The organism is Yoonia sp. SDW83-1, from assembly GCF_046762885.1.
GTDB lineage: Bacteria > Pseudomonadota > Alphaproteobacteria > Rhodobacterales > Rhodobacteraceae > Yoonia.
On record NZ_JBKQXO010000017.1, the window covers coordinates 1 to 56,519 of the forward strand.

General features: G+C 60.0%; 56 protein-coding genes and 1 pseudogene (1 of these 57 running past the window's edge). 33 read left to right on the plus strand and 24 right to left on the minus strand.

Features of this window, described 5'->3' with window-relative positions:
- Together ACFWW4_RS18545 and ACFWW4_RS18550 are read left to right on the plus strand one after the other, a co-directional pair.
- Positions 1-254, plus strand: a 254-nt coding sequence (locus ACFWW4_RS18545) for a hypothetical protein (RefSeq protein WP_411892220.1), incomplete at its 5' end; no start/stop codon positions are given.
- A gap of 117 nt (positions 255-371) precedes the next feature.
- Positions 372-1,265, plus strand: a complete 894-nt coding sequence (locus ACFWW4_RS18550; RefSeq protein WP_411892221.1) for a LysR substrate-binding domain-containing protein — start codon at positions 372-374, stop codon at positions 1,263-1,265.
- An 821-nt stretch (positions 1,266-2,086) separates the two neighbouring features.
- On the opposite strand, the pseudogene ACFWW4_RS18555 reads toward ACFWW4_RS18550, so the two are convergent.
- Together ACFWW4_RS18555 and ACFWW4_RS18560 are read right to left on the minus strand one after the other, a co-directional pair.
- A pseudogene (locus ACFWW4_RS18555) lies at positions 2,087-2,280 on the minus strand (IS3 family transposase); the annotation flags it as partial.
- 455 nt (positions 2,281-2,735) lie between these two features.
- Positions 2,736-4,298 carry a bifunctional metallophosphatase/5'-nucleotidase gene (locus ACFWW4_RS18560; protein ID WP_411892222.1) on the minus strand — a complete coding sequence of 521 codons (1,563 nt, stop codon included), beginning with the start codon at positions 4,296-4,298 and terminating at the stop codon, positions 2,736-2,738.
- Positions 4,299-4,450: 152 nt separating this feature from the next.
- Here ACFWW4_RS18560 and ACFWW4_RS18565 point away from each other — a divergent pair, with 152 nt between their 5' ends.
- Positions 4,451-4,783, plus strand: a complete 333-nt coding sequence (locus ACFWW4_RS18565) for a DUF952 domain-containing protein (RefSeq protein ID WP_411892272.1) — start codon at positions 4,451-4,453, stop codon at positions 4,781-4,783.
- Positions 4,780-5,832: a quinone-dependent dihydroorotate dehydrogenase gene (locus ACFWW4_RS18570; RefSeq protein ID WP_411892223.1), complete on the plus strand. Its 1,053-nt coding sequence runs from the start codon at positions 4,780-4,782 to the stop codon at positions 5,830-5,832. The genes ACFWW4_RS18565 and ACFWW4_RS18570 overlap by 4 nt, the downstream gene beginning before the upstream one ends.
- On the opposite strand, the gene ACFWW4_RS18575 is transcribed toward ACFWW4_RS18570, so the two are convergent.
- Genes ACFWW4_RS18575 through ACFWW4_RS18585 form a run of 3 tightly spaced genes read right to left on the minus strand, consistent with a single transcriptional unit; the run spans position 5,809 to position 8,064 of the window.
- Positions 5,809-7,140, minus strand: coding sequence for an MATE family efflux transporter (locus tag ACFWW4_RS18575; protein ID WP_411892224.1), 1,332 nt, complete (start codon positions 7,138-7,140; stop codon positions 5,809-5,811). The genes ACFWW4_RS18570 and ACFWW4_RS18575 overlap by 24 nt on opposite strands.
- Positions 7,133-7,627, minus strand: a complete 495-nt coding sequence (locus ACFWW4_RS18580; RefSeq protein ID WP_393930461.1) for a PaaI family thioesterase — start codon at positions 7,625-7,627, stop codon at positions 7,133-7,135. Before ACFWW4_RS18580 ends, ACFWW4_RS18575 begins: the two co-directional genes overlap by 8 nt.
- Entirely contained in the window at positions 7,624-8,064 is a 441-nt protein-coding gene (locus ACFWW4_RS18585; protein WP_393930459.1) for a PaaI family thioesterase, read from the minus strand. The genes ACFWW4_RS18580 and ACFWW4_RS18585 overlap by 4 nt, the downstream gene beginning before the upstream one ends.
- Before the next feature lie 107 nt (positions 8,065-8,171).
- Between ACFWW4_RS18585 and ACFWW4_RS18590 the strand changes: the two genes are divergently transcribed.
- From ACFWW4_RS18590 to ACFWW4_RS18630, 9 genes are all read left to right on the plus strand, one after another.
- Positions 8,172-9,311, plus strand: a complete 1,140-nt coding sequence (locus ACFWW4_RS18590; protein ID WP_411892225.1) for a putative manganese transporter — start codon at positions 8,172-8,174, stop codon at positions 9,309-9,311.
- A 63-nt stretch (positions 9,312-9,374) separates the two neighbouring features.
- A complete protein-coding gene (locus ACFWW4_RS18595) occupies positions 9,375-9,743 on the plus strand; it encodes a MerR family transcriptional regulator (RefSeq protein WP_393930455.1) in 369 nt (122 codons plus the stop codon).
- A 351-nt stretch (positions 9,744-10,094) separates the two neighbouring features.
- Positions 10,095-10,496, plus strand: a complete 402-nt coding sequence (locus ACFWW4_RS18600; protein WP_393930453.1) for a MerR family transcriptional regulator — start codon at positions 10,095-10,097, stop codon at positions 10,494-10,496.
- Between the two features lie 41 nt (positions 10,497-10,537).
- Entirely contained in the window at positions 10,538-12,313 is a 1,776-nt protein-coding gene (locus ACFWW4_RS18605) for an acyl-CoA dehydrogenase C-terminal domain-containing protein (protein ID WP_411892226.1), read from the plus strand.
- Positions 12,314-12,391: 78 nt separating this feature from the next.
- A complete protein-coding gene (locus ACFWW4_RS18610) occupies positions 12,392-13,018 on the plus strand; it encodes a glutathione S-transferase family protein (protein WP_411892227.1) in 627 nt (208 codons plus the stop codon).
- Between the two features lie 22 nt (positions 13,019-13,040).
- Positions 13,041-14,252, plus strand: coding sequence for an acetyl-CoA C-acetyltransferase (locus tag ACFWW4_RS18615; RefSeq protein ID WP_411892228.1), 1,212 nt, complete (start codon positions 13,041-13,043; stop codon positions 14,250-14,252).
- 6 nt (positions 14,253-14,258) lie between these two features.
- Positions 14,259-15,182, plus strand: coding sequence for a hypothetical protein (locus ACFWW4_RS18620; protein ID WP_411892229.1), 924 nt, complete (start codon positions 14,259-14,261; stop codon positions 15,180-15,182).
- Positions 15,179-17,377, plus strand: a complete 2,199-nt coding sequence (locus ACFWW4_RS18625; RefSeq protein ID WP_411892230.1) for a 3-hydroxyacyl-CoA dehydrogenase NAD-binding domain-containing protein — start codon at positions 15,179-15,181, stop codon at positions 17,375-17,377. The genes ACFWW4_RS18620 and ACFWW4_RS18625 overlap by 4 nt, the downstream gene beginning before the upstream one ends.
- A gap of 172 nt (positions 17,378-17,549) precedes the next feature.
- Positions 17,550-19,157, plus strand: a complete 1,608-nt coding sequence (locus tag ACFWW4_RS18630; protein WP_411892231.1) for an AMP-binding protein — start codon at positions 17,550-17,552, stop codon at positions 19,155-19,157.
- A gap of 63 nt (positions 19,158-19,220) precedes the next feature.
- Here ACFWW4_RS18630 and ACFWW4_RS18635 read toward each other — a convergent pair whose 3' ends face one another.
- A complete protein-coding gene (locus tag ACFWW4_RS18635) occupies positions 19,221-21,266 on the minus strand; it encodes an FAD-dependent oxidoreductase (protein WP_411892232.1) in 2,046 nt (681 codons plus the stop codon).
- A 124-nt stretch (positions 21,267-21,390) separates the two neighbouring features.
- Between ACFWW4_RS18635 and ACFWW4_RS18640 the strand changes: the two genes are divergently transcribed.
- The gene (locus ACFWW4_RS18640; RefSeq protein WP_411892233.1) at positions 21,391-22,389 is read left to right on the plus strand and encodes a hypothetical protein; all 999 of its coding nucleotides are present in this window, start codon (positions 21,391-21,393) and stop codon (positions 22,387-22,389) included.
- Here ACFWW4_RS18640 and ACFWW4_RS18645 read toward each other — a convergent pair whose 3' ends face one another.
- The gene (locus tag ACFWW4_RS18645) at positions 22,390-23,415 is read right to left on the minus strand and encodes a LacI family DNA-binding transcriptional regulator (protein ID WP_411892234.1); all 1,026 of its coding nucleotides are present in this window, start codon (positions 23,413-23,415) and stop codon (positions 22,390-22,392) included.
- A gap of 261 nt (positions 23,416-23,676) precedes the next feature.
- Between ACFWW4_RS18645 and hisD the strand changes: the two genes are divergently transcribed.
- Genes hisD through ACFWW4_RS18675 form a run of 6 tightly spaced genes read left to right on the plus strand, consistent with a single transcriptional unit; the run spans position 23,677 to position 28,933 of the window.
- A complete protein-coding gene (gene hisD, locus ACFWW4_RS18650; protein ID WP_411892235.1) occupies positions 23,677-24,984 on the plus strand; it encodes a histidinol dehydrogenase in 1,308 nt (435 codons plus the stop codon).
- Positions 24,977-25,738 (plus strand): SDR family NAD(P)-dependent oxidoreductase, encoded by a 762-nt coding sequence (locus tag ACFWW4_RS18655; RefSeq protein ID WP_411892236.1) that lies wholly within the window; start codon positions 24,977-24,979, stop codon positions 25,736-25,738. The genes hisD and ACFWW4_RS18655 overlap by 8 nt, the downstream gene beginning before the upstream one ends.
- On the plus strand, positions 25,735-26,721 hold the full coding sequence (locus ACFWW4_RS18660; protein ID WP_411892237.1) for an alcohol dehydrogenase catalytic domain-containing protein: 987 nt from the start codon (positions 25,735-25,737) through the stop codon (positions 26,719-26,721). Before ACFWW4_RS18655 ends, ACFWW4_RS18660 begins: the two co-directional genes overlap by 4 nt.
- 38 nt (positions 26,722-26,759) lie before the next feature.
- Positions 26,760-27,266: a sulfopyruvate decarboxylase subunit alpha gene (locus ACFWW4_RS18665; RefSeq protein WP_393930429.1), complete on the plus strand. Its 507-nt coding sequence runs from the start codon at positions 26,760-26,762 to the stop codon at positions 27,264-27,266.
- Entirely contained in the window at positions 27,263-27,817 is a 555-nt protein-coding gene (gene comE, locus ACFWW4_RS18670; protein ID WP_411892238.1) for a sulfopyruvate decarboxylase subunit beta, read from the plus strand. Before ACFWW4_RS18665 ends, comE begins: the two co-directional genes overlap by 4 nt.
- Positions 27,818-28,933: an alpha-hydroxy acid oxidase gene (locus ACFWW4_RS18675; RefSeq protein WP_411892239.1), complete on the plus strand. Its 1,116-nt coding sequence runs from the start codon at positions 27,818-27,820 to the stop codon at positions 28,931-28,933. It begins immediately after the preceding gene.
- Between the two features lie 3 nt (positions 28,934-28,936).
- On the opposite strand, the gene upp is transcribed toward ACFWW4_RS18675, so the two are convergent.
- Genes upp through ACFWW4_RS18700 form a run of 5 tightly spaced genes read right to left on the minus strand, consistent with a single transcriptional unit; the run spans position 28,937 to position 33,424 of the window.
- A complete protein-coding gene (gene upp, locus ACFWW4_RS18680) occupies positions 28,937-29,569 on the minus strand; it encodes a uracil phosphoribosyltransferase (RefSeq protein WP_411892240.1) in 633 nt (210 codons plus the stop codon).
- Positions 29,566-30,555, minus strand: a complete 990-nt coding sequence (locus tag ACFWW4_RS18685; protein WP_411892241.1) for an adenosine deaminase — start codon at positions 30,553-30,555, stop codon at positions 29,566-29,568. The genes upp and ACFWW4_RS18685 overlap by 4 nt, the downstream gene beginning before the upstream one ends.
- Positions 30,552-31,727, minus strand: a complete 1,176-nt coding sequence (locus tag ACFWW4_RS18690; protein ID WP_411892242.1) for a phosphopentomutase — start codon at positions 31,725-31,727, stop codon at positions 30,552-30,554. Before ACFWW4_RS18690 ends, ACFWW4_RS18685 begins: the two co-directional genes overlap by 4 nt.
- Positions 31,727-33,028: a thymidine phosphorylase gene (locus ACFWW4_RS18695; RefSeq protein ID WP_411892243.1), complete on the minus strand. Its 1,302-nt coding sequence runs from the start codon at positions 33,026-33,028 to the stop codon at positions 31,727-31,729. Before ACFWW4_RS18695 ends, ACFWW4_RS18690 begins: the two co-directional genes overlap by 1 nt.
- A 3-nt stretch (positions 33,029-33,031) precedes the next feature.
- On the minus strand, positions 33,032-33,424 hold the full coding sequence (locus tag ACFWW4_RS18700) for a cytidine deaminase (RefSeq protein ID WP_411892244.1): 393 nt from the start codon (positions 33,422-33,424) through the stop codon (positions 33,032-33,034).
- Between the two features lie 112 nt (positions 33,425-33,536).
- Here ACFWW4_RS18700 and ACFWW4_RS18705 point away from each other — a divergent pair, with 112 nt between their 5' ends.
- Positions 33,537-33,746 carry a DUF3072 domain-containing protein gene (locus ACFWW4_RS18705; protein WP_411892245.1) on the plus strand — a complete coding sequence of 70 codons (210 nt, stop codon included), beginning with the start codon at positions 33,537-33,539 and terminating at the stop codon, positions 33,744-33,746.
- Here the strand turns inward: ACFWW4_RS18705 and ACFWW4_RS18710 are convergent.
- Positions 33,734-34,825, minus strand: a complete 1,092-nt coding sequence (locus ACFWW4_RS18710; RefSeq protein ID WP_411892246.1) for a cupin domain-containing protein — start codon at positions 34,823-34,825, stop codon at positions 33,734-33,736. The two genes, ACFWW4_RS18705 and ACFWW4_RS18710, sit on opposite strands and share 13 nt — an antisense overlap.
- 122 nt (positions 34,826-34,947) lie before the next feature.
- Here ACFWW4_RS18710 and ACFWW4_RS18715 point away from each other — a divergent pair, with 122 nt between their 5' ends.
- From ACFWW4_RS18715 to prpE, 3 genes are all read left to right on the plus strand, one after another.
- The gene (locus ACFWW4_RS18715; protein WP_411892247.1) at positions 34,948-37,227 is read left to right on the plus strand and encodes an NADP-dependent malic enzyme; all 2,280 of its coding nucleotides are present in this window, start codon (positions 34,948-34,950) and stop codon (positions 37,225-37,227) included.
- Positions 37,220-38,020 (plus strand): hypothetical protein, encoded by an 801-nt coding sequence (locus ACFWW4_RS18720; RefSeq protein ID WP_411892248.1) that lies wholly within the window; start codon positions 37,220-37,222, stop codon positions 38,018-38,020. Before ACFWW4_RS18715 ends, ACFWW4_RS18720 begins: the two co-directional genes overlap by 8 nt.
- Before the next feature lie 260 nt (positions 38,021-38,280).
- Positions 38,281-40,173: a propionate-CoA ligase PrpE gene (prpE, locus tag ACFWW4_RS18725; protein ID WP_411892249.1), complete on the plus strand. Its 1,893-nt coding sequence runs from the start codon at positions 38,281-38,283 to the stop codon at positions 40,171-40,173.
- A gap of 64 nt (positions 40,174-40,237) precedes the next feature.
- On the opposite strand, the gene ACFWW4_RS18730 is transcribed toward prpE, so the two are convergent.
- Both ACFWW4_RS18730 and ACFWW4_RS18735 read right to left on the minus strand, forming a co-directional pair.
- A complete protein-coding gene (locus tag ACFWW4_RS18730) occupies positions 40,238-40,933 on the minus strand; it encodes a hypothetical protein (protein ID WP_411892250.1) in 696 nt (231 codons plus the stop codon).
- Positions 40,934-41,152: 219 nt separating this feature from the next.
- Positions 41,153-41,350: a hypothetical protein gene (locus ACFWW4_RS18735; RefSeq protein WP_411892251.1), complete on the minus strand. Its 198-nt coding sequence runs from the start codon at positions 41,348-41,350 to the stop codon at positions 41,153-41,155.
- Positions 41,351-41,492: 142 nt separating this feature from the next.
- Between ACFWW4_RS18735 and ACFWW4_RS18740 the strand changes: the two genes are divergently transcribed.
- Both ACFWW4_RS18740 and ACFWW4_RS18745 read left to right on the plus strand, forming a co-directional pair.
- Entirely contained in the window at positions 41,493-42,029 is a 537-nt protein-coding gene (locus ACFWW4_RS18740) for an RNA polymerase sigma factor (protein WP_411892252.1), read from the plus strand.
- Positions 42,026-44,395 (plus strand): YfbK domain-containing protein, encoded by a 2,370-nt coding sequence (locus ACFWW4_RS18745; RefSeq protein WP_411892253.1) that lies wholly within the window; start codon positions 42,026-42,028, stop codon positions 44,393-44,395. The genes ACFWW4_RS18740 and ACFWW4_RS18745 overlap by 4 nt, the downstream gene beginning before the upstream one ends.
- 175 nt (positions 44,396-44,570) lie before the next feature.
- Here the strand turns inward: ACFWW4_RS18745 and ACFWW4_RS18750 are convergent, their stop codons facing one another.
- Positions 44,571-45,275, minus strand: coding sequence for a hypothetical protein (locus tag ACFWW4_RS18750; RefSeq protein ID WP_411892254.1), 705 nt, complete (start codon positions 45,273-45,275; stop codon positions 44,571-44,573).
- Positions 45,276-45,291: 16 nt separating this feature from the next.
- Between ACFWW4_RS18750 and ACFWW4_RS18755 the strand changes: the two genes are divergently transcribed.
- Complete coding sequence (locus ACFWW4_RS18755) at positions 45,292-45,654, plus strand: MarR family winged helix-turn-helix transcriptional regulator (protein WP_411892255.1); 363 nt, start codon at positions 45,292-45,294, stop codon at positions 45,652-45,654.
- Between the two features lie 360 nt (positions 45,655-46,014).
- On the opposite strand, the gene ACFWW4_RS18760 is transcribed toward ACFWW4_RS18755, so the two are convergent.
- The 4 genes from ACFWW4_RS18760 to ACFWW4_RS18775 form a co-directional block, all read right to left on the minus strand.
- Complete coding sequence (locus ACFWW4_RS18760) at positions 46,015-47,025, minus strand: serine hydrolase domain-containing protein (RefSeq protein WP_411892256.1); 1,011 nt, start codon at positions 47,023-47,025, stop codon at positions 46,015-46,017.
- Positions 47,026-47,095: 70 nt separating this feature from the next.
- Positions 47,096-47,779, minus strand: a complete 684-nt coding sequence (locus ACFWW4_RS18765; RefSeq protein WP_411892257.1) for a helix-turn-helix transcriptional regulator — start codon at positions 47,777-47,779, stop codon at positions 47,096-47,098.
- Positions 47,780-48,145 carry a VOC family protein gene (locus tag ACFWW4_RS18770; protein ID WP_411892258.1) on the minus strand — a complete coding sequence of 122 codons (366 nt, stop codon included), beginning with the start codon at positions 48,143-48,145 and terminating at the stop codon, positions 47,780-47,782.
- A gap of 57 nt (positions 48,146-48,202) precedes the next feature.
- Positions 48,203-48,961, minus strand: coding sequence for a helix-turn-helix domain-containing protein (locus ACFWW4_RS18775; protein WP_411892259.1), 759 nt, complete (start codon positions 48,959-48,961; stop codon positions 48,203-48,205).
- Positions 48,962-49,073: 112 nt separating this feature from the next.
- Here ACFWW4_RS18775 and ACFWW4_RS18780 point away from each other — a divergent pair, with 112 nt between their 5' ends.
- Complete coding sequence (locus tag ACFWW4_RS18780; RefSeq protein WP_411892260.1) at positions 49,074-49,505, plus strand: hypothetical protein; 432 nt, start codon at positions 49,074-49,076, stop codon at positions 49,503-49,505.
- A 14-nt stretch (positions 49,506-49,519) separates the two neighbouring features.
- On the opposite strand, the gene ACFWW4_RS18785 is transcribed toward ACFWW4_RS18780, so the two are convergent.
- Complete coding sequence (locus ACFWW4_RS18785) at positions 49,520-50,269, minus strand: hydroxypyruvate isomerase family protein (protein ID WP_411892261.1); 750 nt, start codon at positions 50,267-50,269, stop codon at positions 49,520-49,522.
- Positions 50,270-50,416: 147 nt separating this feature from the next.
- Here ACFWW4_RS18785 and ACFWW4_RS18790 point away from each other — a divergent pair, with 147 nt between their 5' ends.
- Positions 50,417-51,154 (plus strand): sterol desaturase family protein, encoded by a 738-nt coding sequence (locus ACFWW4_RS18790; RefSeq protein WP_411892262.1) that lies wholly within the window; start codon positions 50,417-50,419, stop codon positions 51,152-51,154.
- Positions 51,155-51,250: 96 nt separating this feature from the next.
- Positions 51,251-51,712, plus strand: coding sequence for a YHS domain-containing (seleno)protein (locus tag ACFWW4_RS18795; protein ID WP_411892263.1), 462 nt, complete (start codon positions 51,251-51,253; stop codon positions 51,710-51,712).
- A 54-nt stretch (positions 51,713-51,766) separates the two neighbouring features.
- Here the strand turns inward: ACFWW4_RS18795 and ACFWW4_RS18800 are convergent, their stop codons facing one another.
- From ACFWW4_RS18800 to ACFWW4_RS18810, 3 genes are all read right to left on the minus strand, one after another.
- The gene (locus ACFWW4_RS18800) at positions 51,767-52,024 is read right to left on the minus strand and encodes a hypothetical protein (RefSeq protein ID WP_411892264.1); all 258 of its coding nucleotides are present in this window, start codon (positions 52,022-52,024) and stop codon (positions 51,767-51,769) included.
- Positions 52,025-52,214: 190 nt separating this feature from the next.
- Positions 52,215-53,135 (minus strand): hypothetical protein, encoded by a 921-nt coding sequence (locus tag ACFWW4_RS18805; protein WP_411892265.1) that lies wholly within the window; start codon positions 53,133-53,135, stop codon positions 52,215-52,217.
- 194 nt (positions 53,136-53,329) lie between these two features.
- Positions 53,330-53,905 carry a DUF1285 domain-containing protein gene (locus ACFWW4_RS18810; protein ID WP_411892266.1) on the minus strand — a complete coding sequence of 192 codons (576 nt, stop codon included), beginning with the start codon at positions 53,903-53,905 and terminating at the stop codon, positions 53,330-53,332.
- Between the two features lie 70 nt (positions 53,906-53,975).
- Between ACFWW4_RS18810 and ACFWW4_RS18815 the strand changes: the two genes are divergently transcribed.
- The 3 genes in view from ACFWW4_RS18815 to ACFWW4_RS18825 are tightly spaced (each overlapping or abutting the next) and all read left to right on the plus strand, a layout consistent with a single transcriptional unit that may run on beyond the window.
- Positions 53,976-54,980, plus strand: a complete 1,005-nt coding sequence (locus tag ACFWW4_RS18815) for an AAA family ATPase (protein WP_393926800.1) — start codon at positions 53,976-53,978, stop codon at positions 54,978-54,980.
- Entirely contained in the window at positions 54,977-55,849 is an 873-nt protein-coding gene (locus ACFWW4_RS18820; RefSeq protein ID WP_411892267.1) for a DUF58 domain-containing protein, read from the plus strand. The genes ACFWW4_RS18815 and ACFWW4_RS18820 overlap by 4 nt, the downstream gene beginning before the upstream one ends.
- Positions 55,849-56,519: the 5' portion of a DUF4159 domain-containing protein gene (locus ACFWW4_RS18825; protein WP_411892268.1), read on the plus strand. The gene runs 2,089 nt beyond the window's last position; the window shows 671 of its 2,760 coding nt (coding positions 1-671); the start codon lies at positions 55,849-55,851; the stop codon falls past the right edge of the window. The genes ACFWW4_RS18820 and ACFWW4_RS18825 overlap by 1 nt, the downstream gene beginning before the upstream one ends.

Here is a 56,519-nt window from a genome sequence, read left to right on the forward strand (position 1 = left end):
ACATCTCAGCATTCAACGCCGTCAACGTCACAGTCTGTGCGAAGGCCGGCAACGTCGTCGCTGCTAAGACCAAAAATGTGGACGCGTATAGGCGCGTTTTCGGGCTTATGGTCATCATCTATGTCCTCGTTAACCAGTCTGAAAAAGTGCCCGGACAGCCGTCCGTATGCGACCGTGGCGGGCATTGCAGATGGATCATTGCGGTCCAAGTTGTCAAAGATGAGGCGCACTCATCGCAGTTTTTTATAAGTTAATCATTATTAATAATTTTTAGGTTACCCAATTTTCTTGAAAACATTGGCTCAAGGACGGAATTCGGAGAATTAATCAACCCCTCTATATAAATAGGCTTTCCATGCTAAATTGCATGTATGAAACTCAAGCAATTCCGCATATTTGTTGTGTTGGCCGACGAACTCCATTTCGGACGTGCGGCCGAACGTTTGCATCTTGCCCAGCCCGCCCTCTCTGCTCAGATCAAGATGCTGGAGTATGATTTGGGCGTTCCGCTCTTTATTCGCACGACGCGACGTGTCCGCCTCACCTCTGCCGGAGAGGCATTTCTGCCAGAGGCATTGGCCACGATTGCCCAGTCTGAGGCCGCAGTGCGTGTAGCGCGATCCGCCGGAGAAGAAGGGGCACATATTCTAAAGATCGGGGGGGTGGATTCAGCGACGGCAGGGCTTTTGCCGCGCGTGGTCCGTCGTTTCAGAGAGGTCAATCCGAACGTCAATCTGAAAGTGTTTGAAATGCTCTCGGCCCCCGCATTGAACATGTTGGAAAACCGCTCGCTCGACATTGCGTTCGTGCGCAAACCACCCAATGATGAACATTTGCAGTCACGGTTTATTCTATCCGAACCTATCGTCGCAGCGCTTCCGAAAAGTCACCCGCTTGCAAGTTCATCTGAAATAGCGATTTCCGATATTGCGCATGAACCGCTCGTCATTTCTGGGCGCAGCAGCCGCCCCATCATGTTTGATGTCGTTCTCGACTATCTGCGTTCAAACGGGATCGAACCCAATATCCTGCAAGAAGCAAATGAAAGGCACATGATTATCGCAATGGTCGCGTCAGGTCTTGGTGTCTCGTTGGTTCCGTCATGGGTCAGCGACTTCAGGCGGGATGATGTCGTTTTCCTGCCGCTGAAAGGCGGTGGTCCGACCGTTGACGTACATGCGGCGTGGCGAGAAAATGAGCAAATGTCGGTTGTCACCGATTTTTTAGAATACTTGCCGAATGCATCAGTACCTCTCGGCCTTTGATGAAGACCCACTCTTGCCGCTACGCTTAGACATCAAGAATAAACTATGTTTATCAAAAGTGGCGAATGTCGAAACGCAAATTGGCATGAGGAGAAATACCTCTATCGAGTACCGTTTTCCGTATACCACTATTTGAATTGTCCGGTAAGAACTATTGATCCATTGTAACGATTAACCCCAACAAAGCCACGACCCGCGTGTCGATCAGAAGGTCGGATAAATATGAGCAACCTCCGAGAACATGCCTCAAATCATTTGCGAACAGCAGCCGGTACATACATAAGGGCCGTCCTCACCCTCGGGAGCCAAAGCCGATCAGTCTGATACTGCGCTGCCTCTGAGGTCTGCTTCGAGCTCCGTTGTGTGAATTCGTTTTTGTGCTGCGCAAGCTCGCAGTACAAAAAGTTGCCGTAGTTGCGCAAATTCTTACGCCGTGCCGCAACCAGAAAACCGGATATTCAAACAAATTCAAAAATGCCGCCTAATCACGTAGTCACTAACTTTCGGGCATAGCTCTATTAAAGCGTGTTCGAAACGTCCAAAGAGCCGGTTGCGAGGGATCTCGACGCGCGGGTGTTGATGGGGAAGACTGGTTGGCACATTTTGACATCCAGTGCATCGAGAGGCTGGCAACCGATCCTTGCCGTGAAGACACATTAGAGCTTTGGACAAACAACGTCGTTGAGTGTCGTGCGCTGAGCCCTCAATGCTGAAAACAGCGGAGCAGCCTTTACCAAATTGCTATTTATTGCGTCCCACTTGACCGCGAAAAGCATTTGAGCGTCGGGGCTTAGTTTTTGTATCAAGGACGCAATCTCAATGTCAGATGCTTTCCCGGGTCGTGAGAAGTCCAGCGTGACGTCGTTGGCATAGGCCCAGTGATCAAGGTCGCGCGAGACGAACTCGCTGCCGTTGTCGCCTCTGATCGTATTGGGATAGGCGATCCGCCCATAGACATGTTCGACATCTGCACGAGGTCTTCTGCCCGATAACTGAACCTCGGATCGGCCACCGGACAACCGGATCAGTCCCTGGTACGGCGGTGGCAACACGAACGCTGGCGGAAATGACGAACTATCGGATCGATGAAAAGGATAAGGATATCCTAGTGCTTCTCGGCCCCGGACTTTGCAGGTGATAAATTATTGGCGAAGGTCTCGGTTAGCTTTGGCATTTTGTTGTTTTTTTTGTAGGAAACTACATGCTACCAGGTGCAATCACGCGTGGCTGCATACAAGATATTCTGAAATGAAACTCTTAGCAACACCGTGCGACCACACGAAACTCAAAGCGCTTCCTTGGAAGGCTGAGGTCTTACCATTACACAACGCCCGCGCGCTGTGCCGTGGGCATATTTCACAGAACACATAACGTCAAGAAACCAACGCGCCTCTTTTGCAACTCTACCCTTTCAGATACGCAAACGCGCCGCAGTTTCCCGCGGCGCGCCGTTTCGCAAAGCCTGCTGGCCTATTTCATCGTGATGCGCCCATCGGTGTAGGGCGTGTAGGGCGCATTTGCCGCGATGTATTCCGCCGTGACGTCGGCCAGATCGGGGCCGAAATCATAGGCGTTTGCTGCGCCCTCAAACATCACATAGCCGTCGCCACCGTTGCGGACATAGTTGTTGGACACCACACCATAGGTCGCAGCCAGATCAATGGGTTCGCCACCCACCATGACGTCGGAAATCCGCGAACCGGGCTCGGCGGCAGCATCGACCGCAAAGGTCATGCCAGCCACCTGCGGGAACCGCCCGGCGCCTTCTTCGATCTGGCTAACCCCGTTTTCAAGCGCCGCTACAATTGCTTCACCCGTGACCTCAAATGTCGACAAAGTGTTCTGGAACGGCAGCACTGTCAGCACCTCGCCCATCGTCACTTCGCCTGCGTCAATGGATGCGCGCAGGCCACCACCATTCTGGATCGCGATCTGAACGCCCTGATCCTTGACCCGGTCCAGCATCGCATCAGCGACCAGATTACCCATGGGGCATTCCATCGCGCGGCAAACGGAACGGTCGCCTTCAATGGGTTCTGCGGTATCGGCCACAACCCGGTTCTTCATCTCTTCGATGGGTCCGGCCAATTCGGCCACGCGTGCGACCGCAGCCTCATCCTCGGCCACGCTTGCATCCAGCAGGATGGTATCGCCAGAGGCAGAGGTTACGTTGCCAGCATCATCGAATTCCAGCACCAGATGACCAATGTACTTTGAATAGGCATAAGCCTGCACGACCGGTACGTCACCGACCATGGTCGGATAGGCCATCGCCCCTTCTTCCGTGTTCGAAAACAGCGTGTGAGAATGCCCGCCCACAACGGCATCAAGTCCGGCAACGTTTTCAGCGATCATCTTGTCTCTGTTCACACCGACATGGGTCAGCGCAATGATCTTGTCGATGCCCTCGGCCTCCAGCGTTGCAACATCGGCGCCAAGGCTTTCCGCTTCATCGGTGAAGATAACGGCATCCGATGGGCTGGAGGTTTCGACTGTATCAACGGCCAGCGCCGAAACGATACCGATTTTCTGTCCACCAACCTCAAGAACCACATGGTTTTCGACCTGGCCGGCCAGAATATTGGAACTGGACACGTCGATATTCCCCGAAATGATCGGGAAGGACACATTATCGGTCAGCTTGCGCAGCCCTTCATCGCCATCGTCGAATTCGTGGTTGCCCACGGCCATGGCGTCAAAGCCGATAAGTTCCGCAAATTCAGCCTCCACATCGCCCTTGTAGGTCGTGTACATCAGGCTGCCCTGATACTGGTCGCCCGCATCCAGCACGATGACGTTTTCGCCGGCCAGTTCCTCGCGCAACTCATTGATCTTGGTAATCACGCGCGCGATGCCGCCAAAACATTCGCCAGCGGCGTTGTCTTCGGCATTGCAGGTCGAATCAAAGCGGTTGATCGGTTCGATCCGGCTGTGCAGATCGTTGATGTGAATCACGTGCAAAGTATAATCGGCATAGGCTGTGCCCGCCGTCAGCGCCAAAGCGCAGGTTGTCATTAGAATTCGCGAAATCATTTGGATTTCCCCCTGTTGTTATGCAGGCCAGATTGACCCCCGCCATGGGTAGAGTCAAACGGCTTCGCCTGCCTGTACCGAACGGACCTTACGTCAGTTTTGTAACAGCTCTGCGGGTTGACCTTGCGCGCCGTGCGCGCGATGACGCGCGAATGTTGATCTACAAAATCTTCCGAGCCGATGAATGGGCTGCGTTGCAGGCCGCAGGTGAGACCGATGGTGCCCCGATTGATATGACCGACGGCTACATCCACTTTTCGGGCTCCGACACCGTGGCACGAACGGCCGAGCTCTATTTTAGGGACGAGGAAGGTCTGGTTCTGCTGGCGGTAGAAGCCGAAGGACTGGACAGCCTGGAATGGGAAGCCTCGCGCGGCGGCGCGCTCTTCCCGCATCTTTACCGCAAATTGCGCCTGTCGGATATCAAATGGCACAAGCCGCTGCCCATCGTTGATGGCGTCCACCAGTTTCCGGAGCTGGAATGAAGCTGCTGGAACAGATTGGGCTGGCCGCATTGCGTCAGGTGGATCCCGAACGCGCCCATGGCATGGCACTCAATGCGCTCAATGCTGGGCTGGGGCCTCGCGGCGGGCCGTTTACCACTGATCGGTTGCAGACAACGCTCGCCGGTCTCGATCTGCCGAACCCCATCGGATTGGCGGCGGGTTTTGACAAGAATGCGACGGCGTTGCATCCGCTCGCCCGTACAGGTTTCGGCTTTCTGGAGGTCGGGGCCGCGACCCCGCACCCACAGCCCGGCAACCCCAAACCACGCTTGTTCCGGCTGGCGCAGGATCAGGCGGCCATTAATCGGTTCGGATTCAACAACGATGGGATGACGGCCATCGCCCAAAGGCTCGCCCGGCGTCCGGCGGGTCGGGTCGTTGGACTAAACCTTGGGGCCAATAAGGACAGCAGCGACAAATCCGCAGATTTCGCCACGGTGCTGGCGCATTGCGGCCCCTATGTGGATTTCGCTACAGTCAACGTGTCATCGCCCAACACCGAAAAACTGCGGGACTTACAGGGTAAGGCGGCGCTTGCCGCACTTCTGGGCCAAGTCATGGACGCGCGGGCAGAATTGACCAAACCCATCCCCGTATTCCTCAAGATCGCACCCGACCTGACAACTGACGAAATCGGCGAAGTCGCCGAAGTGGCCAACACATCGGGCATCGACGCAATCATTGCTACGAACACCACGCTTGATCGGGGCGGGCTGCACGGGCCGCACAAGGCTGAGGCCGGTGGCCTTTCAGGCCAGCCGCTTTTTGAGAGGTCGACACGGGTTTTGGCCCAACTGGCGGGGCTGACGGACCTGCCTATTGTCGGGGTCGGCGGGATCGGCAGCGCCGCTCAAGCCTACGACAAAATAAGGGCCGGTGCATCGGCGGTACAGCTATACACCGCACTGGTCTATGGCGGGCTTTCACTGGTCGATGATATTGCCAAAGGTCTTGATGAACTGCTGGTCCGGGACGGATTTGACAACGTGGCCGACGCCGTTGGATCAGGCCGCAACGACTGGCTTTGAGGGCGCGGCGGCAGCCTCAAGCGCCGGATATTTCCAGGCCAGTGTCAGACCGCGCACCACAAAGCTGACATGCAACCCCAGCCACAGCCCGTGATTGCCGAAGGCAGCCATCAAAGGGATGACAGCAGCGAAATAAACGACGGTCGATACGATCATCATGTTACGCATATCCGCTGTCCGGGTCGCCCCGATGAATATTCCGTCCAGCATCCATGCCGCGACCCCCACAATAGGGGCCGCGACCATGTAAGGCAGATAGACACGCGCGGCCTCCTGCACCTCGACCGATTTGGCCATGACGTCGATGACCGTTGTTCCGAACACCGCAAAGCATATGGCAAGCACGACGCAGGTCCCCGCGCCCCACGCACTGCTCAGCACCGCACTGCGCCGCAACTCACCGCGTGCTTTCGCCCCCAACGCCCGGCCCACCAGCGCCTCGGCTGCAAAGGCGAACCCATCCAGTGCGTAAGCCGTCACGTTGAGAAACTGCACAAGGATCTGGTTGGCCGCCAACGGCACATCGCCAAACTCCGCACCGTAGAACAGGAAGCTGACAAAGATCGCCTGCAACAACACCGACCGGATCAGGATATCAGTATTCACGATGGCCATATGTTTCAGGCGCACCAGATCAAAAACGCGTGCGGCGGTGCGCCACGCGGTCCCGGCAAATGCCGCGCGGCACAGCCACAGGCCCAGCGCCAGCCCCGACCATTCGGCCATGAACGTGGCCCATGCCACGCCTTCGACCCCCCAGCCCAGTTCCAACCCCAGATAGTAGCTCAGCGCGATGTTGCTGCCATTCATCAGGAACTGAATCGCCAGCACCGCGCGGGTGCGTTCCTGCGCGATCAGCCAGCCGGTGATCCCGTAAAGGGCGATTGTGGCCGGGGCAGACCAGACCCGGATCACCATGTACTGGCGTGCCAGAGTCTCAACCTCTTCACTGGCGGGTGCGACCCAAAAGGCCCCGTGGAACAACGCGACCTGAGCGAGGATGATGACCGCCCCTGCCCCGAACCCGATCAACAAAGCCCGCGACAACAGGGCGTCAACCTCGTCGGTATCCCCTGCCCCGCTCGCCTGCGATGTCAGGCCCGTTGTCCCCATCCGCAGGAAGCCGAAAATCCAGTAGATCGCCGACAGGATGATGGCGCCGATGCCAACGGCACCAATTGGCGCGGCCTCGCCCAATTGCCCCACGACGCCGGTATCGACCACGCCAAGGATCGGCACGGTCGCATTCGACAGCACGATGGGCAGCGCGATCTTCAGAACGCGCCGGTTGGTCAGCGTCTCAGCCATCGCGCGGCGGCATCAGGAAATGGCCCGTTGCCTGCGCAAACAGCTTGCTGCGATTATCCTGCCAAGCCTCGACATGGACCGATGCATAACGGCGGCCCGACCGGTTGACCCGCGCGCGGGCATAAGCATCGCGCGGCAGGCCGGACCGTAAGTAGTCAACCGTGAAGTCAATCGTCTTGGGCAGGCGGATCCGCGGGGCGTGATCGGTGACCAGCCCAGCCTCCATATCCTCCCAAACCATGGCCCAGCTCAGTTCCATGATCGCCGTGACCTCAAGGAACGCCGCGGTGACCCCGCCATGCAACGCGGGCAGCATTGGGTTGCCGATCAGCGCTTCATCAAACGGCAGGATGCCGGTAAGCTCATCACCACGCCGGTCAATCTCGATCCCCAGATACTGCATGTAAGGCACACATTCGACCAGCTTGCGCAGGGTCGCATCGCGGCGTTGCTTGACGATTTGCACGGGTTCAGGGCGGCGGCTCATGATTTTGGCCTTTCGAGGGTAAAGGTGCCGGTAGCGGTCGCGACCGGACGACTTGGGTCGCCATCAACAGCCGTGGCGCGGACAAAAGCAACCGAACGGGTCACATGATAACAATCCGCCGTGGCCGTGATGCGATCACCCGGTGTGGCCGGACGCATATAATCAATCCGAAGGCTTAGGGTCGCCGTTCCGATCGGGGCTTCGGGATGGGCCATCACAGCAGCCCCGCCGCAGGTATCCATCAGGGCAGACACCGCCCCCCCATGGATGACACCGGTTTCGGGATCACCGACAAAGCGATCATCATAGTCCATGCAGATCGTGGCCTTGCCATCCCCGATCTCGGTCAGGTCCATGCCCAGTGCGCGGGCATGGGGGATCGCCTCGATGAATTTGCGGGCAAGAAGCTCCCTGCGGGCCTTTTGTTCATCGGACATGATCACTCCTTCGTGCGCGGCAGAATTGAGTGCAACTTCGCACTTGCCGAGGTGACTGCAAGTGCTATATCTGCAATTAAGAATAATTCGCAACAAGGATCTGGCGAATGGATACGTCCACGAATCTGCCCACCGTTGTGTTACCCCGCCTTGTCGGGCCTTTCCGCGTCAAACGCCTGATCGTTGCCATGCTGCTGCTGGCCCTCGCAGTCGCCCCTGGCTTTCTGGGTGAACTGACGCGCGGGCTGATGATTGATGCCTATGTTCAGGTCTCCGCCTTTGTGGCAGCGACCCTGCTGTTGTTCTACGGGGCAGAGCGGATTTTCAAATTCGACATCGGCGAGGCGTTAAAAGGCGCAAAGGGGTTTCAGGTCCCGCTCGCCGCATTGCTGGGCGCAACGCCGGGCTGTGGTGGCGCGGTTGTGGTTGTGGCCGCCTATTCATCGGGCAATGTGGGTTTCGGGGCTGTTGTTGCCGCGCTGACCGCGACGATGGGCGACGCGGCCTTTCTGCTGATCGCGACACGACCGGATGCGGCGATTGTTGTCTTGCCGCTCTCATTCGCCATCGGCATTCTGTCAGGCTGGGTGGTTGATGCGCTGGCGGGTGACAGGATGCAGGTCGATGCATCGCAGCAATGCGAACTGGCACCACTTGTCGGCAAGACACGAGCCAAGGACTATGCCTTTCTGGCGCTGGCCATCCCCGGCCTGATCATCGGCGTCACGCAGCTGTCGGGTTTAGATGTCTACGAGGTATATGGATCACTGGTCGCCATTGTCGGGCTTGCCGGCACAGCTGTCGGGATCGGCATTTGGGCCACATCGCGCCTGACGGCCATGACCAATGCCAAGGACAGCCCGGTCACGCGCATGGCAGAAGAAACCGCCTTCATCTCCGTCTGGGTGATCGGGGCCTATCTGGCCTATGATTATATCGTCGCCTTCACCGGCCTTGATCTGGAGGCAAGCTTCAGCGCCGTTGCACCCCTGCTGCCGCTGATCGCGATTATTATCGGGCTTGTACCGGGCTGCGGCCCGCAAGTTCTGGTGACGACACTTTATGTCAACGGGCTGATTCCGTTCGCCGCCTTGATGGGCAACGCGATTTCGAACGATGGGGATGCGTTGTTCCCCGCCATCGCGCTGAACCCGAAGGCTGCGATCTGGGCGACCGTCTATTCGACCATACCCGCGTTGATTGCTGCCTATGCATTCTATTTCTTCGCCCCCGGCTTCATGAACTAGGTCACTGATCCGCCGTTGCCCCACCGAAAACTTGACGCTACGGTGGGGCCAAGGGAGGTCGCCATGTCAGAAAAACGTCTTTCATTCAAAGAGATGTGTGCAGAGTTCGACGTTACACCGCGCACGCTCCGCTATTACGAATATATCGAACTGCTGACGCCCGAAAAAGAAGGACGTTCGCGGTTCTATGGGCCAAAGGAACTGGCGCGCATGACGCTGATCCTGCGCGGACGACGCTTTGGCTTCTCGCTGGAAGACATCCGGCAATGGCTGATGATCTATGAAAACGAAGGCACCGAAGCGCAGATGCGCGAGTGGATCACGCTGGCCGACAAGCAGATGATCGAACTGGCCGAACAGAAAAAGCAGCTGGAAGATACAATGGCCGAGCTGAAATCGCTGCGCGACGAGACGGCAAAGACGTTGGGCTGACGACGCGCCCCGCATTTCGCTGGCTGACATTGCGTCAACCAGCCCCCTGCAAGATCACGACACCGTCAGTAAAGCCGCATTTGACGGGCCAAAAACGGACCCGTTTCGTTTAGAAATGCTGAAATCATCGTTTTGATAATCCGCAAAAACCCTTATTTTAAACGTTTGCGGGGAATTCCGTGAAATTTTTCCCTGTTTTTTAATTGCGCCTGACCCCGCGTCATTTTTGCTGACCTTTCGTCAGCCTGCAAATGACGCCACGTTCCGTTTACGTTAACGTCAGCTTTGCTTGTATGGTGGCCCACGACTCCGCAAATGCGTGGCATCGAAACCCGCATGAGGAACGAAACGATGACGACAGAAACGATGAACATCCGCCAAATGTGTGACGCTTTTGATGTAACGCCCCGGACGCTTCGGTTCTACGAAGCCAAGGAACTGCTGTTCCCGATCCGCGAAGGCCAGAAGCGTCTGTTCACAAAACGCGACCGGGCCCGGCTTAAGCTGATCCTGCGCGGTAAACGCTTTGGCTTCAGCCTGGAAGAAATCCGCCAGTTGCTGGATCTTTATCACATGGATGACGGGCAAGAGGCCCAATTGTCCAAGACATACGAACTGGCCCAGCAACACTTGGCCGACATGGAAGCCCAGAAAGCCGAACTTGAAGAAGCCATTGGCGAACTTAAGGAACAGATGGCCTGGGGCGCAGACAAACTGGCTCAGCTGAGCAAGGAAAAATCAGTCGCGGCCTAAACCGCCGCGATGACCACACACGACCTGAGGAGAGACACCACATGCCGATTTACAACGCACCGACCAAAGACATCCAGTTTGTCCTGCATGATCTGCTGAAAGTCAGCGAACAGGATATCGAAGGCTTCGAAGACCTTGACCGCGATTTCACCGGTGCCGTTGTCGAAGAGGCCGGCCGCATCGCAACCGAAGTCCTGCACCCCCTGAACGTGGTGGGCGATACCGAAGGCTGCGTGATGGAAAATGGTGTCGTCCGCACCCCAACTGGATTCAAAGAAGCCTTCGAGCAGATGAAAGAAGGCGGCTGGACCGCCATGGACTGCGATCCTGACTATGGTGGCCAAGGCCTTCCTTACGTCATGCACACCGCAGCACAAGAGCCGTTCGTGTCCGCCAACATGGCATTCAACATGTATCAGGGTCTGACCCACGGTGCCTATTCCGCGATCTATGCGCATGGATCCGACGAGCAGAAACAGAAATACCTGCCCAAAATGGTGTCCTGCGAATGGACCGGCACCATGAACCTGACCGAACCGCATTGCGGCACCGATCTGGGCCTTATGCGCACCAAAGCCGTGCCAAACGGTGACGGGTCCTACAAAATCTCTGGCCAGAAGATCTTTATCTCGGCTGGCGAACACGACATGGCCGACAACATCATCCACCTTGTCCTCGCCAAAATTCAAGGCGGCCCCGAGGGCATCAAGGGCGTGTCGCTCTTCATCGTGCCCAAGTTCATGGTCAACGATGACGGTTCGCTTGGTGCTCGCAATGGCGTCGCCTGTGGCAAGATCGAAGAGAAAATGGGCATCCACGGCAACTCGACCTGTGTGATGAACTACGACGAAGCCACCGGTTTCCTCGTCGGTGAAGAACACAAGGGCATGCGTGCCATGTTCACCATGATGAACGAGGCGCGTCTGGGTGTGGGCTTGCAAGGCTATGCCCAGGCCGAAAGCGCCTATCAGAACGCTGTCGCCTATGCCAATGACCGTCTGCAAGGGCGTGATGTGACCGGTGTGAAAAACCCCGATGGCCCTGCCGATCCGCTGATCGTGCATCCCGACATTCGCCGCAACCTGATGGACCAGAAATCTTTCGTCGAAGGCGCACGCGCTTTCACATTCTGGGGCGCCTACCTGATCGACCGCGCGCATAAGAACCAGGACGCGGATGCGGACGGCCTGATCTCCCTGATGACGCCTGTCATCAAGGGCTTCCTGACCGACAAGGGATTTGAATACGCCACAGCAGCCCAGCAGGTCTATGGCGGGCACGGCTATATCGAAGAATGGGGCATGTCCCAATATGCCCGCGACGCCCGGATCGCCATGATCTACGAAGGCGCCAACGGCATTCAGGCGCTGGACCTTGTGGGCCGGAAACTGGCCCAGGATGGCGGCAAGCATGTGATGGCGTTTTTCGATATGGTCAAAACCTTCATCAAGGAAAATGAAGGCAACGAGGCCCTGAAGAAAGACTTCCTTGAGCCGCTGAAAGCCGCATCAAAGGATCTGCAGGCCGCCGGCATGTACTTCATGCAGAACGCGACCAAGCCGAACAATGCGCTGTCGGGGTCCTATGACTTCATGCACATGATGGGCCATGTCTGCCTTGGCCTGATGTGGGCGCGCATGGCAAAGGCCGCGATGGAAGCATTGGAAGGCGGTGCATCTGACACTGAATTCTACGAAACCAAGATCGCAACTGGCCGCTACTACATGGCCCGCCAACTGCCTGCCACATCCATGCATCTGTCGCGCATCAACACCGGTGGCGACACTGTGATGGCGCTCGAAGCCGCAAACTTCTAAGCTGATCGAGAGGGCGCGAGACTCGCGCCCTCCTCCGACGCAGCATGCGTCACGCGATTGGGTTGGGAGGCCTTTTACATGTCCATGAAACTGCACTGCTTCGCTGAAAGCGGAAACGCTTACAAGGCGGCCCTGACCCTCACCCTTGTTGATGAGGCTTGGGAACCTGTGTTCGTGGACTTCTTCAAAGGTGCCACCCGGACCCCCGAATTCCGCGCGCTGAACATCATGGGCGAGGTGCCCGTACTGGAAGATGGCGATACCATCCTGACCCAATCCGGCGTCATTCAGGACTATATCAGTTCCAAAACCGGGAAACTGGGCGGTCGGTCCGCCGCTGAACGGCGCGACGTGTTGCGCTGGATGTTCTTTGACAATCACAAGGTGTCCGGCGTGGCTGGCCCCTTGCGGTTCAATATGAACTTCCTGCCCGAAGACAAACGCAATGCCGACGTCAACGCCTTCATGGCGATGCGCCTTGGCTCTGCGCTGAAAATTCTCGAAACGCAGCTTGATGGCCGGGACTGGCTGGCCAGTGATGAAATCACAATCGCCGATATCGCCTGCTGCGGTTACCTGTTCTACACCGAAGACTTCACCTTCGACCGGACCCAGTACCCAAATATCAACAGATGGCTCGACCGCATTGCAGCGCAGCCTGGCTGGAAACACCCTTATGATCTGATGCCGCGCGCCCTCGGGTAGCACGGCCACAACGGAGGACCTTATGACCGAAGCCTATATCTATGATGCCGTGCGCACACCGCGTGGCAAGGGCCGCAAAGACGGCAGCCTGCACGAAGTGACTGCAGCGCGCCTGTCCGCTGGCGTGCTCAATGAACTCAAAAGCCGCAACAACCTCGAAGGCCACGCCGTTGAGGATGTGATCTGGGGCAACGTGACTCAAGTGGGCGAACAGGGTGGCTGCCTTGCACGGACCGCCGTGCTGGCCTCTGACCTTGACCAATCCATCCCCGGTCTGGCGATCAACCGCTTCTGCGCCTCTGGCATGGAAGCCGTGAACCTTGCCGCCAATCAGGTCAAAGGCGGGGCTGGTCAGGCCTATATCGCCGGTGGCGTCGAAATGATGGGCCGTGTGGCCATGGGCTCGGACGGGGCTGCGATCGCCGTTGATCCGTCCATCGCGATGGACACCTATTTCGTCCCGCAAGGGATCAGCGCCGATATCATCGCCACCGAATACGGCTTCAGCCGCGATGACGCTGACAAACTGGCGATGGAAAGCCAAGCGCGCGCGAAAAAAGCATGGGATGAAAAGCGGTTCGAGAAATCCGTTGTCACTGTGCGCGATGTGAACGGCCTGCCGATCCTGGAACATGACGAATACATGCGCCCCGGCACCGATATGCAGACACTGGGTTCGCTGAACCCTGCCTTCCAGCAGATGGGTGAGGTCATGCCAGGCTTCGACAAGGTCGCGCTGATGAAATACCCCCATCTGGAGCGGATCAACCACATCCACCACGCCGGCAACTCGTCTGGCATCGTGGACGGGGCCGCCGGTGTGCTGGTCGCTTCCAAGGAATGGGGTGAGGCGATGGGCCTTAAACCCCGCGCCCGGATCAAGGCCACCGCCAAGATCGGCACCGATCCGACGATCATGCTGACCGGGCCGGTTCCGGTGACAGAACACATCATGAAACAATCGGGCATGTCGATCAGCGATATCGACCTGTTCGAGGTGAACGAGGCGTTCGCGTCTGTCGTTCTGCGCTTCATGCAGGCCTTTGATGTCGATGACAGCGTGGTCAACGTCAATGGCGGTTCCATCGCGATGGGTCACCCGCTGGGTGCCACAGGTGCCATCATCATCGGCACATTGCTGGATGAGCTAGAGCGCACCGGCCAAGGCACCGGCCTTGCCACGCTTTGCATCGCCTCCGGCATGGGGGCGGCCACGATTATCGAGCGCGTTTAGGACAGTATGCTGCAACCCGAACTCAAAACAGCGCGTGACGTATCGGAATACCTGCTGAAAGTGACGGCGGACGCCCTCATGCAACAGGATTTCGAAAGCTTTGCCGCGGTGTTCGGGTTGCCCCAAACCCTGACGACTGAAAATCGTGAAATCCGGCTTGTCACACGTGACGACCTTGAGGCGACATTCCAGAAAATGTGTCAACATTTCCAATCCCTTGGCGTGACAGAGCTGCGGCGCACCTGCGAAGCGGCGGCGTTTGACGGGCCTGACCGGGTGACGGCGACACATACCAGTTATGTGATCGCGAACGGCGAACCGGTATTGCCTCCCTATCCGGTGTTTTCGGTGCTGGGGCGCATCGACGGCTTTTGGAAGATCATGCAATCGGAATATGCGTTGCGCGACGACGATCCCCAGGCAAAGGCTATGTCACCGCTGAAGGCGAATGACGACAAGGCGATGGCAATCTATCAGGATCATCTGGACCGAACGACCGACAGCATGATGCGAAGTGACTTTGCCGCCTTTCAGAAATCGTTCAGGCTGCCGCACACGATGCGGACCGAAACAGATGTGCAAATCGTCAGCACGGTTGACGAAATGCGCAAGACGTTCTTCAAGTTTGCGGCAAAATACGCAGGCCTGGGTGCGACCGATTTTGTTCGTATCGCCAAAGAGGCGCATTTCCATGCCGAGGACGAGATCAGGGGCATCCACGAAAGCCACCTGATCCGAAACGGCACACGCTTGATCCCGCCTTATCCCAACCGCGTCAGACTGGTCCGCTGCGAAGACGGGCTTTGGCGCGAAACCCACAGCGCCAATGCCATGCTGAACACATCCGACCGTTTTCATCTTTGGGCCGAGGTGTCATCGACACCGCGTCTGCCCGATCTCGACATCGATCCCGAAAGGACATCCAAATGAGCGACTTTAAAAAGAATACTGATGCTGATGGCGTCACAACGATCACATGGGACACCGTTGGCAAGTCCATGAACGTCATGAGCCGCGAGGCGATGCAGGATCTGAACGCATTGATTGACGACGCACTTGCCGATGATGCCGTCAAGGGCATCATCATCACATCCGGCAAGGAAGGGTCATTTGCCGGGGGCATGGACCTGAACGTGCTGGCCAGCATCCGCGACGAAAGCGGCGACAACCCGGCACAGGGTCTGTTTGATTTCACCATGGCCGGGCACCATATGCTGCGCAAGATCGAACGCGCTGGCATGGACCCCAAGACCAACAAGGGCGGCAAGCCGATTGCGGCCGCCCTACCCGGCACCGCTCTGGGCATCGGTCTGGAACTGCCACTTGCCTGTCACCGTATTTTTGCCGCCGACAATCCGAAGGCCAAGATCGGCCTGCCCGAGATCATGGTCGGCATCTTCCCCGGTGCCGGCGGAACAACCCGTCTTGTTCGCAAACTGGGCGCGATGGCTGCATCGCCCCTGCTGTTGGAAGGCAAGATGAACGATCCAAAGAAAGCCAAAGCCGCGGGCGTCATTGATGAGGTCGTGCCAGCGGATGAGCTGTTGGCCAAAGCCAAAGAATGGGTACTGTCCGAGCCAAAAATCGTCAAACCATGGGACGAAAAGGGCTACAAAATGCCCGGCGGTGCACCCTATCACCCGGCCGGTTTCATGACTTTCGTCGGTGCGTCCGCCATGGTCAACGGCAAGACCCAGGGCGTCTACCCAGCCGCCAAGGCTCTGCTGTCCGCTGTTTACGAAGGCGCACTGGTCCCATTCGACACCGCGCTCAAGATCGAGGCCCGCTGGTTCACCAACGTCCTGATGAACCCAAGCTCGTCGGCCATGATCCGCAGCCTCTTCATCAACAAGGAAGCGCTGGAAAAAGGCGCGAACCGCCCCGAAGCCCCTGATCAGAAAGTCAAAAAGGTCGGTATCATCGGCGCCGGCATGATGGGTGCCGGTATCGCTCTGGTCTCCGCGCTGGCAGGCATCCAGGTCGTCCTGATCGACTCCAGCCAAGAGGCGGCGGACAAAGGCAAGTCCTACACCACCGCCTATATGGACAAGGGGATTTCCCGCAAGAAAGTCACCGAGGAAAAGAAAGAGGCCGTGCTGGGCCTGATCAACGCCACAACCGATTACGCCGCTCTTGAAGGCTGCGATCTGATCGTCGAGGCCGTGTTCGAAGACGTCGGCGTCAAGGCTGAAGTCACCGCCAAAGTGCAGGCCGTCACCGGCCCCGATTGCATCTTTGCCACCAACACATCGACCCTGCCAATCACCGAACTGGCCAAGGCGTCCAACGACCCCGAGAAATTCATCGGCATCCACTTCTTCTCCCCCGTGGACAAGATGCTGCTGGTGGAAATCATCAAGGGCAAGGCAACGGGGCCTGTCGCCGTAGCCAAGGCGCTCGACTACGTCCGCCAGATCCGCAAGACCCCGATTGTCGTCAATGACGAACGGTTCTTCTACGCCAACCGCTGCATCATTCCCTACATCAACGAAGGGATCCGGATGGTGAAGGAAGGGGTGGAACCCGCCCTGATCGAAAACGCCGCCAAACTTGTCGGCATGCCGCTGGGCCCGCTGCAACTGGTCGATGAAACTTCCGTCGATCTGGGCGTGAAGATCGCCAAGGCGACCAAAGCGGCGATGGGCGATGCCTATCCCGATGGCGAGGTGGACGAGGTTCTGTTCTGGATGTTCGACCAGAACCGTCTGGGCCGCAAGTCAAACGCTGGTTTCTATGCCTATGACGACAAAGGCAAACGTCAGGGTCTGTGGGACGGTCTGACCGCGCAATACCCTGTTGCCGACGAACAACCCGACCTGACCACCGTGCAGCACCGCCTGCTCTTCGCGCAGGTTCTCGAAGCTGTCCGTGCACTGGAAGAAGGCGTGCTGGAAGACATCCGCGAAGGCGATGTTGGCGCGATCCTCGGCTGGGGCTTTGCCCCATGGTCCGGCGGCCCGTTCAGCTGGCTCGACATCATCGGCGCGCCTTATGCCGCCGAACGCTGCGACCAGTTGACCGCTGAATTTGGCGACCGGTTCAAGACACCCGGTCTGCTGCGCGAAATGGCCGACAAAGGTCAGGAATTCTACAAACGCTTCGGACAAAGCGCCAAAGCAGCCTGATACATCCCGGTGCGGCCCTTCACGGGGGCCGCATCAACCCCGCGTGACCGCCCGCTGCCAGTCGGTCCTCACCCAGATCCCCTACCGGCCCAACAGGTCCTGTCCTGAATCCCCTTGTCAGACGCCGCCATTCTCCGTTCAATGGCTTGCGTAACCATGGGGAGGTTTGGTCATGGATGAAACGGGTCTGGGCAAATGTGCCGCGAATTACGTGCCGCTCACGCCATTGTCGCATCTGCAACGCGCCGCCCGGATCTTTACGGATCGCGAGGCGCTGGTTTACGGCAAGCAGCGCCTGACCTATGCGCAATATCACCGCCGCGTGTCACAACTGGCATCGGCCCTCGTCAAGGCTGGCGTGCAACCCGGTGACGTCGTCGCCACGATCCTGCCCAACATCCCCGCGCAATCCGAAGCGGCCTTTGCAGTGCCTGCCTGCGGGGCCGTGCTGAACACAATCAATACGCGGCTCGATATCGACACGGTTGCCTACATTTTTGATCACGGTGAAGCCAAACTGGCCTTTGTCGACAGCCAGTTCCTGCCCTTGGCGATGGACGCGATCGAGCAAATGGAAGGCCCCGCGCCGATGATCATCGAAGTTCCCGATCCGGTGGCAGGTGTCCCCAGTATGGGCGAACAGCAGGACTACGAGGATTTTCTGGCCACCGGCGATCCCGACTTCGCCTGGATCATGCCCGAGGACGAATGGGAAAGCCTCGCGCTGAACTACACCTCCGGCACGACAGGACGGCCCAAAGGCGTCGTCTACCACCACCGGGGCGCCTATCTGATGACGATGGGCACGCCGATCAGTTGGGAACTGCCGCTCTTCATGCGCTACCTGCAGATCGTGCCGCTGTTTCACTGCAACGGCTGGAACCACACATGGATGTTGCCCGCGCTCGGCGGCACAGCCGTCTGCTGCCGTGATATCACGGCATCGGCGATCTATGACGCGATCGCCGACGAAGGCGTCACCCATTTCGGCGGCGCGCCCATCGTGCTGAACATGATCGTCAACGCCAGGGAACGGCGCGATTTCGACCATGTGGTCGAAGTCTTCACCGCCGGTGCACCACCCGCCGCAGCCACATTGGCGGCCATCGGCAAGCTGGGGTTCAACGTCAAACAGGTTTACGGCCTCACAGAAACCTATGGCCATGTCACCGAATGCATCTGGGATCCGGCCTGGAACGATCTGCCCGGCGATGAACAGGCCGCCATCAAGGCCCGGCAGGGTGTTGCGATGCCGATGATGGAAGACGTGACCGTCGTCGATGAAACCATGGCGCAGGTCACCAAAGACGGCGCCACACAGGGCGAAATTGTCATGCGTGGCAATTCGGTGATGAAGGGCTACCTAAAAAATCCCGAAGCCACGCAAAAGGCCTTCAAGGGCGGCTATTTCCATTCCGAGGATCTGGCCGTCCAGCATCCTGACGGATCAATGCAAATCTCCGACCGGGCCAAGGATATCATCATTTCAGGCGGCGAAAACATCAGCTCGGTCGAGGTCGAGGGCGCGCTGATGCACCACCCGGCGGTCAATCTCTGCGCCGTGGTGGCCAAACCCGACGACAAATGGGGCGAAGTGCCGTGCGCCTTTGTCGAACTGAAGGACGGGGCCAACGCAGACGAGGCAGAAATGATCGCCTTTGTCCGCACCCGCCTGGCCGGTTTCAAGACACCGAAAAAGGTCGTGTTTCAGGAACTGCCGAAAACTTCGACCGGCAAGATCCAGAAATTCGAACTGCGCAAACTGGCCAAAACGATCTGACCTATCCTCTGCGGGATGGCGGGTGGGGCGCATTTCGCGTCAGAGAAACAGCGACACCGGCCATCACATTACATGACACAGCCGCAACGCGTCATAGATCGCCGCATGTGTATTGCGCGATGCCACCACATCGCCAATCCGGAAAAGCTGATAGGTACCGTCAGGATTGGTCTTCAACGCCTGAGGCTCACCCGCGATAAACGCCGCCTGATCCAGCTCACCCCGGTTCGACGATCCGTCGCGCAGATCGAAATACAGATCATCCAGCGGTGTGACCCCGTAATTCACCACCACCTGATCATAATGGGCCTGCATTGTGTAATCGCTGTAATCCGTCCCGATCGTCGCCAGCAACCGGTTCCCATCCCGCGCCACGCACAGCAACCGCCGCGCCACGGTCATCGTCACCTCACGCTTTTGCAGGGCCCGCATATAGGGGGTCAGGTTCATCCCCATCACCTCCGGCGCAAAGCTGCGGTCGGGCGTCATCACCTCCACCTCCGCCCCTGCTTCGGCAGCCATCTCTGCCGCCTGCAACCCTGGATGATCGCCCGCCTCGTCATAGATCAGGATACGCCCCGCCGGTTTGACATCACCCGACAGGATATCCCAACTGCTGATCACATGGGGCGCAGCACCCCGCGTCTCGAACAGATCAAGGTTGGGCAGACCGCCCGTGGCGATAATCGCCAAATCAGGGGCCAGCGCCCGCACATCCGCAGCCTCCGCCAGCGTGTTGAAACGGAACGTGACATCACGGGCCGCACATTGCGCCATGCGCCAATCGATAATCCCCATCATCTCGCGCCGTCGCGGACTTTGCGCGGTCAGGCGGATCTGGCCGCCGGGGGTATCAGCGGCCTCCAGCAACGTCACGCTATGCCCCCGTTCGGCGCAGACGCGCGCGGCCTCCAACCCGGCTGGCCCGGCCCCCACGATCACCACATTTCTATATGCCGCAGCCGGGGCAACCACCTGCGGCATCTGCAATTCGCGCCCCGTGGCCGCGTTGTGAATGCACAGCGCCTCGCCCCCCTGATAGATCCGGTCAAGACAATAGGTCGCCCCGACGCAAGGCCTGATATCATCCTCGCGCCCTTCCATCACCTTGCGCACGATATGCGGATCGGCCAGATGCGCCCGGGTCATGCCCACCATATCAAGAAGCCCGGCCGCGATGGCGTGCCGGGCCGTCGCCACATCGGGAATGCGGGCCGCGTGAAAAGTGGGCAAACCGGTGGCTGCACGCACGGAACCGGCAAAATCCAAATGCGGAGCCGACCGCATCCCCTGCACCGGGATCACATCGGTCAAGGCAGGGTCGGAGTGCACCCGCCCCCGGATCACGTTCAGAAAATCCACCTGACCCGTGGCCTTCAGCCGCGTTGCCATTTGCAAACCGATATCGGGCGTGATGCCGCCCTTTGCCGCCTCGTCCGCCGTGAAGCGAACACCGACAATGAAATCCGGACCAAGCCGGGTGCGGATCGCATCAATGACATCCAGCCCGAACTGCATCCGGGTTTCCAGCGTCGCATTGCCATAACGACCATCAAGACTGTTGGTCAGCGGCGACCAGAACTGGTCGATCAAGTGGCCATAAGCCTCGATCTCGACCCCGTCCATGCCACCGGCCTGCATCCGTTCGGCGGCATCGGCAAAATCGGCAATGACGCGGGAAATGTCCCAATCCTCCATCACCTTGGGAAAGGCACGATGCGCGGGTTCGCGATGCGGACCGGATGACAGCGACGGCAGCCAATCGCCCCGGTTCCAGCCGGTGCGTCGCCCCAGATGGGTCAGCTGGATCATCACGGCACAGCCTTCGTCGTGGCAGGCATCCGTCAGCCGCCTGATCCACGGCACCACCTCGTCCCGGTAAGCCAGCACATTGTTGAACGATGGCGGGCTGTCGCGGGACACCACGGCAGACCCCGCCGTCATGGTCAGCGCGACGCCGGCCCGCGCCCGTTCGGCGTGATAGGCGATATAGCGGTCCTTGGGCATGCCGTCTTCGGGATAGGCCGGTTCGTGGCTGGTGGTCATCACCCGGTTGCGCAATGTCAGATGTTTCAGCTGATAGGGCTGCAACAGCGGGTCTTTGGACATGATCACTCTTCCTTCTGGGCTTGGCCCCATTGGGCGACAGGCAGGTCTACCCGGTCTTGCCCGTTTCCGACATGACATCGCCGCCCAAGGGCGGTATCCTCGCCGAAAAGGGCAGTTGGGGCAAATGACGGCACTCGATAAATACGTGCGGCTGGAAAGCGGCGGGCTCTGGCGGGCGGGCCCCGACGAACAGCGGCGCGATGTCGTGGTGTCGTTCGGCGATGCGACGCTGGTGATTTCCGACAAGGCCGGGCGGCCGCTCACCCATTGGTCCCTGCCTGCTGTCACCCGACAGAACCCGGACGAACAGCCAGCTATCTATACGCCGGACGAAGACGCCAGCGAGGCGGTTGAAATCGCCGATGAGATGATGATCGACGCCATCGAACAGGTGCGCGCGGCACTGGACAAGGAACGGCCCAAACCCGGCAAGCTGCGCCACTGGATGACCGGTGGGCTGATCGTCGTAACGCTCCTGTTGGCCATCTTCTGGCTACCCGGCGCGCTGACCCGGCAGACACTGGCCGTCGTCCCCCTGCCCAAGCGCACGGAAATCGGGGCCACGATGCTGGGCCACATGCAGGTCGAGACGGGGGTGGCCTGCCGCGAACCATCCGCTGTTGAGGCGGCGGGGCGGCTGGCCGAACGGCTGTTTGGCCACAAGACCCTGACGCAGATTGTGGTGGTGCCTGAATTGGCGCAAGGGGCGGTTGCGATCCCCGGTGAACTGATCGTGCTGGATCACGGCGTGCTGCAAGGCACGGATGATCCGGCTGTGGCTGCAGGCTATGTGCTGGTCGCCCATGCGGCACGCATAAAGACCGATCCGCTGGAACAGGTCCTGCGGCAGGCCGGGCTTGGCACGACATTTCGACTGCTAACGACCGGGGAAATCCCGTCAGAGATATTGCAGGCCAATGCAGCCACGATCGTCGCCACCCCCTGGGCCGAGGTGGATGACAACAGCCTTCGCCCGGTCTTTGCCGCAGCCCAGGTGCCCAATGCGCCCTATGCAGCCGTTATCGACGCTGACCTGAGCCCTGATCCACTGGCCGGGCAGGTCCTGCCACCGATCCTCGACGATGCGGATTGGATCAGCCTGCAAAACATCTGCAATAACTGATTACGCCGGATCAATCGCCGCAAGTGATCCGCGCATCACAATCTCGGTCGGCAAAGCGGTAATCTCTGCAGGCTGCCCGTGCAACACCATCGCGACAAGTGCGCGCGCCGCCTTGCGGCCCATCGCGCCGTGCGGAACATGCACGGTGGTCAGCGCCGGATACGTCACTTGCGACAATTCGATATCGTCAAAGCCGACGACCGACACATCGCCCGGCACGTCCAGCCCCATGGTACGGGCCTGCCGCAGCGCCCCGACCCCCAACACATCATTGCCGCAAAAAACAGCCGTTGGCCTGTCATCCGCTTGCATCAGGCGGGCAAAAGCATCAGCCCCGTTTTCAATGCCATAGGGCGTTTCAATGACCGCCAGCGCATCCGGCGTCAGACCATAAGCCGCCATCGCATCACGGATACCCATCATACGCGCCCGCGCCCGGTCGTTTGACGCCATCGGGGCCGATATCAACGCCAGCTTGCGATGATGCAGCGCCAGCACCTTTTCTGCCATGGCCCGCATCGCCGCGCGATTATCAAACCCGACCGACGGGCGCGGATTGGCAGGATCATATGCCCATGTGACCAGCGCCGGTTTACGCTGTCCTTCCAGAAACTGATATATTGCCGGGTCGCGGTCATGGCCGATCAGCAGCAGGGCGTCGGCCCCACGGGCGATCAGTGATCTGATCTGCGCCTCTTCCACATCGGCGCGGTAGGATGAACTGGCCACCAGCAGGGTAAAGCCGTGCTGACGCAATTCATCCTCGAACGCCTGCAAGCCACGGGCGAACACCGCGTTTTCCATCGTGGGAATGATGGCCCCGATTGTGTTGGTTCGCTGCGATGCCATGGCGCGGGCCCCGAAATTGGGCGCATAGCCAAGCGCATTGACCGCCGCCATCACCTTGTCGCGGGTGGCCTGTTTTACCCGGTCGGGAAAGTTCAGGCAGCGCGATACCGTGGCGGTGGACACACCGGCCAAGTCTGCCACGTCATGCAGCGTAGGTGTGGGTTTGTCGCCATTCATTCCGGTGCTGCCTGCCCTTTGTATCGTTTGGATTCGCTGAAACTTACCTTAGGGAATGTAAAGGCTTGCATGCAGAAATGTAAAGGCTTACATCAGATGCAAGAATCGGCTTGTGACCGGGAGGGTGCAATCATGCCGCAGCTGTCGTGTTTCAATGATGCGACGCGCCTTGAATTGCAGACCGCCATCCCTTTCTCAGTCCGTTCCGCGTTGCCGGTGGTGTGACGCAGCCCCTGACATTTGGATATGAGGACGCACATCATGGCCCGGGAATACCTGAAAAAAGCAACGCTGACCGCCACATCCGACGCCTCTGATGTGCATGATATCGTGCAGAACATCCTGTCGGATATCGAAGCCGGGGGCGATGACGCCGCCCGTGAATATGCGGCCAAGTTCGACAAATATGACGGCAATATCATCCTCACCAAGGAAGAGATCGCCGCCGCCGCCGATCTGGTGCCGCAGAAACTCAAGGAAGATATCCAGTTCGCCCATGACAACGTGCGCCGCTTCGCCGAAGCGCAGAAAGCCACCGTCAGCGATGTGGAACTTGAGGTCGTGCCAGGCCTGATCGCCGGGCAAAAGGCGATCCCGGTTGATGCGGCAGGCTGCTATGTCCCCGGCGGGCGCTACAGCCATATCGCCAGCGCCATCATGACCGTGACCACCGCCAAGGTCGCAGGCTGCAAACATATCATCGCCACCTCACCACCCCGTCCCGACGTCGGCGTCGCACCGGCCATCATCTATGCCGCCCATATCTGCGGGGCTGACACGATCATGGCGCTTGGCGGTGTACAGGGCGTGGCCGCAATGACATTCGGCCTCTTTGGTCTGCCAAAGGCCAACATCCTTGTCGGCCCCGGTAACCAGTTCGTGGCCGAGGCCAAGCGCATCCTCTTTGGTCGCGTCGGCATCGACATGATCGCGGGCCCGACCGACAGCCTGATCTTGGCTGACAAAACCGCTGATCCGCATATCGTCGCCACCGATCTGGTGAGCCAGGCCGAACATGGCTACAACTCGCCCGTGTGGCTGGTCACTGATGACCGCGCCCTGGCCGAGGATGTGATGGCTCGTGTTCCCGGCCTGATCGACGATTTGCCGGATGTGAACCGCGAAAACGCCTTTGCCGCATGGCGCGACTATGCGGAGGTGATCCTCTGCGCTGACCGCGAGGAAATGGCGGCCACATCCGATGAATACGCCCCCGAACACCTGACCGTGCAAGCCGAGGACCTGAACTGGTGGCGTGACACACTCAGCTGCTATGGATCGCTATTTCTGGGCGAAGAAACTACCGTGTCTTACGGCGACAAGGCGGCAGGCACCAACCACGTCCTGCCCACCTCGCGCGCGGCCTCCTATACCGGCGGGTTGTCAGTGCACAAATACATGAAGATCGTGACTTGGCAGCAGGCCACGCGCGAAGGATCAAAGCGGGTTGGTCAAGCCACCGCCCGCATCGCCCGGCTGGAAGGAATGGAGGGCCATGCCCGCGCCGCCGATGTGCGCCTTGCCAAGTACTTCCCGGACGAGACATTCGATCTGACCGGCAATGAATAACCCCGCTGGCCTGTTTGACCTGACAGGCCGGGTGGCCTGTGTGACCGGCGCCAGCGCTGGCTTGGGGCAACAGGCGGCTGCAGCACTCGCCGCAGCCGGGGCCAAGGTGGTCGGCGTGGCCCGCCGGGCCGAGGCGCTGGAAGAATGGGCAGAACAGACCGGCACAAACGCGGCAACCGTCGCCGCCGATCTGTCGCAGCGCAACCAGATCGCCGATATCGCCGCCAAGATCGCGGCCCCGTTCGGCTCGCCCGACATCATGGTGCACGCGGCCGGGATCAACACGCGCGAAACAGCGGATGATGTAACCGACGCAGGCTGGGACAACACGATGAACCTCAACCTCGCCGCCCCCTTCTTTCTGTCTCAGGCTTTTGTGCCGGCGATGAAGGCCAAAGGCTGGGGGCGCATCGTCAATTTCGCCTCGCTCCAGACCACGCGCGCCTTTCCCGGTGGGGTCAGTTATGGCGCGTCAAAGGCCGGGATCGGGCAACTGACCCGTGCTATGGCCGAAGCGTGGTCAAAAGACGGCATCAACGCAAACGCCATCGGGCCTGGGTTCTTTCCGACCGAACTGACCGGCCCGGTCTTTGCCGACCCGGACCGAGCGGCACGCAACGCCGCCCAAACCTGTATCGGGCGCAACGGCGCGCTTGAGGATATCAACGGACCGCTGCTTTTTCTCTGCTCTGACGCGTCCGCCTATGTCACCGGGCAGGTCCTGATGGTCGATGGGGGGTTCACCGCGAAATGAAGGCGCTGATTTACGACGGCCCCGAAAGACTGGCCTTCCGGGATGCACCGGACCCACAACCGACCCCCGGCCAGCAATTGATCCGGGTCGAGGCCGTGGGCATCTGCGGATCGGACATGCATGCCTATCTGGGGCATGACGAACGGCGGCCCGCACCCCTTATCCTCGGTCACGAGGCGGCGGGTGTGATCACCGGCGGCCCGCGCGACGGCGAACGGGTCACCATCAACCCGCTGGTCAGCTGCGGCACCTGCACGGCCTGCATGATGGGCAAGGACAACCTCTGCCCGGATCGCAAGATCATATCCATGCCACCACGCGAAGGGGCGTTCGCGCAATTCGTGGCCATGCGTGACGAAAACCTTGTCACGGTTCCCGCGCATATCCCCTTTGCCAAGGCATCGCTGGCCGAACCCATTGCCTGCGGCTGGCACACCGTTCGGCTGGCACGGCAAACCCTGCCCAGCGCGCGCACCGCCCTTGTGATCGGCGGCGGGGCCATCGGACTTGGCGCCGCACTCAGTCTTGTGGCGCAGGGCATTCACGACATCACGATCGTCGAACCGAACGGCCTGCGGCGCGACTACCTCATCAGCCATTGCAACCAGCACGCCATCAGCCCCGATGACCTGCCGCAGGAGGCGCTTTTCGACGTTGTCATCGACGGGGTCGGCTATGCCGCAACCCGCGCCACCGCATCGGCCCATGCACGCCCCGGCGGGGTGATCGGCCATATCGGGCTGGGCGAAGGTACCGGGGGGCTGGATATCCGGCGCATGACGCTCCAGGAAATCACCTTTATCGGCACCTACACCTACACAGCGCAGGACTTCCGGGACACCGCTCAAGCCATCTTTGACGGCCGGCTCGGCCCGCTCGACTGGACAGAGGCGCGACCGCTCGCAGACGGCCCCGCCGCATTCGCCGACATCCGCGCAGGCCGCACGGCAGCGCCCAAGATCATCCTTGAACCCAACAGCTAGACACCCCGCCCCGGCGGACCGAACAGGAGAACCCAGACTTGAGCATCAGTAAGAAAATCGTGGATGACTTCGTCGCCAACGACGTGTCATTCATCACGACGGTCCCCTGCAAACAGCTCGCCGGGGTCATCGACGAGGTCGAAGCACGACCAGAAATCTTTCACATCCCCTCCAACAAGGAAGACGAAGGCATGGGGCTGTGCGCCGGGGCCTTCATGGGAGGCAAGCGGCCTGCGATCATCATGCAGAACACCGCCATCGGCGTGACAATCAACACGCTGGCCACCTTGACCCAGTTCTACCGGATGCCGCTGCCGATGCTGATCAGCTATCGCGGCGAATTGCGTGAACCTGTCGCCTGTCAGGTCGAAATGGCCGTGCATACCAAGGCGCTGCTGGCGCAGATGCATATCCCGACCTACCATTTCCACAAGGAAAGCGACGCCGACGAACTCGACGCGATCCTGAAATACACCTTCATGTGCAACAAACCTGTGGCGATCCTGACGGATGCGTCCTTCTGGGGAGGCTACGGCGACCAATGATCCGTTCTGAAATCCTGCGCGAGATCGCGCCAATCCTGAACCCGCACCTTGTCGTCTGCAACATCGGCCTGCCGTCGCAGGAACTGCACATGATCGATGACAACCCGCGCAACTTCTACATGCTGGGCACGATGGGCCTTGCCTCCTCCATCGGCTTGGGCCTCGCTCTGGCGCAACCCAAGACGGTGATTTCCATTGATGGCGACGGGTCGGTCCTGACCAACCTCGGCACCCTGCCCACCATCGCCAACAACGTTGCCGACAACTACATCCTGCTGATCATCGACAACGGGTCATACGGCTCCACCGGCGACCAGCCCACCTATGCGGGCAAGAAGACCAAGCTTGAAGCCGTCGCCGCCGCCTGCGGTTGCGAAAACGTGGTCACCTGTCAGGCCGAAGACACCGGCAAGACACTGCAAGCCGCCATCGACAGCAAGAAGATGACCATCATCGTCGCCAAATGCGAAAGCGGCAACATCAAGCTGCCGGTCATCACCAAGGATCCTGTTGTCATCCGCGACCGGTTCATGACCGCCGTGGCCAGCTAGGTGACCGCGAACATCCATTCCAGTGCAGACGCGCGGGCCATCGCGCGCCGCCGCCTGCCCTGGATGGTGTTCGACTATATCGACGGTGCCGCCGGTCAGGAAACCGGCGCGCACCGCAACAGGGCGGCCTTCGATACGCTCGCATTCCGCCCGCGTATCCTGCGCGATGTCAGCGCCCGGTCGCTTGGCGTTCCCCTGTTCGGGGCGCAAACAAACGCCCCGTTCGGGATCAGCCCGATGGGCATGTGCAACCTCTCTGGCCCCGGCGCCGACCTGATGCTGGCCCGGCTTGCCGCACGCGAAAAGGTCCCGCTTGGCGTCTCTACTGTCGCCTCAACCGCGATGGAGCCACTGATCGAGGCCGCAGACGGCCACGCATGGTTCCAGCTGTACTTCAGCGGCGACGGGACCGGCACCTTCAAACTCGTCGAACGGGCCAAAGCCGCAGGCTACGAAACCATCATCCTGACCGTCGACGTACCAGAGGTCGGGCGACGCCCCCGCGAATTGCGCCATGGCTTCACCATGCCGTTCAAGATAGGTCCACGGCAATTCATCGACTTCGCCCTGCACCCGCGCTGGTCACTGACAGCACTGTTCAAAGGGCGCCCGCAAATGGCGAATTTCGCCATGCCGGGATACAAATTCGACCGCACCGAAAGCCGGGCCAAGGCAAACTGGGACACGCTCACGCGACTGCGCGATATGTGGCCCGGCAAACTGGTGGTCAAAGGCGTGCTCGATGCCGAAGACGCCGTCGCCCTGCGCGATGCAGGCGTCGACGCCATCCAGGTCTCCAGCCACGGCGCGCGGCAATTGGAAGGGGCCCCTGCCCCAATCGCGGTTCTGCCGGAAATCCGGGCGGCGGTCGGCCCTGACATGCCGCTCTTTTTCGACACCGGCCTGCGCGGCGGCGAAGACGTGGTCAAAGCCTATGCCCAGGGTGCCAACTTCACCTTCCTCGGGCGCATCCTACAATTCGCCATCGCAGGAGGCGGCGAAGACGGGCTGCACAGGCTCTGGGATGTGCTGCGGTCCGAAACCAGCATCACGCTGGCGCAGATCGGACTGACATCGCTGACCGATGATGGCCTGACCGACGCGCTGCGCCGCTAACCCTTATTTCGTCCCAAACATCCGGTCACCCGCATCACCCAGCCCCGGCACGATATAGCCGTGGTCGTTCAGGTGGCTGTCAATCGCGGCGGTCACGATCGGCACATCCGGATGCGCCTCTTTCATCCGCGCAATGCCTTCGGGCGCGGCCAGCAGACACAGAAACCGGATGTTGTTCGCCCCCGCTTTCTTGAGCAGATCAATCGCCGCAACAGACGAATTGCCCGTCGCCAGCATCGGATCGACGGCAATGACCAGCCTGTCCTCCAACTCCATCGGGACCTTGAAGTAGTACTGCACCGGCTGCAGCGTTTCCTCATCACGATAAAGCCCGACAAAGCCGACGCGGGCCGACGGTATCAGCTCCAGAATACCATCCAGCAGACCGTTCCCCGCCCGCAGGATCGACACCAGCGCCAGTTTCTTGCCATCCAGCACCGGGGCATCCATCGGTTCCAGCGGGGTTTCGATGCGCCGGGTCGTCATCGGCAATTCGCGCGTCACCTCATACGCCAAAAGCTGGCTAATCTCGCGCAAAAGCTGCCGGAACACGGCGGTGGAGGTGTCTTTCTGCCGCATCAACGTCAGCTTGTGCTGCACCAGCGGGTGGGTGACATGGGTGACATGGTCGGTCATTGGGCAGGCTCCAGTCGTTTGGCCACGCGGGCGCGGGTGTCGTCATCGCAGAACGCGGCGGCAAGGGCGGTTTCGTTCAGGGCTTTGAAATCATCCTCATCCCAGCCGAACGTGCGGTTCAGCATGTCATATTCAGCAGTCATCGTTGTATGAAAAAACGGCGGATCATCGGTGGATACCGTGACCTGGACCCCTTTTTCACGCAGCTTCGCAATCGGATGGGCGCCCCAGCCGTCCACCGCATTCAGCACCACGTTGGAACCGGGGCAAACCTCCAGCACGATCTCTTTCTCGGCAATCTCATCAACCAGTGCGGGGTCGCGCGCGGCGCTGATCCCGTGACCGATCCGGGACACCCCCAGATCGCGGATCGTGTCGGCCACCATATCAGGCCCACCCCACTCGCCGGCATGGCAGGTCAGCGGCAAACCCGCCTCGCGCGCCATATCGAAACTGTAAGCATAATCGCCCGGACGGCCCACCATTTCGCCGCCCGCCATGCCATAACCCGTAACGAAGCTACCATAGGTCTCAACCGCACAACGGGCCGCCGGTTTGCACGCCTCCGGCCCGAAATGGCGAATGCCCGTGACGATCCCGCGCATCGTAATACCCAGCGTCGCCTCAGCCTCATTGGCAGCATCTTCGATCGCAGCCAGATATTCGCGCCAGGCGGTCAGGTCACCGCCACCGCAGAAATCGGGGGAGACGAAAGTTTCCATATACACCACACCATGCGACGCGGTTTCTTCCAGCACCGCCATGGTCAGGCGGCGAAAATCCTCGGGGCTTTGCAGGGTCGTGCAGGCGGCCTCATAGACCTGCAGAAAATGATCGAAATCGCGAAAGGCATAGCCGCCCTGTTCGGTAAATATCTTGCTGATATCAATATTCTTTTCTGCAGCCAGCCCCTTGATGAACGCAGGTGGCGCGCAGCCTTCGAGATGGGTGTGCAGTTCGACCTTTGGCGTGGACTTGAACGTCATAGAAAACTTGTTCCTTCACCTTTGTAAGGCACACCCAGATGCGTCGCGATGCTCGCCGCCACATCGGTGAAGGCCAACTGGCCCAGCGCCCTTGCCCCGATCCCATGCACCAGCACCGGCACCCGTTCGCGGGTGTGATCTGTGCCGACCCAGGTCGGGTCATTGCCATGATCGGCGGTGACGATCAACAGGTCATCGGGGCGAAGCTTCGGCAGCAACGCAGCCAACCCCTGATCGAACCACGCCAGATGATCGGCATAGCCCTGCGGATTGCGCCGATGCCCGTATTCACTGTCGAACTCAACCAGATTGGCAAAGACCAACGCACCATCTTCGGCCTCTTCTGCCAGATCATGCAGCTGGTCCATCAGCGCCGCATCGCGCCCCTTGTGCAGATCATCAATGCCCCGCATCGAAAAGATGTCACCGATCTTGCCCACCGCATAAACCTTGCGGCCCGCATCATGCACATAATCGCAGATCGTCGGGGACGGCGGCGCAATCGCAAAATCCTTGCGGTTTGCGGTCCGGCTGAAGCTGCCCGGCTCCCCCACAAACGGCCGCGCAATTACCCGGCCCACCTTCATCGCATGCAATGTCGGGGCCAGATCCTTGCAAAGCTTCAGCAAACGCTCCAGCCCGAACGCCTCTTCATGGGCGGCGATCTGCAACACGCTGTCGGCAGAGGTATAGCAGATCGGCCAGCCGCTTTTCAGATGCGCCGGACCTTCCTCTTCAATCACTGCCGTGCCAGACGCATGGCGATTGCCGAGGATGCCGTCTGTCCCGGCTTTCGCGCGAATCTCGGCTGTCATATCCTCCGGAAAGGCGGGATCAGTATCAGGAAAGGTGTGCCAGTCCCACGGCACAGGTACACCAGCCAATTCCCAATGGCCCGAAGGCGTGTCCTTGCCCCGCGACACCTCTGTCGCGGCACCCCAGGCACCTGCAGGCACAGCGCCCAGCCCCGGCGCATCGAACCCCGACGCCAGCTTAACCGCCGCCCCCAGCCCCAACGCATCCAGCGCCGGCACATTCAGCCCGGCAGTGTCCGCAATGTGCCCCACGGTATTCGCCCCGGTATCCGGCACATCGCCATTGAAAAACTGGTCGGCATCCGGTGCACCGCCAATACCGACACTGTCGATGACAATCAGGAAAGCACGGGGCATCAGGTGATCCTTTCCAGTATCAGGTCCTGCGGCGCAGACGGGTTGCCGATTGTAATTGCGGCCTGCACGGCGCGCGCGGCCTCTTCTGCCGCTTCTTCAGTCGCGGCATGCACCGTGCAAAGCGGCTGACCCTGCCCTACTGCGGCACCAAGTGCGACCATATCGGTCAGACCAACCGCAGGATCAATCCGGTCCGTTTCCACCCGCCGACCGCCGCCAAGGGCCACAACGGCAAGGCCCAGCGCCTCACCATCAATCGCCGCGATATGCCCGGCGGCAGGGCTGACCACATCGCCAACAACAGGGGCGCGCGGCAGATGCGTGTGCCAGTCCTCAGCCATATCAGGCGGGCCACCCAGCGCCGCAATCATTTGCGCGAACCGCTCCATTGCCGCGCCAGAACTGATCGCCTTGCTGACACGAGCGGCAGCCTCACCCTCATCCTGGCCTTGCATCACCAGTAGGCGCGCGCAGAGCGCCACAGTCAGGTCGTGCAGACGCGGGCTCGCCGCCTTGTTGCCTGCCAGAATTTCCATGCACACCGCCACCTCGACCGCGTTGCCCAGACATGGGGCCAGCGGTTCGTTCATATCCGTGATCATCGCCTCGGTCTTGCAGCCCGCCCCATTGGCGGCATCAACCAGCGCACGGGCCAGCGCGCGGGCCTCGTCCGGGGTTTTCATGAACGCTCCCGATCCACATTTGACGTCCAAAATCAGGCTTTCCAACCCGGCGGCAAGTTTCTTGGACAGGATCGAGGCCGTGATCAGATCCACACTTTCCACCGACGCCGTCACATCGCGGATCGCATAAAGCCGCCGGTCCGCCGGGGCGATCTGGCCAGTGGCACTAACAATCGCACAGCCGACATCGCGGGTAATCTTGCGCAACTGCGCCTCTGTCACGTTGATATTCAGGCCCGGAATCGCCTCCAACTTGTCCAGTGTCCCGCCGGTATGGCCCAACCCACGGCCCGAAATCATCGGCACGTACACATCACACACCGCCAGAACCGGTGCCAGGATCAGCGACACGCAATCCCCCACCCCACCGGTCGAATGCTTGTCCACGACCGGGCCCGGCAGATCCCATTTCAGCACATCACCGCTGTCGCGCATGCCCTGGGTCAGAGCCACACGCCCCTCATCGCTCAACCCATTCAGGCAGACCGCCATGGCAAAGGCACCCGCCTGGGCATCACTGACATCTTTGTTCGCCAGACCCTTGGCAAACCACGTCAACTCCTCCCGGCTGGGGGTCTGGTGCTTGCGGACCTTGGCGATGATGGCACGGGCGTCCATGGATCAGACCCTGCTCATGTAATCAGCGTCGAACACCCCCGGCAGCAGATCAGCCACGGTGGTTTCCAGCGTCACCCCATCCACCGTGGTCAGGGTCACCTTCACATCGCCCTTGGCGAATTCCGCAATCTTCTGGCGGCAGCCACCACAAGGGCTGATCGGCTTGGGGCTATCTGCGATCACGGCGATTTCTGCAATCTCGGTATCGCCTCCGGCGACCATGGCGGCAATCGCCCCGGCCTCTGCACAGGTGCCTTCGGGATAGGCCACGTTTTCCACATTGCAGCCCGCATAAACAGTGCCGGACACCCCCCGCAAAGCCGCCCCAACCTTGAATTTCGAATAGGGCGCATGGGCATTTTCACGCACCTGTCGGGCGGTGTCGATCAGTGACATGGGGCCTCCGGTCATGTTTCATGCCAGAGTGAAGCCGGACGCGCGGGGATGCAAGGGGAACCGAAACGGCCATGACGGGGTTGAAGGAATGACAGAACAAAGGAGTTCAACGATGGCAACCTCACCCAAAAGCGTGCTCGACGATCCGGATGCATCAACCCCGCATGATCCCGATGCGCCAATAACCGGCGATCAGGCCGATATCCTGCGGGTTCTTTGCGAAAACGCGGGCGAACCGTTCGATGCATCGCTGACCCAGGCACAGGCGCTGCAACGGATCGAAGCGTTGCGCGGGCATCTGAACGATACTCAGAACCTCTGATCGGTCTTGAACGCTCCGGGCAAGGTCACCTCCAGCAGTTCGATATCATCAGATGGATCGGCATAGCGGGTGGCCATCCCCGGCGGGATGACAAAGGCATCACCGGGTTCCAATTTGTAGGGGTCCTTGCCCTCCCCCTCCAAAATCATCTGCCCGGCCATCACAAAGGTGAAATGAATATCGGCGTCATGCACGGTCCAGACCGGCTCACCCTGCCCCCGCCTGAACACCTGCACACCGGCCACGTTCCTTGTGTTTTCGGCAATGGTCGTATCCCGCGCAACAAACCCAGGCAGACGCGACGCTTGCCACTCCGCATCCTTCGCCTGATTGAACACGAACTTCTGCCCTTGCCATTCGCGGTCCGGACGCACATGCGGGGTAGGCAATTCCATCTCATGATCAATCTCGGTGATATGCTCGGCGGGCACACCGATTTCGATCACCTCGATCCCGTCAGACGCCTCCAGCACGCGATGGCGGATTTCCGGCGGCTGGATAAAGCAATCACCCGCGGTCAGGCGGATCGGCGGCCCCTGATCCTGGTAAACCACATCAACCCAGCCGCGATAACAAAAGATCAGCTGAAACCCGACCTTGTGAAAATGCACCATATCCGGCACCGGGCCACCATCGGGAATGCGGATATGGCTGGCAATGATCGACCCGCCCAAACGGGTGGGGATCAGATCACGATACTGCATACCCGCGCGGCCAATCACCCAAGGGGCCTGATCGGCCAAACGGCGCACGACAAAGGCATGATCAGTCTCAGGCAGCAACAGCGGCGGGTGCAGCGGATGGATTTCCACCTGCGTGCCACCGGGCGCTGTCAATTCCTTTTGACCTTCCGCAAAACAAGGATCATCCGTCAATACACGCAAACGTCCGGGCGCACCCGCCCCCTGCTCCAACCGCACCCGCAGGCCATGGCCGGAATAAACGGCGACGGACGGATCATCAGCCGGATAGATCATATCCAAACGCATATTCAGAACGTTGCCGAAAAACCCAAGATCGGCCCGCAAATCGGTCGTGGGCATGCAAATCTCGGCCCGGATATCGTGTTCTGACGTCATACCTTGCACCCTGTGGCCGGGTGGAATGATTTGCAAGGGCCTGCAAACCATGCTTAATCATCCCACGGCTTTTCCAAGGAAATGCAAAATGGTTTAATATTAAACCATATCGGGAGGGACAGATGCCAGACGACGCCAAAGAGGGCCTGCGACAGGCTGCACTCGATTATCACCAGTTCCCCAAACCCGGCAAATTGGAAATCAGGGCGACCAAGCCGCTGGCCAATGGCCGCGACCTTGCGCGCGCCTATTCCCCCGGCGTGGCCGAGGCATGTCTGGAGATCAAGGCAAACCCCGAAACCGCCCGCGACTACACCGCGCGGGGTAATCTGGTTGCCGTCGTGACCAACGGCACCGCCGTTCTGGGCCTTGGCAATATCGGTGGATTGGCCTCCAAACCGGTGATGGAAGGCAAGGCGGTCCTGTTCAAGAAATTCGCCAATATCGACTGTTTCGATATCGAATTGAACGAACCGGACCCAGAAAAAGTCGCCGATATCGTCTGCGCGCTGGAACCCACATTCGGGGCGATCAACCTCGAAGACATCAAGGCCCCCGACTGTTTCATCGTCGAAAAACTCTGCAGCGAACGGATGAACATCCCCGTTTTCCACGACGACCAGCACGGCACCGCGATTGTCGTCGGTGCCGCCGCCACCAACGCCCTGCAGGTCGCTGGCAAGACATTCGAGGATATCAAGATCGTCAGCACCGGTGGCGGGGCAGCAGGCATCGCCTGCCTGAACATGTTGCTGAAACTGGGCGTGAAACGCGAAAATGTCTGGCTCTGCGACATCGAAGGGCTGGTGTATGAAGGCCGCGAAAAGGACATGACTCCGCAAAAGGCGGAATATGCCCAAGGGACCGAACCCGCGACGCTGATGGATGTGATCGAAGGCGCCGACCTCTTTCTCGGCCTGTCTGGCCCCGGCGTTCTGAAACCCGACATGGTCGCGAAAATGGCCAAGCGCCCGATCATCTTTGCCCTCGCCAACCCAACCCCGGAAATCAGCCCGGAGGACGCGCGCGCCGTCACGCCGGACGCGATCATCGCCACGGGCCGCAGCGATTTTCCCAATCAGGTCAATAACGTCCTTTGTTTCCCCTTCATCTTTCGCGGCGCGCTGGATGTGGGCGCCACGACCATCAATGACGAAATGAAAATCGCCTGTGTCGAAGGTATCGCCGCCCTCGCCCGCGCCACCACCAGCGCAGAGGCCGCAGCCGCCTACCAAGGCGAACAACTGACCTTTGGTGCCGATTATCTTATCCCCAAACCTTTTGACCCCCGCCTGATGGGCGTTGTGGCCAGCGCGGTGGCGAGGGCCGCCTGCGAAACCGGCGTCGCGACCCGGCCCATTGAGGATATGAAGGCCTATAAGGCCAAGCTCGACGGGTCCGTCTTCAAATCCGCGATGATCATGCGTCCCGTCTTTGACGCCGCCCGCACCGCCGAACGCAAGATCGTCTTTGCAGAAGGCGAAGACGAACGGGTTCTGCGCGCCTCACAGGCGATCATGGAAGAAACCACCGACACGCCGATCCTGATCGGCCGACCCGAAGTGATCGAGCGGCGCTGCGAACGCGCGGGCCTCAAGATCCGGCCCGGCATCGATTTCAGCATCGTAAACCCCGAAAACGACCCCCGCTACCGCGACTACTGGGAAACCTATCACAGCCTGATGGCACGGCGCGGCGTGACGCCCGACCTCGCCAAGGCGATCATGCGCACGAATACCACCGCCATCGGGGCCGTCATGGTTCACCGGGGCGAGGCTGACAGCATGATCTGCGGCACATTCGGACAATTCCTGTGGCACCTGAACTACGTCGCCCAGATCCTCGGCACCAAGGACCTGCACCCGGTCGGCGCGCTCTCACTGATGATCCTCGAAGACGGACCGCTCTTCGTGGCCGACACACAGGTTCACGCAGAACCAACCCCGGAACAGATCGCCGAAACGGTCATCGGAACAGCACGCCATGTGCGACGCTTCGGGGTGGAACCAAAAATCGCGCTTTGCTCGCACAGCCAGTTCGGCAATCTCGATTGCGACACCGGCCGCCGGATGCGGGCGGCCATGGCAATCCTCGACAGTACGCCCCGCGATTTCGCCTATGAAGGCGAAATGCATGTGGACGCAGCTTTGGATGTGGAACTCCGCAACCGGGTCTTCCCCGAAGCACATCTGCCCGGCGCCGCCAACGCACTCATCTTCGCCAATACCGACGCGGCATCGGGCGTGCGCAACGCGCTCAAGATGAAGGCCGGCGGGCTTGAGGTCGGACCGATCCTGATGGGCATGGGCAACCGCTGCCACATCGTGACCCCATCGATCACCGCGCGCGGGCTTCTGAACATGTCCGCGCTGGCAGGTACGCCGGTGGCCCATTATGGCTGATCCGACGCCGGTTTTCCTCTGCTTCAAATGGGGCAAGGGCTATCCGTGCAAATACACCAATATCCTCTACCGGGCGCTCAGCGATATCATGATGGGCCCCTTCCGGCTGATCTGCCTGACCGACGATCCCGAAGGGCTCGCCGAAGGGATCCAAACCCAGGACATTCCGCCCTTCGCCATGGACAAGGGCGACTGGCACAAGGGCATGTGGCCCAAGCTGACAGCCTTTGCGCCCGGCATCGTGGAACCCGGCACGCCGGTCATAATGATTGACGTTGATGTGCTGGTCCTGCGCGACCTGACCCCGATGTTCGACCGTATCAGGGAAAAAGGCGGGCTGCACATTATCCGCGAAATCCCCGACACCCTGCCCCGCTGGTTTCCAAAACTCTTCGGTAAACCGCTTTTGTCCAACTCATCTGTCGTGGGGTTTGTGGCTGGCACGCAAGAGCATCTCTATCAGGAAAGCCGCGACAAATCGCTGGCCGAACTGTCCCAATTCCGCAACGACCAGACCTATATCCACCACCACGCCCATGACCGCCACAACTGGCCCATCGGCTGGATGCTCAGCTTCAAGAAAGATCTGGCCTATCATTTCCCCGTCGGGCTGGTGCGGCCCATCCCGCGGCCAAAGAACAGCTATATCGTGATTTTCCACGGTGTGCCCAACCCCGAAGATATGGCGCAAGGCGCATTCAAACGCTGGGGATCACCCGAAAAATTCGGCTATTTCCCCGTGCGCTGGATCAAGGATTACTGGACTCGCTATTCACGCGATACGGATCGGTAAATGGCATTATGACAGCTACGCGGGACCAAACCGACATCTGATTATTCCACCCACCGCACTTCGGATGTTTTGCCCGGTGGACACCGCCCCGGCCGATCTGAACCCCTGATACACGCCAAAGGGTGGTGCCTGTCCGGCGTCACCCGTTCTTACGCGGGGTCAATTTTTTGACTCTTTCTGTCCCGTTTCACACCTCTCGCGTTGCCTACGTCATTTTGCGGGCGTAACACATGGTCCAGATTGTTTGGGGAGGAACAGGAATGGGTTACGCTGACGTCTACACCGCATGGCAGAACGATCCGGAAGGCTTCTGGATGGATCAGGCCAAGGCGATTGACTGGGTGACACCGCCGCAGAAGGCGCTGGATGACAGCAAGGCACCTCTCTACCGCTGGTTCACAGATGCCGAGGTCAACACCTGTTACAACGCCGTGGACCGGCATGTGGAAAACGGGCGCGGCGATCAGGCGGCAATCATCTATGACAGCCCGATCACCAACACCAAACGCACCATCACCTACGCCGATCTGCAGACCCGCGTCGCATCCCTCGCCGGGGCGTTGCGCGCCAAGGGCGTGGAAAAGGGCGACCGCGTCATCATCTACATGCCCATGATCCCCGAAGCGCTCGAGGCGATGCTGGCCTGCGCCCGCCTTGGCGCCATCCACTCGGTCGTCTTCGGTGGTTTCGCCGCAAATGAACTGGCCGTGCGCATCGACGATGCCACACCCAAGGCGATCATCGCCGGCTCCTGCGGGGTCGAACCGGGGCGGGTCGTGCATTACAAACCCCTGCTCGACGGCGCCATCGCACTGGCCACCCACAAGCCCGATTTCTGCGTGATCTTCCAGCGCGAACAAGAGGTCGCAGAACTGATCCCCGGGCGCGACCATGACTGGCACGCCTTTCAGGCCGGTGTGGAACCCGCCGAATGCGTCCCAGTCAAGGGCGATCACCCGGCCTATATCCTTTATACCTCCGGCACCACCGGCGCGCCCAAGGGCGTTGTACGCCCCACCGCCGGGCATCTGGTCGCGCTGAACTGGACGATGAAATCAATCTACAATGTCGACCCTGGCGATGTGTTCTGGGCCGCCTCCGACGTGGGCTGGGTCGTGGGCCATTCCTACATCTGCTACGCCCCCCTGATCCACGGCAACACCACCGTCGTTTTCGAAGGCAAGCCGGTCGGCACCCCCGACGCAGGCACCTTCTGGCGGGTCATTGAAGAACATAAGGTGCGGTCCTTCTTCACCGCCCCCACCGCCTTCCGCGCGATCAAGCGCGAGGACCCGACAGGCGAGATGATCAGGAACTACGACATCTCGCACCTGCGCGCGCTCTACCTGGCGGGCGAACGGGCGGACCCCGACACGATCGAATGGGCACAGCGGGTCATGAACGTCCCGGTCTACGACCACTGGTGGCAGACCGAAACCGGCTACACCATCGCCGGCAACCCGGCCGGGATCGAAGCACTGCCGGTCAAGATCGGCTCGCCCACGGTCGCCATGCCCGGTTATGACGTGCAGATCCTCGACGAAGGCGGCAACCCCATGAAACCCGGCGAACTCGGCGCCATCGCCGTCAAGCTCCCCCTGCCCCCCGGCACGCTGCCGACACTCTGGAACGCCGACGACCGTTTCATCAAAAGCTACCTGACCACCTTTCCCGGCTACTACGAAACCGGCGATGCGGGCATGATCGACGAAGACGGGTATCTCTACATCATGGCGCGCACCGATGACGTGATCAACGTGGCCGGGCACCGGCTGTCCACCGGCGCCATGGAAGAGGTGCTGGCCAGCCACCCCGACGTCGCCGAATGCGCCGTAATCGGCGTGACCGACACACTGAAAGGACAGTTGCCCATGGGGTTCGTCTGCACCAACAAGGGCACGGACAAATCGGACGACGACATCAAGGCCGAATGCATCAAACTGGTCCGCGACAAGATCGGACCGGTTGCGGCTTTCAAGCTGATCGCAGTAGTGGACCGGCTGCCCAAAACCAGATCCGGCAAGATCCTGCGGGGAACAATGGTCAAGATCGCGGACAACGCAGATTTCAAAATGCCCGCGACAATCGACGACCCGGCCATCCTCGACGAGATAAAAGAAGCGCTGAAACCGCTGGGATATGCGGGGGGATAGGGTTGATAGTAAATGGCCGGTTTGCAAGGTGATTTCAACGGACAATGCTGCCCTTGAACGTACGTCAGCCGTGCCTCTGCACCCACCAATCCCTTGGATTCTGTCGGAATGGGTAAACGTGCACCATCCAACCCTGCAGCACAGCGTTGAACTGTCCACCGGCCGCTTCACAGGCCTCTCGCGTGGCGATTGAGCCCATGGGACCAAAAAGCGGTCGACCATCGGCCCCGCGCTGGCGCCATGCGCTCCTGTTAAACATCGGTCTGGGCAGGCAGATATTCACGTGCAAGTGCCACCGCGCCTGGCTGAGCGGCACGCGCGCGTTGAGTTCGGCTAGACTGGTCCCGTGCGGCGCTGTGAACATCGCACCGACAAGTTCCATCCCGCCGTTTCTTGGTGCGTAGAGCAGCGAACCCGGCGCCTCTGGATTGATCCGACCGCGCTCAGCCCGCGACAGGCGGCGGTTGACATAATGCACCTCAGGCAGTGTCGCTGGACCGAAACGCCTGTAGCCATCAGCCTCGGCTGTCCTCACATCGTCATATCGCATGATCGCCCCGCGCACACGCTCTGCCAAGACCCGTGCGCGTTGAACATCTCCGGCTGCCGCGCGTGTCACGGGCGTCAGCTCTATATGCGGATTGTGTTCATGATGCTCCATCATGGACCCCATCATGCCGACATCTTCCTGAGCGGGGGCCTTTGTGGCCAACATGGATGTGGTAAGGCCAAACAGAACATGGCGACGTGTCATGGACATGATTATCTCCTCGCTTTTTCATTTGATCATACGAGCGAGCGCCGCATTTCCGTCGCTGCATTATGTCCGCACCGAACAAAACCGCCATTCCGCTTGCGTATAGCTTTGGTCGATATGGGCAAACCCGCCATCTTTACCCAACCCTTCCCTCCGCACGTTCTTCTGAACCTTCACCATCGTCTTGCGTGGCAGCGCTGCGATCACCTCATACCGGCGTGGTCATTTGTACCAGGCCAGCGTCCTGGTGGTCGTCCACGTCTGCGCCGCCGCGACATGCAAATCACTCGTGGCAGGCCATGAGGCGCGCGCCCGGGCGGTCTGTATGCGGATAATCAGACCTGCGCCTTGCAAAACCTTCAAAAGAGTAGGGATTGTCGGCCGCGTGAGGTCGAACTGATCGACCAACAGCAAAATCATTCCTGCCTCCTTTGCGAGTTGCGCCGGTTTGGATTGGCCAAGGCTGACCGGGATACATTGTTCCCAACCCGCCTCTTCCCAAAAAAAATCCCACCCCACCAAGGATTGACCTCTCACCCCCGTCCAACCAATTGTGATGCGCATGATGACAAGCGACGAGGACCTGGCAGAGGCGGCCGCCCATGGCGATGGGCAGGCCTTCGCGAGCTTGCTTGATCGCCATTATGACCGGATCTTTGCCTTCTGCTTCCGGCTCACCGGTGCGCGGGCCGAGGCTGAGGATCTGACGCAGGATATCTGCGCGGCCCTGCCCGCCAAGCTTGCCAGCTATCAGCGCCGGGCAAAGGTCACCACATGGCTCTACCGCGTCGCCGTCAATGCCGCCCATGACCGGCGGCGCAAGCGCGCGACATACACGCGCGCAACGACAGGCTGGGGCGACTGGGAAACCAACCGCACCGCCGCGAACCGCGAAACGAATGAACAAATCGACTGGCTGACCGCTGCCATGAACCAACTGAACACAGACCTGCGCGACACGCTCGCCCTTGTGCTGGATGACATGACCCACGCACAGACCGCCGAGATCCTCGGCGTCAGCGAGGGCACGATCAGCTGGCGGATATCGGAAGCCAAAAAAGCCCTGCGGGCGATCAAGGAAAAGGAGGACGTGGCATGAATGATGACCTGAACGACCTCAAGGCAATGATGGACAGCGCGACGCCCCGGCCCGATGCGGCACGGCGGGCGGAAAATCTGGCACTGGCACAGAAAAATTTCGACGACCTCCAAGGATCGCGGGCTGCCCCGCGTCCCACTCCTGCAAACGGGCCAAAAGGCCTCTGGACAGGAGTAAAGACCATGCTGAACACATTCACATCCAAAGCGGCGCTGACGACGACAACCGCGCTTGTCGCCTGCGGATTTCTGTTTCTGACACCGCAGGGGCAGGATTTGCTGTCGCCACCTTCGTCGTCTGATATCACGCGCACGGAATTCGACGCCACAACTGGACCAAACTCGGAAACCGAGCCGCTCCTGCAGGAAGAGTTGTTGTCAGACATGCCGGCTCAGGAACCCTCCATCGGGGCCGAAGATGCGGTGATCCCGTCGCCGCCGCAGATACCGGAAGACCGGGGAGTGGCGGAAGCCGAACCAAGCGCGCCACCTGCTCCGCCGGGACCTGCTGTCAATGAACCACTGACCAGTCCGGTCGTTCCCGGTCTTGGCACCACCACTTCAGAGATGACAGATAATGACATCCTGCAGACCTTGGATGACATCGCAGCCAATCGCGCAGATGAGGTGGTGCCTGACCGCGATGCAGAGGGTCCGGTCTTTGACGCAATGCCGACGGCGGAATTAAAGGAGGGTGACATGGAAGCCGCACCTGACGCCTCACCCAATCTTGAAAGATTGCGCGTGGATTCCATGCAGAGACCCGCGGCACCCCGAACTGCATCACCCAATGCAGTGACGGGAACGGGCATGTTCGACGGAAGCGGGCGCGCACCACTGATAGAACCGCCTGCGGTTCCACGGCACTTGCGTGGTCAAAACGGTGAATCCGTCACACTTCACAGTTACAGCGGTGAAACGATTAGTGTTCCGACAAGACCATCGCCAACTGAGGCCATTTCGCAGCCTTTGCCCGATACCGAGGCCTTCCCGACCGAGGCCCCGAACGACCTGAAAATCACATCCGACGAACCCGTTTCCACCTTCTCCATCGACGTGGACACGGCGGCCTATTCCGTCGTCCGCTCCTCCCTCTCGCGCGGTCAACTGCCCCCAAAACAGGTGGTCCGCATCGAGGAGTTGGTCAACTACTTCCCCTACGACTATGCCGCCCCCGACGCGGGCGAGGCACCGTTCCGGCCCACAATCAGCAGCTTCCAGACCCCGTGGAACGCCGACACGCAGCTGGTCCACATCGCCCTGCAAGGCGAGATGCCGGCACTGGATGACCGACCACCGCTGAACCTGGTCTTCCTGATCGACACATCCGGTTCCATGAACGACCCAGCCAAACTGCCGCTGCTTAAGCAGTCCTTCCGCCTGATGCTTGATCAACTCCGCCCCGAAGATGAGGTTGCCATCGTCGAATACGCGGGCAGCGCCGGTCAGGTCCTTGCCCCGACTGCGGCCTCTGAACGCACAACGATCCTGCAGGCGATCCAATCGCTTGGCGCGGGCGGGTCCACCAACGGACAGGGCGGGCTGCAGCAGGCCTATGCGGTGGCCGAAACCATGAAAGAGGACGGTCAGGTCAGCCGCATCATCCTTGCCACAGATGGTGACTTCAACGTCGGCATCAGCAACCCAAATGCGCTGAAAGACTTCATCGCCGACAAGCGCGAAACGGGGACATATCTGTCCGTACTCGGCTTCGGACGCGGTAATCTGGACGACGCAACGATGCAGGCCCTGGCCCAGAACGGCAACGGCACAGCGGCCTATATCGACACCCTGTCAGAGGCGCAAAAGGTGCTGGTAGATCAACTCACCGGCGCGCTTTTCCCCATCGCGGGTGACGTGAAGGTGCAGGTCGAATTCAACCCCGCACAGGTCGCCGAATACCGGCTGATCGGCTACGAAACGCGGGCACTGGCGCGCGAGGATTTCAACAATGACAAGGTCGACGCGGGCGAACTTGGCGCAGGCCATTCGGTCACGGCGATCTACGAAATCACCCCCGTGGGCAGCCCCGCGCAACTCAGCGACCCGCTGCGCTACGCGCCCAACACAGTGGCGGCGTCCTCTGACGAGTTGGGCTATGTCAAACTCCGCTACAAGGAGCCAGGCGAGGATACCAGCCAACTGATCGAAACGCCCATCATCGGCGAAAGCATCCCGGGGACCGAGGCGAACTTCGCCGCCGCCATCGCCGGTTTCGGGCAACTGCTGCGCGATGACAGCTACTTAGGCGACTGGGGCTACGACGACGCCATCGCGCTCGCCAACGCCAACCGCGGCGAAGATCCGTTCGGCTACCGGACCGAAGCCGTGCAACTGATGCGACTGGCACAAAGCCTGTCGCGGTAAACACACACGCAGCCACCCTGCTGGGCGCAGGGTGGGTGCAAGCTACGATGGGCCAAGGATCACATCATCGCAGTGGCTGTCCGGTATCCGGTGTCTGGGTTTCGGGCGCCCGGTCCGAAATCTGACTATTGGAGGCTTGTGGGGTGAACGGATATCATTTTCCGGCACAAATAATTCAACTCAGCCCCTGTTCGGACCCCAGCAATGGATAGTTTTTGGTGCGGACATCTCGCAAGACTGCAAATGCGATCCACACAACACCAACGCTCGCTACGATTTCGGCAACAGTCATGACAATCGCCGGCAAAGCGATTGCTGCAATGGTCGGGGCGGTTCCAGCTGCCCATAGCAACAGCGCCGGCCTCGGCAGCACGCCGCTTCTATACAGCGTGACAGTAAAAAGCAGGACGCCCGCAACATAAAGAATGACCGCTCCGAAAATGGCCAAGCCCGTAGACCCCGCGGTCAGTGCCCCTACCGTTTCCTGCGGAAGTGAGGGGAAGACAAAAGCGTCTGTGAATAGGAACCCGGCAATGCCCAAAAAGCCGAAAGTTGACAGTAAAAACCCGACGAGATTGGCCGCCCCGGTCCTTTGGTGCGCAAAGATGTACAACGCATGAAGTCCCAACACGCCCAGACAGACACCGAAAAAATTCATCAACCGGGTGACTGTATCGGGCATAAAATCGGCAAAGATGTTCAGGATGCCGGATGCAGCGAACGCCGCCGCGCCGATGGCCACTAAGGAATTGAGGCGCATTTGATTCCCTCCTATAATAGCAAATGATATAATATCAATTGATATGATAATGGCAATGACAAATTCTCTCCCCCCAAGCGACCTCTCGACACTTCCCCTTGGACTTTTGCTTGGTCGCATCAGTGGTGCGCTCCGCTTGCAGCTTCTCGATGCCTGCCATGAGAATGGCAATGACGTGCGCTTGATCGGACTTGTCCTTGCTGTGCAAAGCAACCCAGGCACGACGCAAGCAGATTATGCAAGGTTTCTTGGCATCGACCTGAACACTGCGAGCCGGCTTATCAATCGCGCAGAAAAAGACGGCCTAATTCAAAGGGTCGCGTCCAAATCGGATCGGCGGGCCTTTGCGTTGGAACTTACGAACGAGGGGCGCAGGCTTGCCGGCGAAGGCGCACGGGCCGCAAAGAATATCGAGGCAAGACTTCAGAAAGACATCGGTGAACAAGAACTGGTCTTATTTCGCGGCACCGCTGAGGTCATCTTGCGCAAACTGACCTAGGCTCGTCTTAAGCGAGAACGGGCGCATATCTCGACTTCAGAATTGTGCTCGGTATCGCCGAACGGGACACAATCGGGCGTTCGACTGAACATGCCGATGTCGAGGTCGTCCGCAAAACAGACCACCCCAAACCCTTAACGCCGCGTTTACACTTCCACCGCACTGACCGTTAAACCCGTCTCTGCGCCACAAAAGGTCCGACGCAAGTCCGACGTTTTGCCGACGCGATGCCGACCGCAGAAATCGGCCAAAGGCCCTGCATTAACGAATGATTCGCCACATTGGCGCGACCACCGCACGGTGCCCCCTCACGCAACACCACCGACCGTTGCGTAGGGTGGGGTTTCACCTCACCGCGCGTCAGCCCATCTGTGCCCGCGCGATGGGGAAAATCGCCCCCTCGATCAGCCGCATGATATCACCGAAATACCCGCCACTGCGTGCCGGGCGCAGCGGGTCGGATGTCAGCGCGATTGTCATCTCCAGCCCCGGCACGACACAGATGATCTGCCCGCCATAGCCACGCGCCAGCGCGTAGGCCTCGCCCCCGGACTGCCCCAGAAACCAGCCATACCCATAGCTCAGCCCGGAGAACGGTGAGCGTGTCCGCATTTCCAATGACCGCGCCACCCAATCCCTGCTCAGCACCTGTGTGCCGCCGAAAACGCCGCCCTGCCGGTACATCTCACCAAAGCGGATCATGCCCTCATGGGTCAGCGACATCTCGTTTCCGCCCAGATACCGGCCTTGCGGATCGCGGGTCCAGGCGGGAATGTCGATACCCAGCGGATCGCCCAGACGACGGCGCGCCAGTGTCAGCAGGCTTTGCCCCGATACGTCTGCCAGAACCGCCCCCAGCACATGAAACGAGCCCGTCGAATACAGCATCCGGCTGCCCGGTGCGGCCACAAAAGGGCGGGCTAAGGCATTGGAAACCCAGTTGGAACTGCTCACCCAGCCACCGTAATTGGCACCTGATGTCCGCTCCAGCCCGGCCTGCATCGTGACCAGATGCGCCATGGTGATATCCGCCACACGGGCATCGGCCCCGGCTGGTATCAGGCGTGGGGCCACCTGCCCGATACTGGCATCAAGTGACGGGATTTCCCCACGATCCAGCGCCGCCCCCGTCAATGCCGCCACAATGGTTTTGGACACTGATTTGACCGGTACAGCCCGGCCAAATGCGGGGCCGCGAAACACCGCGCGCAGCACATCGCGCCCGGCCTGCCGGATCATCAGCGCATGGCATTGCTCCAGCGCGCGGGCCTGATCGGCGACCGCAGCCCATGGATCGGTCTGCGCCAGCAGCGGCGTTGCACAAACGGCCCCTGCCCCGGCCAGAAACCCGCGTCGGTGAAATGAAACCATCAGGCCCTCACATGCTTTATTGGCCAATGTAGGTGACCTGATCCCATACGCCAGCCACAATTGCGTGGGGTCAGCGGCAATAGGCTTCGGTGTCGATGAAATCCTGCAGGGTTTGCCCTTTCACCATGCGATACCGGTCCAGTTCGGCCAATTCGACCACACGGTCCAACCGGAACATCCTGAAATCATTTCGCAATTCACACCAGCACACCGCCGTCCAGACCTTGCCCCAGAACCAGACCCCCAAAGGTCGCACCGCCCGCTCCGACCGGTTGCCCGCCTCGTCCTCGTAGGTGATCTGCAGACGGATCAGGTTTTCAGACGCGGCCTCGAACTGGTCCACAAACGCGCGCCAACTGCCTCCGTGCCAAGGGGTTTCCATCGCATGCACGTTGATATGGCCCGCGCGCACGCGCTCGGCCTCCGGCAGAACCGCGTCGATCTTGACTAGCGCCTCTTGCGCGGCCGCCGCCATCTTGGAGCCGCCCCATGTCTGCAAAATCCGGGCACCGGCCACCAGCGCCACCATCTCGTCATGGGTGAACATCAAGGGCGGCAGGTCATAGCCATCGCGCATCAGATAGCCCACGCCCGCCTCACCCTCGATGGGCACACCTGAACCGATCAGATGTGCCACATCGCGGTAAATCGTGCGCGGCGTCACCTCCAGCCGTTCGGCCAGCTGTGCTGCCGTGGTCAGCCGACCGCCGCGCAGATATTGCAATATCTGAAACAGGCGGTCGGCACGGCGCATTCAGGCGTTCGCCTCGAACAGGCCAATGGAATTGCCGTCCAGATCCTTGACATAAGCAAACCGGCCCGACGGGATCGCGATCGGATCGCTGACAACCTCGCCACCGGCCTCCTTGCACCGTTCCATCCCGGCCTCAAGACTGTCGGTCAGGCCCAGATGGATGGTGTTGCCGCCATCCTTCGCAGGTTTGCCGGGGTACAGATGCCCGCCAGCGTCATCCATCGACCCGCCCAGAATAGCCATCGGATTGGGGCCGGAATTGTCGATGGTCATCTCGTAGCCAAAGACATTGTTATAAAACGCCACCGACTTTTCCATGTCGGTCACCGGAATTTCACCCCAGACGATAATGCTGCGCTTGCTCATTTTTCCATCTCCTTGCTTGGTTGATGGACATCTTTAACCATACCCCTGCTGACAGCGTTATGTCAGCATGTTTTCAGGAGCGTTCAGAATGTCGGCGGTGGCCGTGTCGGCAGGGAAGTAAAGCTCGATCCGCAGATCATCGAGCATCAGGTCTTCGGGCGTGCCGAATTGCGCAATCGTGGCGATCAGCGACAGGCGCAAGGGACCCGCGCGATAGATCGTGGGCACAACCGGGCCGGTCGGATGCTGCGGCGCACCCGGCACAGCCGCCAGATAATCCGCAACACGGTCCAGTGCCGCAACACCCCCCTGTGCCGCACTTTCCGTGCGCAGACGCAAGGCGGTGTGATGGGCAACCGCAGGCCAGTTTTCGATCACGCCCGGCAAATGCTCGGACATCATCAGATCCAGCAGGCTGCCCCCTTCGGCGACGCCGACCTTGGCGAACAGAAACCGCGCCGGGGCATTCATGCGGACAGCGTTCCAAAGCCGGTCGATGGCGATGGCTGGGTATGGCGCGTGCCGGTCCAGCATGTGATCTATCGCCGCACGGATCGGCGCCATTTCCGCGGCACTCCAGGCGCGGGCGGGATAACGGGCGGCAAACCCCGCAACATTCAGCATCTGGTTGCGCGCCGACAGCGGCAATTGCAGCGCATCACCCAGCCGCGCGATCATGTCCGGGCTGGGCCGCGCGCGCCCGGTTTCCAGAAACGACAGGTGCCGAGCCGACACGTGCGCCTCCATTGCGAGGTCAAGCTGGCTGAACCGCCGCGCCTTGCGCCACGATTTCAGGGTCTGGGGAAAATCGCTCATAGCGCGGAGCATAACAGCAGCCGGCGGCAAAGGTCAGTTACCTGCGAGGTAATTGTTTTCATGACCCGGCCCGCGCTAGCCCCGTGGCACCACTTTTTGCAGGAGCATCGCAATGGCACAGATACCCCACAAGACATGGCTCAAGATCACCGCCATCATCATCGGCTCATTCGGCCCGGTGTTCTTTCTGGCCACCATGCCGGCCACGGCTGAACCCGCGCGGTTCACGCTCGACCTGATCAGCTGGCCACTGGACGGGGCACAGACTTATGATGACCCGACATTGCGCTTTCTCTCGGCACTGGCGGGCGGGTTACTGGCTGGCTGGGGCATTCTGATCTGGTTCCTGTCCGGTGCCGCCTATGACGCCGCACCCGAACCGATCCGCAAGGCGGTGCTGGCCAGCATCCTTGTCTGGTTCGTTCTGGACAGCGCGGGGTCGGTGGCGTCCGGCAATGCGTCCAACGCCCTGTTCAATATCTTGATCCTGCTGGCGGCCGTCGGGCCGATGTGGTGGCCGGACCGGACCCGTGCGCTGGCCTGACAGGCAGGACAGCCTCAGCCGATCCAGCCAAGGCCCGCCTGCGTATCGGTTGCCGGTTTGTATTCACCGCTGATCCAGCCGTCATATCCAAACTCGTCCACAGCGGCAAAGAAGGCGGGAAAATCAATCTCGCCCTGATCCGGCTCTGACCGGTCTGGCATCTGCGCCACCTGCACATGGACCACCAGATCGGCCATCGCGGCCCAGGTGCCCATGACATCACCGGTGATCTTGGCCGCGTGGAATGCATCGAACTGCAACCGCAGATTGGGCGCATCCACGGCCTTGATCACATCACGGGCCAGATCGAAATCATTCAGGAAGTAACCCGGCATGGTCTCGTTATTGATCGGCTCGATGGTCAGGCTTTGGCCCGGTGCCTCTGCTGCTGCCCAGCGCAGATTGTCGATGAAACAGGCCTTGGCGGCATCGCCCTCGGCCTCGCCCGCCATGATGTGCAAATGCCGGGCGCCCAGCGTTTTGGCATAGCGCAGCGCCCGTTTGAAATCGCGACGAAACCGGTCCTTTTGTTCGGGCACAGCGGCCCAGCCCGGATCACCCCCGGTATAGTTGGGCGGCGGGCAATTGATCAGCGCCATCATCAACTCGTACCGGCCGAGTTCATTGACAATATCCTGCGCGTTCACGTCATAGGGAAACAGCACTTCAACCGCGTCAAACCCGGCCTCCTTTGCGGCTTCGAACCTTTCGATAAATGGCAGTTCGGTAAATAACCACGTCAGATTGGCACAGAATTTCGGCACCCCGATCCCCCTTGTTTTCGGGTAGCCATACCGCGATGGTTGTGCGCTGCCAAGCGGATGTTGCCGGGATAGTTGACGTAGCGTCGCCCTTGCCTGACGCAAACGTCATTTGCATCATTGCATCGGCAAACTCGATGGAGCCTTATCATGATCCCCACCTTGCGCGTCCTGATGCATATGGGCAGCCTGCAAAGGCTTTTCCCGCTTTGGCTCGCGGCCATGGGATGCCTGTTTGCCTCCTTCACACCTTGGCTGCTGCTGGCGATCCTTTACGGCGTCATCATGCAATTCTTTGTGGAATACGCGATGCACCGGTTCCTGTTGCACCGGGAACCACCGACGGAACAGGGCATCTTCAACCAGCTGTACCGCAGCCATATCGGCCATCATGAATTCCCATCGGATGCAGAGTTCTTTACCGGCGATGACCATTGGTATCCGGTGCGGTTCGGCCTGATCTCTGTCGCGATCCACACGCTGATCCTGTTGCCCTTTGTAGGGCTTTCGGCCGCCGCGCTATGGTCGTTTGTGGCGCTCTTTGCCGGCTCGGTCAGCGCCTTTGCGTTCTATGAATACTGCCACACGCTGGCCCACCTGAACATCAAGAAAGGTTGGTTCGGCCAGCGCATCACCCGGTCCCATCTGGCGCATCATTTTCAGGATCATCACGCCACGTTCCATGTCAGCTTTGGCATGGGCTGGATCGACCGGCTGCTCGGCACGCCACACGATCCTGAAACCGCCCGCGCCCGCTATGACCGCGACACGATCCTGTCCATGGGCATGGACCCAGAGGATCTGCGTTTGGTCACCGCGCGCAAGGCCTACGGTGTTAAAAAGATGCCACGGAATGTCAAAAGCGCACGCAGGCCCGCGCGTACCTGATGACACATTTATAAACTGTCGGTGACCCGTCTCGCGTTTTGATCGGGCCTGTCTATGTTGGCGTCAAAGCAAAGACACCAATGACGGAGCCATATCATGCAACTGAACCGCCGCCAAATCCTGACGCTTTCGGCCACATTGCCGCTGGTCGCCTTGTCCACCACCTTTGTGCGGGCCGACAGTACCCCGGTAATCTATGCCGAAGACGGGATTGCCATCGATGGCACCGATCCGGTCGCCTATTTCACCGAAAACCAGCCGGTCGCGGGCGACCCTGCGATCACGCATGACTGGATGGGCGCGACATGGCGGTTTTCCAGCGAAGAAAACCGCGCGGCCTTTGCCGCCGATCCGGAAAAATACGCCCCACAATATGGCGGCTACTGCGCCTGGGCGGTCAGCGAAGGCTATACAGCTTCCACCACGCCAGAGGCGTGGCGGATTGTCGACGACAAGCTTTACCTGAACTATTCGCGCCGCATCCAGCGGCGTTGGGAAGGCGACATTCCCGGGCGCATTGCCTCTGCCAATGCCAACTGGCCCAAGGTTCTGGAATAACCGTCACTGGTGGATCGGGGCGGTCCTACGCCCCGGTTCCGCCCGGTCAGCGCGCTACCCGCTGACCCTGTCTGCATCCGTCAGGATGTTCAGGCAGTCCGCGCCTTCGCAACTGACATGGATCGCCGGAATATGCAGTTCGCCGGAACTTGTGCGAATGATATAGGCTGCATCCTTGAAGCCCACGAATTCGCCGCTGATTGTGATGTCGCTGCTGGTCAGCGTCAGCGCGATCTCTCCCGCGTTGGCCGATCCAGCAACTACGATAGCCGACGCAAGCACCGCCACCGTCCGATGAAAACCATTTAACATATTACCACCTTAACATGGTCACCGTGACCATTCTTTACGCGCGTAAAGTATCTGATTGACCCGACGTCGTCAATGATATTTTTGGCTGTTTTTTCATTCCTCTGACAGAGGACCACGGTGAGTGGGAGACCCAGAAAAAGAAAAAAGCCCACGCAAATGCGCGGGCTTCTTTGGTCACATTTAGCAAGGATCAGAACGAAAAACCAAGGCCCGCGCCAACCTGCAGGTCGTCGATTGCATCCTGCTCTAGACGGCGGTCAATCCGCTTGCGATCACCAAGCTCATAGGTCAGCGATGCCTGAATGCGGTCAATGTCGCCCGATACTTCGTCGCTGTCGACAATGCCGTAATTCGCATCAACCCACAGGCCATCGACGATCTGGTAACCGCCGCCGATCGCAAAGACCGACCCGTCAGGCAGGTCGTCGCCCAGATTGGTGGCATAGCTGGCCGAAGCACGCAGTTGCGGGGTGAACTCATAATGGCCACGCACGCCAAAGACACCTTCATCATCCTCGGTCGAGTCATTGTAGAAGGCCCGCACCGCAATGGCGCCATCCTCATAATCCGCGCTCAGGTTGAAATCGGACCCATCAAACTCTGACTCGGTGATCACAAATCCGGCAAGAGTAACACCGGGTGTCGCAACAAACTCGCCATATAGCGACGTTGTCACATTGTCTTCGTCAGCATCGAACTTGGCGACATTCAGACCAACACCAAATTCTACGGTCTGATACTGACCGAAAAGCTCGAAACCTTCGCTATCCTCTGCATCGCCCTCTTCGTCAGCGATCAGAACACCAGCACCTGCCAAAACCTCGGGTGTAAACATGTAACCGGCGGCAATGGCATAGGCCGATGATGACGTATCAGAGTCGCCAACACCCCCGGCATCGACATCCGCTGTGATATTCAAAGCGTCGCCAGTAAACAGAAACTGGCCAGTCTGGTATTCAATCCCGCCCTGCAACAGGCCGAGCTCAGTCTCGACGCTGTCGGCATCAAACTTGGTAAAATCGTAACTCAAACGGGCATAGTTGACGCCATCGGCAAATGCCGGGCCAGCGAACAGTGCTGCAATAGCAGTCATAGTGAGTGATCGTCGCATAACATCTCCTTTTTTAATGTATGCGCCCGATATGGTGACCCAAGGGCAGCCCACAATATCTGCTTCGCCGATATTCTTTGGTGATGCGACAATACATCAGTTTTGGGCAGATTGTGCATACCCGCTATGCGTGAAAATCAACGCTTCGATAGCCTGCACCCAGGCAGGATTGCGCCCGTTTACCGGGCTGGCATTCACTCCAATTCACCGGACGGAATAATCGGAAAAAAGACATCCCGCGATCGCAGCCCGAACCATTTTGCGCCATCATGTTCGGCATGTTCGCCGATCTCGACCAGCCGGTAAAACGACTTGCGGTCGATCAGCGCCTCAAGATTGGCACGCACCAACACGTAAGGTGATGGCTCACCAGTTTGTGGATCGCGTTCAACCCTGATCGGGTGGTCAGGCCCCGCGACCATCCGGTCACCAACATTCGTTTCAAATTCCAGCCCATCCCCCACCGGGTTGAAATCCACGGCAACAAACGGGGCGTCATCCACGGTGATCCCCACCTTTTCAACAGGTGTGACAAGGAAATACTTATCCCCGTCTTTGCGCAGAATCGTCGAAAACAGTTTGACCAGTTCGACCCGGCCAATCGGCGTGCCCAGATAAAACCACGTACCATCACGGGCGATGCGCATATCCAGATCCCCGCAAAACGGCGGATTCCATAGATGCACAGGCGGCAATCCGCCCTTTTTCGCGGCACGGGCCGATGCAGCGAGGCTTTCTGCCGACGGGGTCACAATCTTTTGTGTGCTCATAACTTTTGCCATTGGGGTTCGCGGGATTATCTGTTGGTATACGACGATATAGTCCAACCGGAGGAATGTCATGGCCAACGACGCCGATCTTGTCGCTTCGATCGAGGCACTGGGCACTAAACTGGGCCAGGCCCGCGAGAGTATTTCGGCACGTTTCATCGGCCAGCAGCGGGTCGTCGATCTGACGCTCAGCGCGCTGATCTGCGGCGGCCATGCGGTACTGATCGGCCTGCCCGGTCTGGGCAAAACCCGCCTTGTCGACACGCTGTCGACCGTCATGGGTCTTGATGGCAGCCGTATCCAGTTCACGCCCGATCTGATGCCCGCCGATATTCTTGGCTCCGAAGTGTTGGAAACCACCAATGATGGTTCCCGCTCTTTCCGGTTCATCGAAGGCCCGATCTTTTGCCAGCTTCTGATGGCGGACGAGATTAACCGCGCCTCCCCCCGGACCCAATCCGCCCTGCTGCAGGCCATGCAGGAAAAGGAAGTCACCATCGCAGGTCAGCATCATCCGCTTGGTGTGCCGTTCCACGTGCTGGCCACGCAAAACCCGATCGAGCAGGAAGGCACCTACCCCCTGCCAGAAGCGCAATTGGACCGTTTCCTTGTCCAGATCGATGTGCCTTACCCTGACCGGGACACCGAAAAGGACATCCTGATCGCCACGACCGGGATCGAGGATGCCCAGTCCACGGCAGTGTTCACGGCTCAGGAGTTGCTTGACGCACAAACTCTGCTGCGCCGGATGCCGGTCGGCGAAAACATTGTTGAAATGATCCTTGATCTTGTCCGCGCTTGCCGCCCGGATGACAATGCCCCCGACATCATCCGCCAAAGCGTCAGCTGGGGCCCCGGCCCGCGCGCCGCGCAGGCATTGATGCTGACTGTGCGTGCGCAGGCGCTGCTCGAAGGACGGCTTGCCCCCTCAGCCGAAGATGTGCGCGCCATGGCTGTGCCGGTCCTTGAACATCGCATGGCGCTGTCTTTCGCGGCCCGCGCCCGTGGCGAAAGCATCCATAACGTCATCAACACCGTCGCCGCCCAGATCACCCATGTTGAGGCGGCTGCGTGACAGAACCCCTCGCCCTCCGTTCCGAGGCCGAAACGCTTGCATCGCCGCTTCCGGCGCTGCTGGCCGAGGCCGAGCATCTGGCAACGGCTGTCCTGCTGGGTGAACATGGCCGTCGCCGGGCCGGTGTGGGCGATACGTTCTGGCAATATCGCCCGGCGCAACCCTATGACGAGGCGCGCAGCATCGACTGGCGCCGGTCGGCCCGGTCGGATTCGAACTTTGTGCAAGACAAGGAATGGCAGATTGCCCAGTCGATCATCCTGTGGGTCGATCAGGCCGCGTCAATGTCATTTCGCTCTGATGACAACCTGCCCACCAAGGGGCAACGCGCCCGCACGTTGGGGATGGCAACGGCGATCCTACTCATTCGTGGCGGTGAACGTGTCGGCCTGACCGGCCTGCGCCTGCCGCCGCGCAGTGGTGAAGCGCAGCTGATGCAGATGGCGCAGCTTCTCTCGACGCAGGACGACGCCGACTATGGCGCACCGGAGGCGCAAGGCATGCTGCCCCATTCCCGCGCGCTGTTCATCAGTGATTTCATGGGTGACATGGCCCCGGTCGAAGCCGCGTTGCTGCGCGCCGCAGACCGTGGCGTGCGCGGCGCGCTGTTGCAGGTGCTCGACCCGCAGGAAGAGGCGTTTCCATTCGACGGGCGCACGATCTTCGAAAGCATGTCAGGGACGCTCAGCCACGAAACGCTGAAGGCGGGCGACCTCAAGACCCGCTATCTTGACCGGCTGGCCGAACGTAAAGACAGGCTTGCCCATCTGGCCCGCACCACCGGCTGGCAATTCAGCACCCATCACACTGGCGAAAGTGCCGCAGCCGCACTGCTCTGGCTCTACGGCGCGTTGGAGCGGCGCGTCTGATGTGGACACTTGGCCCCATCGGTTTCAGCGCCCCATGGTTGCTGCTTGGCCTGATCGCCCTGCCGATCCTGTGGATCCTGCTGCGGGCGGTGCCACCGGCCCCGATCCGGCGACGCTTTCCCGGCGTAGCACTGCTGCTTGGCCTGACCGACGACGAAAACCAGACCGACCGGACGCCATGGTGGCTTCTTCTGTTGCGGATGCTGGCCGTTGCCGCCGTGATCATCGGATTTGCAGGCCCTGTGCTGAACCCGCAAAACGCCCGCACCGGCACTGGCAATCTGGTCATTGTGATGGATGGCACATGGGCCGGGGCACATAGCTGGCAGGCCAAGATCGACCGGGTCGATACACTATTGACAGAGGCCGCACTGGCCGACCGGCGTGTGGCGGTGGTCAGCCTGACCGACCTGCCCGTCGGCGATCTGCCCTTTGCCGCACCGAATGATTGGCAAAACCGGCTGCCCAACCTGCAGCCCCAGCCTTGGCAGCCTGCCGATCCGGCTGGATGGTTCGCAGACAAATCCGACAGTTTTGAGAGTTACTGGATTTCCGACGGTCTAGATTACGAAGGGCGCGACGACCTGCTGACCGCGCTGGAAACTGCCGGTCCCGTCACCGTGTTCCAGACCCCACGCCAGACTATCGGTCTGCGCCCCGCGCGGTTCGA

What these genes read in the sequence shown, in the direction of transcription:
- ACFWW4_RS18575 (WP_411892224.1), bottom strand. Translation starts at nt 7,140, where the DNA reads ATGGCTGAGACGCTGACCAACCGGCGCGTTCTGAAGATCGCGCTGCCC.
- ACFWW4_RS18810 (WP_411892266.1), bottom strand. Translation starts at nt 53,905, where the DNA reads ATGAGCACACAAAAGATTGTGACCCCGTCGGCAGAAAGCCTCGCTGCA.
- ACFWW4_RS18690 (WP_411892242.1), bottom strand. Translation starts at nt 31,727, where the DNA reads ATGCCCCGTGCTTTCCTGATTGTCATCGACAGTGTCGGTATTGGCGGT.
- ACFWW4_RS18595 (WP_393930455.1), top strand. Translation starts at nt 9,375, where the DNA reads ATGTCAGAAAAACGTCTTTCATTCAAAGAGATGTGTGCAGAGTTCGAC.
- ACFWW4_RS18560 (WP_411892222.1), bottom strand. Translation starts at nt 4,298, where the DNA reads ATGATTTCGCGAATTCTAATGACAACCTGCGCTTTGGCGCTGACGGCG.
- ACFWW4_RS18715 (WP_411892247.1), top strand. Translation starts at nt 34,948, where the DNA reads ATGCCAGACGACGCCAAAGAGGGCCTGCGACAGGCTGCACTCGATTAT.
- ACFWW4_RS18660 (WP_411892237.1), top strand. Translation starts at nt 25,735, where the DNA reads ATGAAGGCGCTGATTTACGACGGCCCCGAAAGACTGGCCTTCCGGGAT.
- ACFWW4_RS18740 (WP_411892252.1), top strand. Translation starts at nt 41,493, where the DNA reads ATGATGACAAGCGACGAGGACCTGGCAGAGGCGGCCGCCCATGGCGAT.
- ACFWW4_RS18800 (WP_411892264.1), bottom strand. Translation starts at nt 52,024, where the DNA reads ATGTTAAATGGTTTTCATCGGACGGTGGCGGTGCTTGCGTCGGCTATC.
- ACFWW4_RS18775 (WP_411892259.1), bottom strand. Translation starts at nt 48,961, where the DNA reads ATGAGCGATTTTCCCCAGACCCTGAAATCGTGGCGCAAGGCGCGGCGG.
- ACFWW4_RS18730 (WP_411892250.1), bottom strand. Translation starts at nt 40,933, where the DNA reads ATGTCCATGACACGTCGCCATGTTCTGTTTGGCCTTACCACATCCATG.
- ACFWW4_RS18640 (WP_411892233.1), top strand. Translation starts at nt 21,391, where the DNA reads ATGACGGCACTCGATAAATACGTGCGGCTGGAAAGCGGCGGGCTCTGG.
- ACFWW4_RS18550 (WP_411892221.1), top strand. Translation starts at nt 372, where the DNA reads ATGAAACTCAAGCAATTCCGCATATTTGTTGTGTTGGCCGACGAACTC.
- prpE (WP_411892249.1), top strand. Translation starts at nt 38,281, where the DNA reads ATGGGTTACGCTGACGTCTACACCGCATGGCAGAACGATCCGGAAGGC.
- ACFWW4_RS18655 (WP_411892236.1), top strand. Translation starts at nt 24,977, where the DNA reads ATGAATAACCCCGCTGGCCTGTTTGACCTGACAGGCCGGGTGGCCTGT.
- ACFWW4_RS18705 (WP_411892245.1), top strand. Translation starts at nt 33,537, where the DNA reads ATGGCAACCTCACCCAAAAGCGTGCTCGACGATCCGGATGCATCAACC.
- ACFWW4_RS18735 (WP_411892251.1), bottom strand. Translation starts at nt 41,350, where the DNA reads ATGATTTTGCTGTTGGTCGATCAGTTCGACCTCACGCGGCCGACAATC.
- ACFWW4_RS18760 (WP_411892256.1), bottom strand. Translation starts at nt 47,025, where the DNA reads ATGGTTTCATTTCACCGACGCGGGTTTCTGGCCGGGGCAGGGGCCGTT.
- ACFWW4_RS18570 (WP_411892223.1), top strand. Translation starts at nt 4,780, where the DNA reads ATGAAGCTGCTGGAACAGATTGGGCTGGCCGCATTGCGTCAGGTGGAT.
- ACFWW4_RS18695 (WP_411892243.1), bottom strand. Translation starts at nt 33,028, where the DNA reads ATGGACGCCCGTGCCATCATCGCCAAGGTCCGCAAGCACCAGACCCCC.
- ACFWW4_RS18590 (WP_411892225.1), top strand. Translation starts at nt 8,172, where the DNA reads ATGGATACGTCCACGAATCTGCCCACCGTTGTGTTACCCCGCCTTGTC.
- ACFWW4_RS18685 (WP_411892241.1), bottom strand. Translation starts at nt 30,555, where the DNA reads ATGACGTTCAAGTCCACGCCAAAGGTCGAACTGCACACCCATCTCGAA.
- ACFWW4_RS18700 (WP_411892244.1), bottom strand. Translation starts at nt 33,424, where the DNA reads ATGTCACTGATCGACACCGCCCGACAGGTGCGTGAAAATGCCCATGCG.
- ACFWW4_RS18795 (WP_411892263.1), top strand. Translation starts at nt 51,251, where the DNA reads ATGCAACTGAACCGCCGCCAAATCCTGACGCTTTCGGCCACATTGCCG.
- ACFWW4_RS18620 (WP_411892229.1), top strand. Translation starts at nt 14,259, where the DNA reads ATGCTGCAACCCGAACTCAAAACAGCGCGTGACGTATCGGAATACCTG.
- ACFWW4_RS18805 (WP_411892265.1), bottom strand. Translation starts at nt 53,135, where the DNA reads ATGCGACGATCACTCACTATGACTGCTATTGCAGCACTGTTCGCTGGC.
- ACFWW4_RS18565 (WP_411892272.1), top strand. Translation starts at nt 4,451, where the DNA reads ATGTTGATCTACAAAATCTTCCGAGCCGATGAATGGGCTGCGTTGCAG.
- ACFWW4_RS18615 (WP_411892228.1), top strand. Translation starts at nt 13,041, where the DNA reads ATGACCGAAGCCTATATCTATGATGCCGTGCGCACACCGCGTGGCAAG.
- ACFWW4_RS18600 (WP_393930453.1), top strand. Translation starts at nt 10,095, where the DNA reads ATGACGACAGAAACGATGAACATCCGCCAAATGTGTGACGCTTTTGAT.
- ACFWW4_RS18720 (WP_411892248.1), top strand. Translation starts at nt 37,220, where the DNA reads ATGGCTGATCCGACGCCGGTTTTCCTCTGCTTCAAATGGGGCAAGGGC.
- ACFWW4_RS18710 (WP_411892246.1), bottom strand. Translation starts at nt 34,825, where the DNA reads ATGACGTCAGAACACGATATCCGGGCCGAGATTTGCATGCCCACGACC.
- ACFWW4_RS18750 (WP_411892254.1), bottom strand. Translation starts at nt 45,275, where the DNA reads ATGCGACCAAGCAAAAGTCCAAGGGGAAGTGTCGAGAGGTCGCTTGGG.
- ACFWW4_RS18605 (WP_411892226.1), top strand. Translation starts at nt 10,538, where the DNA reads ATGCCGATTTACAACGCACCGACCAAAGACATCCAGTTTGTCCTGCAT.
- ACFWW4_RS18635 (WP_411892232.1), bottom strand. Translation starts at nt 21,266, where the DNA reads ATGTCCAAAGACCCGCTGTTGCAGCCCTATCAGCTGAAACATCTGACA.
- hisD (WP_411892235.1), top strand. Translation starts at nt 23,677, where the DNA reads ATGGCCCGGGAATACCTGAAAAAAGCAACGCTGACCGCCACATCCGAC.
- ACFWW4_RS18790 (WP_411892262.1), top strand. Translation starts at nt 50,417, where the DNA reads ATGATCCCCACCTTGCGCGTCCTGATGCATATGGGCAGCCTGCAAAGG.
- upp (WP_411892240.1), bottom strand. Translation starts at nt 29,569, where the DNA reads ATGACCGACCATGTCACCCATGTCACCCACCCGCTGGTGCAGCACAAG.
- ACFWW4_RS18780 (WP_411892260.1), top strand. Translation starts at nt 49,074, where the DNA reads ATGGCACAGATACCCCACAAGACATGGCTCAAGATCACCGCCATCATC.
- ACFWW4_RS18625 (WP_411892230.1), top strand. Translation starts at nt 15,179, where the DNA reads ATGAGCGACTTTAAAAAGAATACTGATGCTGATGGCGTCACAACGATC.
- ACFWW4_RS18815 (WP_393926800.1), top strand. Translation starts at nt 53,976, where the DNA reads ATGGCCAACGACGCCGATCTTGTCGCTTCGATCGAGGCACTGGGCACT.
- ACFWW4_RS18770 (WP_411892258.1), bottom strand. Translation starts at nt 48,145, where the DNA reads ATGAGCAAGCGCAGCATTATCGTCTGGGGTGAAATTCCGGTGACCGAC.
- comE (WP_411892238.1), top strand. Translation starts at nt 27,263, where the DNA reads ATGATCCGTTCTGAAATCCTGCGCGAGATCGCGCCAATCCTGAACCCG.
- ACFWW4_RS18630 (WP_411892231.1), top strand. Translation starts at nt 17,550, where the DNA reads ATGGATGAAACGGGTCTGGGCAAATGTGCCGCGAATTACGTGCCGCTC.
- ACFWW4_RS18610 (WP_411892227.1), top strand. Translation starts at nt 12,392, where the DNA reads ATGTCCATGAAACTGCACTGCTTCGCTGAAAGCGGAAACGCTTACAAG.
- ACFWW4_RS18585 (WP_393930459.1), bottom strand. Translation starts at nt 8,064, where the DNA reads ATGTCCGATGAACAAAAGGCCCGCAGGGAGCTTCTTGCCCGCAAATTC.
- ACFWW4_RS18645 (WP_411892234.1), bottom strand. Translation starts at nt 23,415, where the DNA reads ATGAATGGCGACAAACCCACACCTACGCTGCATGACGTGGCAGACTTG.
- ACFWW4_RS18580 (WP_393930461.1), bottom strand. Translation starts at nt 7,627, where the DNA reads ATGAGCCGCCGCCCTGAACCCGTGCAAATCGTCAAGCAACGCCGCGAT.
- ACFWW4_RS18745 (WP_411892253.1), top strand. Translation starts at nt 42,026, where the DNA reads ATGAATGATGACCTGAACGACCTCAAGGCAATGATGGACAGCGCGACG.
- ACFWW4_RS18765 (WP_411892257.1), bottom strand. Translation starts at nt 47,779, where the DNA reads ATGCGCCGTGCCGACCGCCTGTTTCAGATATTGCAATATCTGCGCGGC.